The sequence below is a fragment of the Sphingomonas molluscorum genome, assembly GCF_039522995.1.
GTDB classification, from domain to species: domain Bacteria; phylum Pseudomonadota; class Alphaproteobacteria; order Sphingomonadales; family Sphingomonadaceae; genus Sphingomonas; species Sphingomonas molluscorum.
In genome coordinates, this window is sequence record NZ_BAAAEL010000012.1 from 55147 (window position 1) to 100377 (window position 45231).

Annotated in this window: 41 protein-coding genes (1 of these 41 only partly in view); 23 read left to right on the plus strand and 18 right to left on the minus strand. The window is 65.6% G+C overall.

Annotated features, from left to right (window positions below):
- From dnaA to mutM, 3 genes are all read right to left on the minus strand, one after another.
- Positions 1–728, minus strand: partial view of a chromosomal replication initiator protein DnaA gene (gene dnaA, locus ABDZ92_RS13035; RefSeq protein ID WP_241211859.1) — the 5' portion only. It extends 679 nt beyond the left edge of the window; 728 of the gene's 1407 nt are visible here — the first part of the coding sequence; the start codon lies at positions 726–728; the stop codon falls past the left edge of the window.
- A gap of 475 nt (positions 729–1203) precedes the next feature.
- The gene (gene rpsT, locus ABDZ92_RS13040; RefSeq protein WP_125961013.1) at positions 1204–1467 is read right to left on the minus strand and encodes a 30S ribosomal protein S20; all 264 of its coding nucleotides are present in this window, start codon (positions 1465–1467) and stop codon (positions 1204–1206) included.
- Positions 1468–1564: 97 nt separating this feature from the next.
- On the minus strand, positions 1565–2377 hold the full coding sequence (gene mutM, locus ABDZ92_RS13045; RefSeq protein WP_125961014.1) for a bifunctional DNA-formamidopyrimidine glycosylase/DNA-(apurinic or apyrimidinic site) lyase: 813 nt from the start codon (positions 2375–2377) through the stop codon (positions 1565–1567).
- 58 nt (positions 2378–2435) lie between these two features.
- Here mutM and ABDZ92_RS13050 point away from each other — a divergent pair, with 58 nt between their 5' ends.
- From ABDZ92_RS13050 to ABDZ92_RS13090, 9 genes are read left to right on the plus strand one after another with little or no spacing between them, the layout of a single operon-like run.
- Positions 2436–3167, plus strand: coding sequence for a class I SAM-dependent methyltransferase (locus ABDZ92_RS13050; protein WP_125961015.1), 732 nt, complete (start codon positions 2436–2438; stop codon positions 3165–3167).
- 31 nt (positions 3168–3198) lie between these two features.
- Positions 3199–4731, plus strand: coding sequence for a 2-polyprenylphenol 6-hydroxylase (gene ubiB / locus ABDZ92_RS13055; protein ID WP_125961016.1), 1533 nt, complete (start codon positions 3199–3201; stop codon positions 4729–4731).
- A complete protein-coding gene (locus ABDZ92_RS13060; protein ID WP_125961017.1) occupies positions 4731–5834 on the plus strand; it encodes a hypothetical protein in 1104 nt (367 codons plus the stop codon). Before ubiB ends, ABDZ92_RS13060 begins: the two co-directional genes overlap by 1 nt.
- A complete protein-coding gene (gene coaBC / locus ABDZ92_RS13065) occupies positions 5831–7006 on the plus strand; it encodes a bifunctional phosphopantothenoylcysteine decarboxylase/phosphopantothenate--cysteine ligase CoaBC (protein WP_125961018.1) in 1176 nt (391 codons plus the stop codon). Before ABDZ92_RS13060 ends, coaBC begins: the two co-directional genes overlap by 4 nt.
- Positions 6993–7781, plus strand: a complete 789-nt coding sequence (locus tag ABDZ92_RS13070) for an alpha/beta hydrolase (RefSeq protein WP_241211860.1) — start codon at positions 6993–6995, stop codon at positions 7779–7781. The genes coaBC and ABDZ92_RS13070 overlap by 14 nt, the downstream gene beginning before the upstream one ends.
- The gene (gene dut, locus ABDZ92_RS13075; RefSeq protein ID WP_125961019.1) at positions 7778–8227 is read left to right on the plus strand and encodes a dUTP diphosphatase; all 450 of its coding nucleotides are present in this window, start codon (positions 7778–7780) and stop codon (positions 8225–8227) included. Before ABDZ92_RS13070 ends, dut begins: the two co-directional genes overlap by 4 nt.
- Entirely contained in the window at positions 8224–8643 is a 420-nt protein-coding gene (locus tag ABDZ92_RS13080) for a hypothetical protein (RefSeq protein WP_125961020.1), read from the plus strand. The genes dut and ABDZ92_RS13080 overlap by 4 nt, the downstream gene beginning before the upstream one ends.
- Complete coding sequence (locus ABDZ92_RS13085; protein ID WP_125961021.1) at positions 8640–9392, plus strand: HesA/MoeB/ThiF family protein; 753 nt, start codon at positions 8640–8642, stop codon at positions 9390–9392. Before ABDZ92_RS13080 ends, ABDZ92_RS13085 begins: the two co-directional genes overlap by 4 nt.
- Complete coding sequence (locus ABDZ92_RS13090) at positions 9380–9739, plus strand: DsrE family protein (RefSeq protein WP_125961096.1); 360 nt, start codon at positions 9380–9382, stop codon at positions 9737–9739. The genes ABDZ92_RS13085 and ABDZ92_RS13090 overlap by 13 nt, the downstream gene beginning before the upstream one ends.
- Positions 9740–9766: 27 nt before the next feature.
- Here ABDZ92_RS13090 and galU read toward each other — a convergent pair whose 3' ends face one another.
- On the minus strand, positions 9767–10636 hold the full coding sequence (gene galU, locus ABDZ92_RS13095; protein WP_125961022.1) for a UTP--glucose-1-phosphate uridylyltransferase GalU: 870 nt from the start codon (positions 10634–10636) through the stop codon (positions 9767–9769).
- Between the two features lie 114 nt (positions 10637–10750).
- On the opposite strand from galU, the gene wecB reads away from it, so the two are divergent.
- Together wecB and wecC are read left to right on the plus strand one after the other, a co-directional pair.
- On the plus strand, positions 10751–11890 hold the full coding sequence (wecB, locus tag ABDZ92_RS13100) for a non-hydrolyzing UDP-N-acetylglucosamine 2-epimerase (protein ID WP_164521281.1): 1140 nt from the start codon (positions 10751–10753) through the stop codon (positions 11888–11890).
- A complete protein-coding gene (wecC, locus tag ABDZ92_RS13105; RefSeq protein WP_125961023.1) occupies positions 11874–13172 on the plus strand; it encodes a UDP-N-acetyl-D-mannosamine dehydrogenase in 1299 nt (432 codons plus the stop codon). The genes wecB and wecC overlap by 17 nt, the downstream gene beginning before the upstream one ends.
- 3 nt (positions 13173–13175) lie before the next feature.
- Here the strand turns inward: wecC and ABDZ92_RS13110 are convergent, their stop codons facing one another.
- A complete protein-coding gene (locus ABDZ92_RS13110; protein ID WP_164521282.1) occupies positions 13176–14096 on the minus strand; it encodes a M48 family metalloprotease in 921 nt (306 codons plus the stop codon).
- 198 nt (positions 14097–14294) lie between these two features.
- On the opposite strand from ABDZ92_RS13110, the gene ABDZ92_RS13115 reads away from it, so the two are divergent.
- The 3 genes from ABDZ92_RS13115 (at position 14295) to ABDZ92_RS13125 (ending at position 16582) form a co-directional block, all read left to right on the plus strand.
- Complete coding sequence (locus tag ABDZ92_RS13115) at positions 14295–15062, plus strand: metallophosphoesterase family protein (protein ID WP_125961098.1); 768 nt, start codon at positions 14295–14297, stop codon at positions 15060–15062.
- A gap of 49 nt (positions 15063–15111) precedes the next feature.
- Positions 15112–16206, plus strand: a complete 1095-nt coding sequence (locus ABDZ92_RS13120) for a glycosyltransferase family 4 protein (protein ID WP_125961025.1) — start codon at positions 15112–15114, stop codon at positions 16204–16206.
- 109 nt (positions 16207–16315) lie between these two features.
- Positions 16316–16582, plus strand: coding sequence for a hypothetical protein (locus ABDZ92_RS13125; RefSeq protein WP_239555495.1), 267 nt, complete (start codon positions 16316–16318; stop codon positions 16580–16582).
- A 212-nt stretch (positions 16583–16794) separates the two neighbouring features.
- On the opposite strand, the gene ABDZ92_RS13130 is transcribed toward ABDZ92_RS13125, so the two are convergent.
- The 3 genes from ABDZ92_RS13130 to ABDZ92_RS13140 all read right to left on the minus strand — a co-directional run bounded on the left by ABDZ92_RS13130 (position 16795) and on the right by ABDZ92_RS13140 (position 20971).
- The gene (locus ABDZ92_RS13130) at positions 16795–17823 is read right to left on the minus strand and encodes a tetratricopeptide repeat protein (protein WP_343763236.1); all 1029 of its coding nucleotides are present in this window, start codon (positions 17821–17823) and stop codon (positions 16795–16797) included.
- Positions 17824–18003: 180 nt separating this feature from the next.
- A complete protein-coding gene (locus ABDZ92_RS13135; RefSeq protein WP_164521283.1) occupies positions 18004–20190 on the minus strand; it encodes a GumC family protein in 2187 nt (728 codons plus the stop codon).
- 58 nt (positions 20191–20248) lie between these two features.
- Positions 20249–20971, minus strand: a complete 723-nt coding sequence (locus ABDZ92_RS13140) for a polysaccharide biosynthesis/export family protein (protein WP_164521284.1) — start codon at positions 20969–20971, stop codon at positions 20249–20251.
- Positions 20972–21193: 222 nt separating this feature from the next.
- On the opposite strand from ABDZ92_RS13140, the gene ABDZ92_RS13145 reads away from it, so the two are divergent.
- Both ABDZ92_RS13145 and ABDZ92_RS13150 read left to right on the plus strand, forming a co-directional pair.
- Positions 21194–22393, plus strand: coding sequence for a cytidylyltransferase domain-containing protein (locus ABDZ92_RS13145; RefSeq protein ID WP_206432207.1), 1200 nt, complete (start codon positions 21194–21196; stop codon positions 22391–22393).
- Positions 22377–23357 carry a hypothetical protein gene (locus tag ABDZ92_RS13150; protein ID WP_125961029.1) on the plus strand — a complete coding sequence of 327 codons (981 nt, stop codon included), beginning with the start codon at positions 22377–22379 and terminating at the stop codon, positions 23355–23357. Before ABDZ92_RS13145 ends, ABDZ92_RS13150 begins: the two co-directional genes overlap by 17 nt.
- Here the strand turns inward: ABDZ92_RS13150 and ABDZ92_RS13155 are convergent.
- Positions 23354–24610 carry a hypothetical protein gene (locus ABDZ92_RS13155; protein WP_125961030.1) on the minus strand — a complete coding sequence of 419 codons (1257 nt, stop codon included), beginning with the start codon at positions 24608–24610 and terminating at the stop codon, positions 23354–23356. The genes ABDZ92_RS13150 and ABDZ92_RS13155 overlap by 4 nt on opposite strands.
- Before the next feature lie 159 nt (positions 24611–24769).
- On the opposite strand from ABDZ92_RS13155, the gene ABDZ92_RS13160 reads away from it, so the two are divergent.
- From ABDZ92_RS13160 to ABDZ92_RS13185, 6 genes are all read left to right on the plus strand, one after another.
- Positions 24770–26212, plus strand: a complete 1443-nt coding sequence (locus tag ABDZ92_RS13160) for an O-antigen ligase family protein (protein WP_164521285.1) — start codon at positions 24770–24772, stop codon at positions 26210–26212.
- A 176-nt stretch (positions 26213–26388) separates the two neighbouring features.
- Positions 26389–27273, plus strand: a complete 885-nt coding sequence (locus ABDZ92_RS13165; protein ID WP_125961032.1) for an N-acetylneuraminate synthase family protein — start codon at positions 26389–26391, stop codon at positions 27271–27273.
- Between the two features lie 171 nt (positions 27274–27444).
- The gene (locus ABDZ92_RS13170; protein ID WP_125961033.1) at positions 27445–28653 is read left to right on the plus strand and encodes a polysaccharide pyruvyl transferase family protein; all 1209 of its coding nucleotides are present in this window, start codon (positions 27445–27447) and stop codon (positions 28651–28653) included.
- A 43-nt stretch (positions 28654–28696) separates the two neighbouring features.
- Entirely contained in the window at positions 28697–29959 is a 1263-nt protein-coding gene (locus ABDZ92_RS13175) for a hypothetical protein (RefSeq protein WP_125961034.1), read from the plus strand.
- Between the two features lies 1 nt (position 29960).
- Positions 29961–31493 carry a lipopolysaccharide biosynthesis protein gene (locus ABDZ92_RS13180; RefSeq protein ID WP_125961035.1) on the plus strand — a complete coding sequence of 511 codons (1533 nt, stop codon included), beginning with the start codon at positions 29961–29963 and terminating at the stop codon, positions 31491–31493.
- A gap of 48 nt (positions 31494–31541) precedes the next feature.
- Positions 31542–32792: a hypothetical protein gene (locus ABDZ92_RS13185; RefSeq protein WP_125961036.1), complete on the plus strand. Its 1251-nt coding sequence runs from the start codon at positions 31542–31544 to the stop codon at positions 32790–32792.
- A gap of 26 nt (positions 32793–32818) precedes the next feature.
- Here the strand turns inward: ABDZ92_RS13185 and ABDZ92_RS13190 are convergent, their stop codons facing one another.
- The 3 genes from ABDZ92_RS13190 to ABDZ92_RS13200 form a co-directional block, all read right to left on the minus strand.
- On the minus strand, positions 32819–34111 hold the full coding sequence (locus tag ABDZ92_RS13190; RefSeq protein ID WP_125961037.1) for a polysaccharide pyruvyl transferase family protein: 1293 nt from the start codon (positions 34109–34111) through the stop codon (positions 32819–32821).
- Between the two features lie 151 nt (positions 34112–34262).
- On the minus strand, positions 34263–35468 hold the full coding sequence (locus tag ABDZ92_RS13195) for a hypothetical protein (RefSeq protein ID WP_125961038.1): 1206 nt from the start codon (positions 35466–35468) through the stop codon (positions 34263–34265).
- Positions 35469–35604: 136 nt separating this feature from the next.
- A complete protein-coding gene (locus tag ABDZ92_RS13200; protein ID WP_125961039.1) occupies positions 35605–35958 on the minus strand; it encodes a hypothetical protein in 354 nt (117 codons plus the stop codon).
- Between the two features lie 290 nt (positions 35959–36248).
- On the opposite strand from ABDZ92_RS13200, the gene ABDZ92_RS13205 reads away from it, so the two are divergent.
- Positions 36249–37667: a sugar transferase gene (locus tag ABDZ92_RS13205; protein WP_125961040.1), complete on the plus strand. Its 1419-nt coding sequence runs from the start codon at positions 36249–36251 to the stop codon at positions 37665–37667.
- A gap of 45 nt (positions 37668–37712) precedes the next feature.
- On the opposite strand, the gene ABDZ92_RS13210 is transcribed toward ABDZ92_RS13205, so the two are convergent.
- The 6 genes from ABDZ92_RS13210 to ABDZ92_RS13235 form a co-directional block, all read right to left on the minus strand.
- Entirely contained in the window at positions 37713–39056 is a 1344-nt protein-coding gene (locus ABDZ92_RS13210; protein WP_164521287.1) for an exopolysaccharide biosynthesis polyprenyl glycosylphosphotransferase, read from the minus strand.
- Positions 39057–39440: 384 nt separating this feature from the next.
- On the minus strand, positions 39441–40007 hold the full coding sequence (locus tag ABDZ92_RS13215) for an FKBP-type peptidyl-prolyl cis-trans isomerase (RefSeq protein ID WP_125961042.1): 567 nt from the start codon (positions 40005–40007) through the stop codon (positions 39441–39443).
- A gap of 120 nt (positions 40008–40127) precedes the next feature.
- Positions 40128–40334, minus strand: a complete 207-nt coding sequence (gene rpsU / locus ABDZ92_RS13220) for a 30S ribosomal protein S21 (protein WP_125961043.1) — start codon at positions 40332–40334, stop codon at positions 40128–40130.
- Between the two features lie 366 nt (positions 40335–40700).
- A complete protein-coding gene (locus tag ABDZ92_RS13225) occupies positions 40701–41093 on the minus strand; it encodes a response regulator (protein ID WP_125961044.1) in 393 nt (130 codons plus the stop codon).
- A 66-nt stretch (positions 41094–41159) separates the two neighbouring features.
- Entirely contained in the window at positions 41160–43700 is a 2541-nt protein-coding gene (locus ABDZ92_RS13230; RefSeq protein WP_125961045.1) for a sensor histidine kinase, read from the minus strand.
- Positions 43648–45039: a GGDEF domain-containing phosphodiesterase gene (locus ABDZ92_RS13235; RefSeq protein WP_241211861.1), complete on the minus strand. Its 1392-nt coding sequence runs from the start codon at positions 45037–45039 to the stop codon at positions 43648–43650. Before ABDZ92_RS13235 ends, ABDZ92_RS13230 begins: the two co-directional genes overlap by 53 nt.
- Positions 45040–45231: the final 192 nt, after the last annotated feature.

Sequence of the window (45231 nt, forward strand, 5' to 3'; positions counted from 1 at the left end):
TCCTTGCCGGCCACGAACTGGAGGTCGTCGATCATTAGCAGGTCGACGGCACGCAGCCGCGCCTTGAAGCTGTGGGTGTCGCGGGCACGGACCGCGCTCACGAACTCGAACATGAAGCGCTCGGCCGGCATGTAGATCGCCGTCGCCTGCGGATTGGCCGCGAGGAACGCGTGGCCGATCGCGTGCATCAGGTGCGTCTTGCCCTGGCCGGTGCCGCTGTGGAGGTAGAGCGGGCTGAACCGCGGCACGCCGGGCTCCGCCAGCAGCTGGGCTGCGTTGCGGGCGACGCGATTCGAATCATGCGACACGAACCGATCGAAGGTGAAGCGCGGATCGAACTGCGAGCGCTCCGGCGCACCGATCGGCTGTGCGGGAACGGGCTCGGCAGCCGGGACGGGCGCGGCCGAATCGGCAAGCAGCGTCGCGCCGGCCACCGGCGTCGCCGGCGCAATCGACTCGCCGGTCAGGACGCGCGCAGGCTCCAGCGTGCTGACGGTCTCGACCGAGACGGTGCGGATCTCGGGCAGGCATGCGCGGAATTCGAACAACAGCCGATCCGCGTAGTGGCTCTTCACCCAGTTCGTCATGAACGCCGACGGCAGCCCCAGGCGCACCATGTCGGCGTCGCTGTCCGGGAGCAGCACCATCGGCTTCAGCCAGCGGTCAAACAGCCGCTGCCCTGCGGACAGGCGCAGGTTGTGGCGCACGCGCCCCCACGCGGCTTCCACGGCTGCTGCTGTTCCTTCCCCCGTTCCCGTCACGCGAACACACCTCTCCCCCGACCGAAAGCAGCGCTTTCAGCCTGTGATTCCAACTAGCGATAAGCTCCAACGGTAACCTGGCCGTGAAGACCGGAACCGCACGCGAAACTCCGCGATACCGTGCCCCGGAGCCGGGGCGTGGGGCTTGTTTAGGAAGGCGGCGGAAGGAAGATCAAGAGCCGGTCACGCCCAAAAAAATAATATAGAGCATTGACACCCCGAACCCCTCGGAATTCCGCGGGTTTCTCTTTTTTTCAAGCAATAACAGGCACTTAGTCGATCGGGTTTGTTACGGCCCCATTCGAATCGTGACAAATCCGTGACTTGTCCGTGACTTGGACCGCCGTACTTGATTCGTCCCGCGGCGGCGGATTCCGGGCACGAAAAAGGGGCTCCGCCGGCACCCGGCGAAGCCCCTTTTTCAACCTGGTCGTGCGTGTGCTCAGGCGAGCGACGACACCGCCTTGGTCAGGCGTGCGAACTTGCGCGACGCAGTGTTCTTGTGGAGCACGCCCTTGGCGACGCCCCGCGCCAGTTCCGGCTGCGCTGCGGTCAGAGCAGCCGAAGCCGCCTCACGATCGCCCGATGCCAGCGCCGATTCGACCTTCTTGATGAAGGTGCGGATGCGGCTGACCCGCGCGCCGTTGATTTCCGCGCGACGCTCGTTGCGCCGGATACGCTTCTTCGCCTGTGGCGTGTTCGCCATGTGCCGTCCTGATCCTGTGCTGCATGATCGGGCGCAGAAACTCCACGGCCCGGGAAAGCGGCGCCCCTACCGCGCACCGTCGAAAAGGTCAAGCTTTTCAGCGCTGGCACTTGGGGCACCAGAAGGTGGAACGCCCGCCTTCGGTGCGGCGCTGCACCGTCCCTCCACAGGGACAGGCTGCACCCTCACGCCCATAGACCCGCCATTGCTTGGAGAAATAGCCCAATTCGCCATCGGGCCGCGCATAATCGCGCAAGGTGGAGCCGCCCGCCTCGATCGCGGCGAGCAGGACGGCGCGGATCGCCTCCACCAGCCGGTCGAGCCGGGCGCGGGCGATCTGCCCGCCCGCCCGTGACGGAGCGATTCGCGCCAGGTTCAGCGCCTCGCACACATAGATGTTGCCGAGCCCGGCGACGATCCGCTGGTCGAGCAGCATCGCCTTGATCGGTGCGGCCCGGCCGGCCAAGGCCTGCGCCAGATAGCCGCCGGTGAACTCGGGGCCCAGCGGCTCCGGCCCCAGCGCGCGGAACGGCGCCCATTCCTCGACCGATTCGGTGCGCAGCAGATCGAGCGAGCCGAATCGCCGCGGATCGTTCAACGCGAGCGACCTTCCCGCCTCGGTCTCGATCAGCAGGTGGTCGTGCGGCAGCAGTTCCGAAGGATCGACGCGCCATCGCCCGGACATGCCGAGGTGGAAGACGAGCGTGTCCCCGCGGTCGGTGTCGATCAGGCCGTATTTGGCGCGGCGACCAAGTGCGACGACCTGCGCCCCGGTGAGCCGCTGGCCCAGGTCCTCGGGGATCGCGCGGCGCAGGTCGGCGCGGCGGGGCACGACACGCGCGATGCGCTGCCCCTCCAGCACCGGGCGCAGTCCACCCACGGTGGTTTCGACTTCGGGAAGCTCGGGCATGATGGGTGGGAGCTAGGCAGGGTTTGCCCGGGCCACAAGGCTTGGCTAAGGCGCTTGCATGACCAACACCGTCTCGTTCGGCTATGAAGAAGTCGCCCCCGAGGAAAAGACCCGCCGTGTCGGGGACGTCTTCGCCAGCGTAGCCTCCCGCTACGACCTCATGAACGATGCCATGTCCGGAGGCATGCATCGGCTCTGGAAGGATCGCTTCGTGCGGCGGGTGAAGCCGCAGCCGGGCGAGCAGATCCTCGACATGGCCGGCGGGACCGGCGACATCGCCTTCCGTATGGCCGCCCGCGGCGCGTCGATCACGGTCGCCGACATCAATCCGGCGATGCTGGAGGTCGGCATGGGCCGCGCGCAGCAGCGCGGGATCGACGGCCTGGTGTGGACCGAAGCGAACGCAGAAGTGCTCCAGTTCCCCGATCGCTTCTTCGACGCCTACACCATCGCCTTCGGCATCCGGAACGTGACCGACATTCCCAAGGCGTTGCGCGAGGCGCATCGCGTCCTGCGCCGCGGCGGGCGCTTCTTCTGCCTAGAGTTCTCGACCACCCAGTGGCCGGGGTTCGCCGAGGTGTACGACGCCTATTCGCACAAGCTCGTGCCCAAGCTCGGCAAGCTCCTCGCCGACGACGAGGACAGCTATCGCTACCTGATCGAGTCGATCCGCCGCTTCCCGGACATGCCGACGTTCGAGCGCATGATCGGCGACGCCGGTTTCGTGCGGACCAAGGTCGAGCCGCTGCTCGGCGGCCTGGTCGCGATCCACAGCGGGTGGAAGATCTGAGCCCCCGTCCCCGCCGCATCGAGGATCGGGCATGACCTCCAAGATCACCCACGGCTGGCGCCTTTGGAAATGGGGCCGCACGCTGGCGCGCCACGGCGCGCTGCGCGGGCTTGAGCGAGACCCGAGCACCCCGCCAGGGCTCCGCCGCGTTGCACGCCTCCTTCAGATGGGCATGTTCGTGCCCAAGGAACCGCGCTACGCGCAGGCGTTGCAGGCGCTTGGTCCGGCCGCGATCAAGCTTGGCCAGACGCTCGCCACCCGTCCCGACCTGGTCGGCGAGGGCCCGGCGCACGATCTGCTCGCGCTGCAGGACGCGCTGCCGCCGCTCCCCTGGTCGGTGATCCGCCCGGCGATCGAGGCGGGTCTCGGCCGGCCGATCGAAAGCGTATTTGCCGAGATCGAGGAAGTGCCGGTCGGCGCGGCCTCGATCGCGCAGGTGCACCGCGCCGTCACGACCGATGGTCGCACGGTCGCCGTCAAGGTGCTGCGCCCTGGCGTCGAGCACGAGTTCAACCAGGCGATCGACACCTATGAATGGGCCGCCGCCCAGCTCGAAGCCTATGGCGGCGAGCTGAAGCGGCTGCGTCCGCGGCTCGTCATCGAGACGATGAAGCGCTGGACCGCGCGCGAGCTCGACCTGCGGCGCGAAGCGGCCTCGGCCTCCGAACTTGCCGAAGCGATGCAGGCGGAGCCGGACTTCACCGTCCCGGCGGTCGACTGGCAGCGCACCACCAGCCGGGTGCTGACGATCGAGTGGATCGACGGCATCAAGCTGTCGAACCGCGCCGCCCTGATCGAGGCTGGCCACGACCTTCCGGCGATGGCGCGCAAGCTGGTGCAGGCGTTCCTACGCCAGGCGATCGCGGAGGGTTTCTTCCACGCCGACATGCACCAGGGGAACCTGTTCGCGCTGCCGGACGGGCGCATCTGCGCGATCGACTTCGGCATCATGGGCCGCATCGACCGCCGTGCGCGGGTGTGGCTTGCCGAAATCCTCTACGGCCTGATCACCGGCAACTATCGCCGCGTCGCCGAAATCCACTTCGAGGCCGGCTATGTTCCCGCCCACCACAATGTCGCGGAGTTCGCAACAGCACTGCGTGCCGTCGGCGAGCCGATGCGCGGGCTGGCGGTCAAGGACATGTCGGTCGGCATGATGCTGGAGAGCCTCTTCAACATCACCCGCGATTTCGACATGCAGACCCAGCCGCACCTGCTGCTGCTGCAAAAGACGATGGTGATGGTGGAGGGCGTGGCTACCGCGCTCGATCCCGACATCAACCTGTGGGAAACGGCGGCGCCGTTCGTGCGCGGCTGGATCCGCGATGAGCTGGGCCCCGAGGCGGCGGTCGCCGACCGCATCGTCACGGACCTGCGCACCTTTGCGCGGCTGCCGCAGCTGATCCGCAACCTCGAAGCGCGCTATCCGACACCTGGCGGTGCGCCCCCTGCCCCGCCGTTGCGTGAAATCGAGGTCATTCGCGTCGGCGGCGGGTGGCGATACATCGGCGTGGCCGTGGTGAGCGCCGCGCTGGCGGTAGCGGCGACGCTGCTGGCCAGCTGATGGCGCGGCCCGCCCGCCCGCTGTGGCTGGTCCGCCCAAGCCGGGCCAGCGGCCTTTCGGCCAACCAAGCAGTGGCACTGGTCCTGTTCCTGCTGCTGGTCGCGGCCGGTGCGCTGATGGGCGTGCGCGGCGGGAGCGTGCCAGCGCCGCGTGCAGCGATCGAGCAGAGCGACATCAGCGTGCACGATGGCATCGTCGGCGCGCTGCGCGGCGGCGATGCCTATTACCCGGCAACCGCACGGATGCTGCGCAGTGGCGGCTATCCGCTTAAGCCGTTCCTCTCCTTTCCCCTGCCTACGCTGCCGGTAGTGCTCGCCGTACTTCCGGGGCTGGTGTCGGCCCTGCTGCTCCTCCTGCTGGCGATCGGCACCGCCTTTGCCTGGCAGAAGCGGTTGCGCGAGGCCTTGGCCCGGCCGCTGCCGGTGTTCGGGGGCATGCTGCTCCTCGCAGGCGGGATGGTGGGCCTGCTGGCGCCGGACGTCGTGCTTTTTCCCGAGACCTGGGCAGGCATGCTGGTGGCTATGTCGCTGGCGATCCGACAGCAGGACCGCTGGGTGGAGGCGGTTGCCGTCGCCACCGCGGCGATGCTGATCCGCGAGACCGCCGCCTTCTACGCCATCGCCATGGGGCTGCTCGCCTTTGCCGAGGGACGGCGCCGCGAGGCGTTGGGCTGGGCGGCGGGAATCGGCCTGCTGGCCGTCGTCCTGGTGTTCCATGCCCAGGCCGTCGCGCAGGTCGTCGGTCCACTGGATCCGACCGCCTCGGACGCAGCAGGGATGCACGGCTTCGGCTTCTTCGTGCGCGCCTCGATCACCACGACCGTGCTCCACCTGCTGCCGGCCGCGATCGCCGCGCTGCTGGTCGCGCTCGCGCTGTTCGGCTGGGCGATGTGGGACGATCCGGTCGCCTTGCGCGTGACCGTGACGCTGGCGGTCTATGCTGCCGCGACAGCCATCCTCCCAGGCGCGGACGGGTTCTATTGGGCTTTCCTCGTCGCTCCCCTGCTGCTCGTCGGCCTGGCCTTTGCGCCGGACGGACTGCGCGACCTCGCCCGCGTGCTGCTCGACAGGCGGCGGGTTCGGGTGCAGAGGATCACGCGATGAAGCGCATCCTGCTGATCGTCGGGGGCGGCATCGCCGCCTACAAGGCGTGCGAACTGATCCGCCTGTGCCGCAAGGCCGGCATCGCGGTTCGCTGCGTGTTGACCGACGGAGGTGCGCACTTCGTCACCCCCATGACGCTCGCCGCGCTGTCGGAGGCACCGGTCCACACCAGCCTGTGGGACCTGAAGGAAGAGACCGAGATGGGCCACATCCAGCTCAGCCGCGAGGCGGACCTGGTCGTGGTCGCGCCCGCGACGGCAGACCTGCTCGCGAAGATGGCAGCCGGCATGGCCGACGATCTGGCTACCACGCTGCTGCTCGCGACCGACAAGCCGGTGCTCGCTGCGCCCGCGATGAACGTGCGCATGTGGCAGCACGCCGCCACCGTCCGCAACGTCGCGCAACTGCGGCGCGACGGCATCACGGTGCTCGAGCCCGACGAAGGCACGATGGCATGTGGGGAATATGGCCCGGGCCGCCTGCCGGAGCCCGCAGCGATCCTTGCTGCGATTGAACGCGCCCTGGCACCCGCGCCCCGGCCCCTCGCCGGCCGGCACGTGCTGGTGACGGCGGGGCCGACCCACGAAGCGATCGACCCGGTGCGCTACATCGCCAACCGCTCCTCCGGCCGCCAGGGCTATGCGATCGCCGGTGCGCTGGCGAAGCTCGGCGCGCGCGTGACGCTGGTGTCCGGACCGACGGCGCTTCAGACCCCGCCGGGCGTGTCGCGGGTGGACGTGGAAAGCGCGCGCGAGATGGCGGACGCAGTTGAGGCGGCGCTTCCGGCCGACGCCGCGGTGATGGTGGCAGCCGTCGCGGACTGGCGGGTCGAGGCCGCGCCCCTGAAGCGGGCCAAGGCGGACATGGGCGATCGGCTGGAACTCGTCCCCAACCCGGACATCCTCGCGACGCTTGGCCATAGCCCGCGGCGACCGCGGCTGCTGGTCGGGTTTGCGGCGGAAACGCACGACGTGATCGACCATGCCGCCGGGAAGCGCGCACGGAAGGGCGCAGATTGGATTGTCGCCAACGACGTATCGGGGGACGTGATGGGCGGGACCGCCAACGCGATCCACCTGGTGACGGAAAATGGCGTGGAAAGTTGGGAGCGAATGGACAAGGACCTGGTTGCGGAGCGTCTGGCGGAGCGGATCGCACATGCGCTGGCATAGGCTGCTCTCCCTCGCCCTAGGTCTCGCGCTCGCAAGCTGCGCCGGCGGCGGCGTTCGTCCGGCCGCCGACAGTGCCACGGCGACGGTGCGGGAGCAGGCGTTCGGCGCCAGTGGCCGTCGTTCGGTGAAGGCGCTGGTCTATGTGCTGCATCGGGACGGGGCGACGTCGGATGCGACCGATCCCCACCGCTTCGGGCGCGACCTGGCGGCGGCCGCCCCTGGGACGCGGGTGGTGGCGCTCACCCAGCCCGTGGCAGAGGGCGACGCGGACAAGGGCATAGCCCGCGGTTTCACGCGGGAGCGCATCACGGCTTTTGCCGACCGGATCGAGGCCGGGCGCAAACGGTACCCGGACGTTCCCACCGTCGTCGTCGGAGACGGCGGCGGCGCGGCATTGGTGGCGGACCTTGCCGGCCTCCGGCCGAAACTGATCGATGGTATGGTGCTCGCCGCCTGTCCGTGCATGTTGCCCGAATGGCGCAAGCATATGGAGAAGCGGATGCCCGGCACATCGTTCAAGCCTGCACCCGACAGCCTCGATCCGCTGATGACGGTGGGCGGTGTGCGCCCGCAGACCAAGGCCGCGCTGCTGGTCGGCTCCGAGGACCCGATCACCCCGCCGAAGTTCTCGCGCGGCTATGCCGAGGCACTCGCGCTGCGCGGCATTGCGACCGATTTCCGCGTGCTGCCGGGCAAGGGCAACGAGATCCTGAACGACCCGGAGGTGCTCTCGGCCACGACCCGGATGCTCGCATCCCTGCAGGCCGGCCAATGAGCCGCGAACCGATCCGTATCGCCGTCCTTCGGCTGGAACATGGCCGGGGGCTGCCGCTGCCGGCCTATGCGACGGCGGGCGCCGCCGGCATGGACATCGTGGCCGCCGAAGACTGCACGCTTGCGCCAGGCGCCAGGCACGCGGTCTCGACCGGCTTCGCCCTGGCCATCCCCGCCGGCTATGAAGTGCAAGTTCGGCCGCGCTCCGGCCTTGCGATCAAGCACGGCATCACCTGCCTCAACACGCCCGGCACGATCGACAGCGACTATCGCGGGGAAGTGAAGGTGATCCTGGTCAATCTGGGACAGGAGCCGTTTGCCATCGGTCGCGGCGAGCGCATCGCACAGCTCGTGCCGGCGCCGGTGCTGCGCGCGACGCTTGAGGAAGCGGCGAGCCTGGACGACACCGCCCGCGGTAGTGGCGGCTTCGGGTCGACCGGGCGGTGAACCCCTTCCTCGCCCTGATGGTCGCGCTGACGGCGCAGCTGACGCCACCACCGGCGGAACCGAATCGCCTTCGTACCTCGCCGATCGACTGGGAGGCGTTGGACGCGCTTCCCTATCGTACCCAACCGGAAGTGACGCCGCAGATGGTCCGCTTCGTCCAGGGCGAAATGGCGCAGGGCCGTTGCACGCCGCCTGCACCGATCGCCGGCAAGCGCCGCGTCCATGCCGACGTCGCCGTCCTGATCGGGAGCGGCGCGAGCGTGCGGGCGACCATCCCGCGCGCCATCAACTGCCCCACGGTCGAGCAATATGCCGCCGGGCTGGTGCTCGGCTTCGCGCGCGACAATCTGAACACGCGCTTCGCGGTGGAAGGCACCTGGTACCGTGTGAGCATGACCTTCGACCTGCCCGAATGATCCTGACCGACGCGGAGCTGGAGCGCTACGCCCGCCACATCGTGCTGAAGGAAGTCGGCGGCGCCGGGCAGGCCAGGCTCGCCGCCGCGCATGTGTGCGTGGTCGGTGCAGGCGGCATCGGCTCGCCGGTGATCCAGTATCTTGCCGCGGCAGGAATCGGGCGGCTCAGCATCATCGACGACGACCGCATCGAATTGTCGAACCTCCAGCGCCAGACCCTGTTCGGCACCGAGGATCTGGGACAGTCGAAGGCGGAGGTCGCGCGGCGCGCGGTCGCACGCCTCAATCCGCACGTGTCCGTCACCGTGCACCAGCTCCGGATCGATTCGGCAAACGCAGCCGGGCTGGTCGGCGGCATGGACGTCGTGGTCGACGGGACCGACAATTTCGCGACCCGGCTTGCGGTGGCCGATGCCGCACTTGCGGCCCGCGTGCCGCTGGTGGCAGCCGCAGTCGGCGAGTTTGAGGGGCAGCTTGGGGTGTTCCGCGGCTGGGAAGCGAACAAGCCCTGCTATCGCTGCTTCGTCGGCCAGGACCCGGAGCGCCCGGATCGCAGCTGCGCCGACACGGGCGTGCTCGGCGCCCTGACCGGCGTGGTCGGCAGCCTCGCCACACTGGAGGCGATCCGCGCCATTACCGCCTTCGGCGAGGATAGCGCGGGCAAGCTGCTGCTGATCGATACGCTGGCGCTGCGCTTCAGGACGCTGCTGCTCCCTAAGGATCCTGGGTGCCCCGCATGCGGGGGCTGACCGTCCTCGTCGCGACCGCCGATCCCCTCCGCTTCCGGGCGGCACTCTCCACCGCTGCGGCCACTGCCGCACTCGGCGGCCGGGCGCGGGTGTTCCTTCATGAAGACGCGGTCGTGCTGCTCCAGGCGTCCGCCGATCCCGATGCCGCCCGGCTCGCCGCGGCCGGGTTGCCGGGCCGGGCCGATCTCATCGCGATCGCCCGCGAGAGCGGCGTGGAACTGCTGGTCTGCCAGTCGGGTCTCGCCCTCACTGGCCTCTCGATGGCCGAGCTTCCCGCCGGCACGGCCGCCGGCGGGCTGGTCAGCCTGCTGGCGACCCTTGGCGAGGATCGCCTGCTGTCGTTCTAGCGCCCGGCTGCGTGCCGGGCGCAGTCGTCAGGCGAGCAGGTCCTTGGCAAAGGCGCGGACTGCGGGGCCGACGTCCTCGCGCGCCAGCGCGGTTGCAAGATTGGCCTGGAGGAAGCCCGCCTTGTCGCCGCAATCGTAGCGGACGCCCTGGAAGGTCACGCCGTGGAACGGCTGATTCCCGATCATCCGCGCCATTGCGTCGGTCAGTTGGATCTCGCCACCGGCACCGGCCTCCTGCGTCTCCAGGATGCGCATGACCTCGGGCTGGAGCACGTAGCGACCGATCACCGCCAGGTTCGACGGCGCCGTGCCCGCTTTGGGCTTCTCGACGAGGCCCTTCACTTCGGTCAGCGTGCCGTCGCGCGTGCCCGGCGTGATGACGCCGTACTTGTCAGTCTGGTCGTCCGCCACTTCCTGCGCACAGATCAGGTTGCCCCCGACCTTGTTGTACGCCTCGACCATCTGCTTGAGACAGCCGGGCTGCCCAACCATGAAGTCGTCCGCGAGCAGCACCGCGAACGGCTCGTCGCCGACGATGTCGCGTGCGCACCAGACGGCGTGGCCCAGACCCATCGGCTCCTGCTGGCGCACATAGGCAACACGACCCGGCTTCAGGCGGGTTGCGTCGAGCACCTGGAGCGACTTGCCGCGACCCGACATGGTCGACTCCAGCTCGTAGGCGATGTCGAAATGGTCTTCGATCGCATGCTTGCCGCGACCGGTGACGAAGATCATCTGCTCGATGCCCGCCTCGATCGCCTCGTCCACGGCATATTGGATCAGCGGACGGTCCACCACCGGCAGCATTTCCTTCGGCATGGCCTTGGTCGCCGGCAGAAAGCGGGTCCCCAGACCCCCGACCGGAAACACCGCCTTGCGAAGTGGTTTGATGGACATGCTTGCTCCCTGTGATGTGTCAGCGCGGCCGGACGGCCGATAGACGGTCAGGCCCCCCTGCCCGATACCTTCGCGCGATTAGCACTCCCTAAACTTCCGCGATAGAAGGCTGCCATGGCAACGCACCAAAACCGACGCATTCTGGTCGTATTCGGTACACGGCCCGAAGCGATCAAGCTGTTCCCCGTCCTGCACGCGCTGGCACAGCGCCCCGGACTTGTGGTGCGCAGTTGCGTCACGGCCCAGCACCGCGGCCTTCTCGATCAGGTGCTTGCGATCGCGGGGGTGACCCCGGACATCGACTTGGACCTGATGGAGCCCGGCCAATCGCTGGATCGCCTGACCGCCCGCCTGCTGCTGGCGCTGGGCGAGGCGATGGACCGTGAGCGTCCTGACCGGGTGATCGTCCAGGGCGACACGGCGACGGCGATGGTGGGTGCGCTGGCGGCCTATTACCGCAAGATCCCGGTCGGCCATGTCGAGGCGGGCCTTCGCTCCGGCGACATCTACCAGCCCTGGCCGGAGGAGGTGAACCGCCGCATCGTCGCCCCTATCGCCGACCTCCACTTCGCGCCGACAGAGACCGCCGCCGCCGCCTTGCGAGCGGAGAACGTCTCTCCTGAATCCATCCACGTCACCGGCAACACGGTGATCGACGCCCTGCACGCGACCCGCGACCGAATTGCGGCCGATCCGGGGCTCGCCGCCGAGATTTCGCCCATCGCAGAACGCTTTGCCGGCAAGCGCGTCATGCTGGTGACCACCCACCGGCGGGAGAACTTCGGGGACGGCATGGCCGCGATTGCGCGCGCCGTCGGCCGGATCGCCGACCGGCCCGATGTAGCGGTGCTCTTCCCGGTCCACCCCAACCCGAACGTGGTCGCAGCCATGGACGCAGTGCTTGGAGATCGCCCGAACGTCGCGCGCATCGCCCCGTTGGATTACCCCAACTTCATCCGCGCCCTCGAACTCGCGCACGTCGTCCTTACCGATTCGGGCGGGGTGCAGGAGGAAGCACCCGCACTCGGCAAGCCGGTGCTGGTGATGCGCGAGACCACCGAGCGGCCTGAGGGCGTCACCGCGGGCACCGCCCGCCTGGTCGGCCCGGACGAAGACCGTATCGTTTCGGGAATTTGCACGCTCCTAGACGACCAGGACGCCTATGCGGCCATGGCGCGCGCGCATAATCCGTTCGGCGATGGCCGGGCATCGGCAAGGATCGCGGAGATCGTGGCACGTGATTTCGGACTCTGAACTGAAGGTTTGCATGGTGGGGCTGGGCTATATCGGCCTGCCCACCGCTGCGGTGATCGCCCGCTCCGGTGCCTCCGTCCTCGGCATCGACGTCGACCCGCGGGTGGTCGAGACGGTGAATTCGGGCAAGGTCCACATCGAGGAAATCGACCTGGACGGCTTGGTTTCCGGCGTCGTTGCACGCGGTCTGCTGCGGGCCTCGACCCAGATCGCGCCGGCCGACGTGTTCGTCATCGCGGTGCCGACCCCCTTCGGCCCGAACCACGAGCCCGACGTCGGTTATGTGCTGGAAGCCGCCGCCACGATCGCGCCCGTGCTCAAGGCGGGCGATACCGTGATCCTGGAGTCCACCTCCCCGATCGGCACCACCGAAAAGGTGGCGGCACTGCTCGCCGACAGGCGTGCCGACCTCGCGATCCCCGGCCATTGCAGCGGCACCGCGGACGTCGCGATCGCCTATTGCCCGGAGCGCGTGCTGCCCGGCCGAATCCTGGTCGAACTAATCGACAACGACCGCGTGATCGGCGGCATCACCCCGCGCTGTGCTCGCAAGGCACTGCATTTCTACCGCCGCTTCGTGCGCGGCGCCTGCGTGACCACCACGGCGCGTGCGGCGGAAATGACCAAGCTCACCGAGAACGCATTCCGCGACGTCAACATCGCCTTTGCCAACGAGCTTTCGGTGGTGGCGGACACGATGGGCATCGACGTGTGGGAGGTGATCCGCCTGGCCAACCGCCACCCGCGCGTCAACATCCTGTCCCCGGGGCCTGGCGTCGGCGGCCATTGCATCGCCGTCGATCCCTGGTTCCTGGTGCATGCCGATCCGGAGAACAGCAGGCTGATCCGAACCGCGCGCGAAGTGAACGACGCGAAGGTCGCCCACACGATCGCGCGGGCAGAAGCACTCGCAGAAGCGGTGCCCGAAGCGTCGATCGCGTGCCTGGGCCTCGCGTTCAAGGCGAACATCGACGACTTCCGCGAGAGTCCCGCGCTCAAGGTCGCGCTGCACCTGGCGGAGCGCTTCGGCGATCGCGTCCGGATCGTGGAGCCCTATGCCGCACGCCTGCCGCAGGCGTTCGAAGGCACCGGTGCGCAGTTGATCGATCTCGACACCGCATTGGAGACCTGCCCCGCGTTCGTGGTGCTGGTCGACCACGACATCTTCCGCTCGGTGCCCCTGGACGAACGCGCCGACAAGCGCGTGCACGACGCGCGTGGCATCTGGCCGGACCAGCCCAAGATTGCGCCCGCGGCTCCCCGCCTGCGGGTCGCGGGCTAGGCTTTAGTTCGGCTGGCTGCCGAGATCGGGCAACGGCTCCTGCCCAGCCTGGGCGAGGCGCTGCATGCGGGCGATCTCGGCCTCGATGATCTCGATGCGGCGGCGCTCGCTCGGGTGCGTTGCCGCGCGAAAGATGCCGGCACCATGTTCGCGGCCGTACCGCTCCCAGAAGCGGACCGCCGCCTGCGGGTCGAAACCGGCGTGCGCCATCAGGTACACGCCGAACCGGTCCGCCTCGACCTCCGTGTTGCGGGTCAGCCGCGCGTTGCGCCCGAATTGTTGGAGCAACCCACGCTGGATACCCGCGGCGTTGAGGCGCGCGCGGTGCCTCAGGATGTTGTGCGCCATCTCGTGCCCCAGCACGGCCGCGAGCTCCGCATCGTCACCGGCATAGGCGACCATTGCGGTGGTCGCTTCGACATAGTCGCCGTTGGCGCGGGCATCGAGCGTCTCCGATGGTCGCGTCTGGAAGCGCGACGGGCACCCTTGTTCCGGGCTGAAGCGGATCTCGTGCCGCACGCCGTTCCGCTCGACCGTCAGCGTCACCTCACCGCCTGCCAGCGCCTTTTCGAGCTGGTCCGTTACTGCGAGCAGGCGCGTGAAGGTCCCGCTCGTGCCGCTCGGCAGATCGGGCACGGGGCGGCCGTCGATCGCGACGATCCCGTCGTCCTCGCGAAGCCCCGCGCGCGCGGCGGGGCTGTCCGGCGCCAGCGCCAGCACCGCTGGCGCGTTGCCGATCCCGAAGGTGGTGCGCACCTCCGCGCGATCCGATCCGCCGTACTGGCTGATGTCGTGCAGCAGAAAGCCCGGCAGGGGCGCCTTTTCCGGGCACAAACGCGCGGCTCGCGCCGCCAGGCGATACCCGACCGTCTCCATCCGCCGATCCAGCGTGCGCAGTGCCAGCAGGCCATCGTTCGCGGACACCGGGGGGGCGAAAGCCCCGACTGCAGCGGCAGGTGTCGCAAACGACAGCAGGAAGGCGCACAAGGCCCAGGAAAGACGCGGCATGCCCCCTGCTACCATCTCGACCTCGCCAGGCAAGCACACGCGATTCGCCTTGCGTTCAGCCTGCACTCTTATCAAGAGCGGCGACCACTGCGATTCCTGCGACAATTCAAGGTGATGATGTTCTTCAAGCGCCGAAAAGCGGAATTCCGGACCTATCAGCTTCCCGCCGGACAGCGGATCTATGCGATCGGAGATATCCACGGTCGCATCGACCTGTTGCGGCAGTTGCTGGATCGGGTCGAGGCCGACCTTCGGGCCCGACCGGTTGCCGGAACCGTCCTGCTGGTGTTCCTCGGCGATCTGGTCGATCGCGGCCCCGACTCGGCCGCAGTGGTTGCCCTGGTGCGAGAGCTGGTAACGGCGGGGCGCGCGGTTCTGATCAAGGGCAATCACGAGGAGATCTTCGTACAGGCCGCACGCGGGGAGGCACGCGCCGCGCGCGGCCTGCTGCAGATCGGCGGGGGCGCTACGCTCGCGAGCTACGGTATCACGCAGGAAGAGATCGACCGCGGCAGTTTTGCGGATCTGGCCGAACTGCTGGTCGACCGTATTCCTCGCGCCGACGTCGATTTCCTGGACCGCGCGCGCGACTGGTACCGCAGCGGCGACTATCTGTTCGTGCACGCGGGTATTCGCCCCCGCGTTCCGCTGGACGAGCAGGATCCGTCCGACTTCCGCTGGATCCGGCGCGAGTTCATCGACAGCGCCCACGACCACGCAATGATGGTGGTTCATGGCCATACCATCGCATCTGAGGTCCAGGAGAAGCCGAACCGGATCGGCATCGACACCGGTGCTTACCGCAGCGGCGTGCTCACCGCCCTGGGGATCGAGGCGGGTGAACGGTGGGTGCTGCAAACCGATGTCCCCGTCGACGCCTGACGAGGCCGCGCTTCCCTAAGAGCGGGTCGCGCGACTAGAAGGCGCGCCCATGAAGATCCTCCACGTCGCGCAAAAGGTGAAGGGTGGCGTCGCCACGCATCTTTGCGAACTGATCCCGGAACAACAGGCGCGGTACGGCGAGGATCAGGTTCTGGTCGCGATAGCCGCGGACGAGGCCGAGCACCTCGCCTCCCTGCCCCCTTCGACCCTGCGCCTGTTCGGCAGTTCGGCGCGTAGCCCTGGGGCACTCGCCGCAATGGGTCGCGACGTCGCACGACTGATCCGGCGCGAGCAGCCGGACATCGTGCACATCCACAGCACCTTCGCGGGCCTGGTCGTGCGGCTGCCATTTCTGCTGCGGCGCAGCACACGCGCGAAGATCATCTATTGCGCCCACGGCTGGGCGTTCAACATGCAGGTGTCGCAAGCCAAACGCCGCGCCTACGCCGCCGCAGAACGGCTGCTGGCCCGGGTAACCGATGCGATCCTCTGCATCTCCCGATTCGAGCAGCGACGCGCTGTCGAAGTGGGCCTGCCTTCGTCCAAGCTCCACATGGTCTACAACGGCATTGCACCCGACACGCCTGTCGTAGCACCTTCGGAGTTGCCGGAGTTTGCCACCGATCGCCTCAACCTGCTGTTCGTGGGCCGGCAGGATCCGCAGAAGGGCTATGACGACCTCCGCGACGCCATGGCCCGCGCCCTCGACCTGCCAGTTCACCTGCACGTCGTCGGCGACCGGAGCGTCTCCAACGAAGATTCGCCAGGCGAGCCCGATCCGCCGAACGTGACGCGCTATGGGTGGATTCCCCTCGGCCGTATCCCGGCGTTCCTGGAAGCGTGCGACGTGGTGATGATGCCTTCCCGCTGGGAGGGGTTCGGCCTCGTCGCGATCGAGGCCATGCGACAGGGCAAGCCGGTGTGTGCGAGCGACGCAGATGCCCTCCCCGAGCTCGTGGTCCCGGGTATTTCAGGATATATTTTCCCGGCTGGGAACGTAGACGCGCTGACGGAGTTGATCCGCTCGATGAGCCGCCCCCAGCTTCAGCGCCTGGGTGTATCCGCTCGTCAGCACTTCCGCGCCAAGTTCACTGTTGAACAAATGAGTAACGCTATTTCAAAGCTTTACGAGGAAGTGGCCTAAATGCATCACCGAGGTTGGAATATGGAAGCCGGGCCGGAAGCGCGTTGACTTCGGCAGTGCAGCATGCGACCTGCTCTCTAATTCCGCATCGTAACAGTGGAGATGGTCTATGAAGAAACTGGTAGCTGTAGCAAGTTCGTGCGCAGCCCTGATGATGGCGGCGGCTCCCGCAGTGGCGGCACCGGCGGTTTCGGCTCAGGCCCCGACCCTCGGCGTTCGCGCTGCGGCCGTGAACCGCACGGTTGTTCCGACCAACGCTGAGGCGAGCAACCTCGCCGGCGGCGGCATCATCGTCGGCGTGCTCGCACTGGTTGCCGTCGGCCTCGGCATCTACGTCGCGGTTGACGAGGACGACGACGCTCCCGCGAGCGTCTAAGTCAGAGATTTCGGGACCTCGGCAACGGGGTCTCATCTCACAAGGAAGCCCGGTCGGCCGCTAGGTCGCCCGGGCTTTTTTTCTTATGGGATCAAGCTGACGCGTGAGCCTCGGAATGGTCGCGTCACAGAAGCGACTGCTGCCTGTGCGCCGCAGACGCGGTCATCCCCTCCGCCCAGGCGGTGGATGCCAAATACCGCGGGTGGGCTGCCCTAAGGGCGACGAAGGTTGAAGCTATCGATCCAGAGGGGCGTGTCGCTACGACGGCCCGACACGGTGGCGATCCGGACCTGTTGGACCGGGCATCCGGAGACGGGAACCACAAAGCTCAGCGTCTTCGTCTCCCAGTTCTGGGCAAAGTCGCTCCGCGCCGTCGAGAGCAGCTGGTTCGAGCCCAGGCATCGCACGGACACCTCAAGCGACCCCATTCCGCTCTCCGCGAAACCCTCGTAGCGCAGCGTGTAGCTCGCAGGAGCCAGCAACAGCGACTGGTTCATCACTGCTCGGGGCTTTCCGACGGCATAGGGGTCGATCCGGAGTGCGGCTCCCTTCCCGTCCGGACGCGATGTGATCGCCACGGCGCGTCCGATCGCGCGCTCCCCCTGCCAGCCGAGGCTGCCAACCGACGCCGCATCCTCGAACCCGCCGTTGACGAGAAGCGGCAGCGGACGGCCCATGGCCTGTCGCCAGAGCGCCCGCGCACCGGCAGCATCGCCAAGCCTTACCTGACGCTCCACCAATGCACCGAGTTCAGACGGCGTGGGCCGCCCGCCTGCGCCCTTGAGCGCCTCCAGAAGCGCCGCATGGTCCGCGTCGGGACTGCCGATGAACGCCTGGAAAAAGGCTCCGCGCCACGGCGGCTGCTTGGCCAGCCGGGCGGCCAAGTCCGGCAGTGCCGGCGGGAAAGTGGACACCTTTACCAGCGTCGGGAGAATTTGCGCGGCGAGGCCGGGCTCCCGCCGAAGCATCACGTCCGCACGACGGAAGGCGTCCGCGTACCGGCCCTGGGTCATGTCCAGATCGAACATCCACGCGTCGGCCGTGGATTCGCGACGGCTGAGTTCAGACGCGCGCGCCATGAGCTTGTCGGCGGCCGCGATATCCCCGGAGTCCACCGCGGCGAGCGCAAGAACGAGCGTTGCACGCGACGAAAGCGGATCCTGGATCAGCGCGCGTCGCGCGGCGTCGCGCGCGACCGGAACGTTCCGCAGGATCTGGCTTTGCGCAAAGCGAGCGAGCACGGCCCCGTTCGAAGGATCCACCCGTGCGGCCACGGAGGGCGCCAATCGTGGTTCGGCCGCAAAGCCCTTCACCCCGATCTCCCAAGCGCCCCCCACGAAGAGCAGTGCGGCGACCGCAATACGCGGATCCAGGCGCCTGCGTGCCTTTGCCCCGCTCTTCCTTCGCCGCCGCTCCATCGCTTAGCCCGCCGTCTTCTCGCCGTAGCTGTAGTAGTACTCGGAATAGTCGAGCGAGTCCGAGTAGGCGGCAGCCTTGCGGTCGAACTTGGTGAGCACGACGCCCGCGATCTGGCCGCGGCTCCCGCGCAGGCGACGGAGTGCCGACAGCACGACGCCGCGGCGGCTCTTCTTCGCCTGGACGACCAGCACCGTCGCCTCGATCGCGGCGGAGAGCATCGGCACGTCGGCCAGGCCCACCACCGGCGGTCCGTCCACCAGGACGAGGTCGTAGTTCGCCATCGCCTCCGCCAGGAGCGGACGCAGGCCGGTGCTGAGCAGTCGTGCGGGGTTCGGCGGGATCGGTCCTGCCGGCACCACGTCGAAGCCCGCCTCGATCGTCTGCACGGCGTCGCGCATCGAGGCCTCGCCGCTCAACACGGTCGAAAGGCCGCGCACGTTGGTCGTCGACAGCAGCTTGTGCAGGTTCGGACGACGCATGTCGGCGTCGATCAACAGCACGCGCTTGCCGCCACCGGCGAAGCTGTACGCGAGCGCGACGGCAGTGGTCGACTTGCCCTCGGCCGGGTTCGAACTGGTGACCAGCAGGCTGCGCGGCAGACCGTTCGGTCCCGAGATCTGCAACGCCGTCCGCACCGCGAAATAGGCTTCCGAGAAGCCGGAGCGCGGGTCGGACAGCTCGTCGACCGCGACCTGATCCTCCTCGAGCTTGGGGATCATGCCCAGCAGCGGAAGGTGCAGCTTGTTCTCCACATCCTCCGGCAGCTTGAACGTGTCGTCGACGAATTCGAGGATCAGCGAAATCGCGACGCCCAGGCCAAGACCCGCCAGGAACGCAAGCGCAAGGTTGAGCCACAGGATCGGGCGCGACGGCGAACCAGGTACGCGCGCGCGATCGATCACGGAAACGCTGTTCGAACCCGCGCCGCCGGAAACCCCGATCTCCTTGTACCGCTGCAGCAGCGCGTCATAGAGCGCGCGGTTCGTGTCCACCTCACGCTGGAGGATGGTGTACTGGATGCTGCGGCCCTGCAGGTCGATGACCTTGCCGGTCGACTGCTCCATCTGCTTCTGGAGCGCCTGCTCCTGGTTGAGCGCCAGTTCGTAGCTGCCGCGCAAGCTCTGAAGGACGCGGTTGCGCGCGGCGGCGAGTTCCCCTTCCGTCTCGGTGATCTTGGCGCGTGCCTGGACCATCGCCGGGAACTCCGGCTTGAAGGTCTGGAGGCGCTGTTCATAGTCGGACCGAAGCGTCGCAAGCTGGCCGGTAAGCGTCGAGACCTGCGGATCTGCCAGCACCTGAGGCAGGGTGCGCCCGCTCGCCTGTTGCGCCAGCCGCCAGTTCTGCTCCGCCTGGACGCGAGCAGCGGTCGCCTGCGCGAGGGATGCGTTGAGCGCGCTCAGGCTTGCAGAATCGAGCGACTGGCTCTGTCCCGCGTTTCGCGCATCGGTGACGTTCACGATGCCCTGTTGGGCGGCGTAGTTGACGAGCTCGCGCTCCGAAGCGCCCAGGCGCTGCTTCAACTCCTGCAGGCGGCGACCGAGGAAGTTGCGGGCGTAGTTGGACGCAGCGTACTGGCGATCGATCGTGCTCTCGATGAACTCGTCGACCGCCGCGTTCGCAACGGCAGCCGCCATGCGCGGATCGTTGCTTTCGTACGTCACCTCGATGAGGGAAGAACCCGCGTAGGGTGCCGCGAGAATTCCCGCCTGCACCTTGTTCGTTGCCGCCTCAAACGCCCGCTGGCGTTCCTGCGGCGTGGCGGCAGAGCCGGTCTTGGCGTCGAACAGGCTGCCGCTGACATCCACGAATTCCGGATTGCTGTCGAGCTTCAGGCGACGGACGATACCTTGCGCAGACGCACGGCTCCGAATGAGCGCGAACTGCGTCTGGAAAAACAGAGCGTCCCCGTTGTTGTCGGCTTCGACGCTATTGACGTCCAGAACGCGGGGCGCTTCCCGCTGCACCTCAAAGGTTGCGCGCGCCGTATACACCGGCTCGGCCAGCAAGGTCGCAACCAAGCCCATCAGCAAGGCGATGGCCGTCGTGCTGACGATCAGCCATTTCCGCTTCCGCAGGATCATGACGTAGTGCGTGAGGCCGCTCCGATGGCCATCCTCTACCGCGACATCGCGGCTGAAGCCGCGTGCGCTGCCCTCCCCCTCCCATACGTCACCGGGAGCCGGGATCATGCGGTCACCGGATACGCTTCGTTCATTCATTGGTGCCAGCCCAGCTTAGACGTTGAGATTAATTGGCGATGTTATTCACCGTGCGGAACGCGTTCAGGACCGGCAGCGTACCGATCACGTCACGCAGCAGGACCTTCCCACGCGAGCGTTCCACCACGACAAGATCGTTCCCGTACAGCGTCGGATCTTCGACCTCCCCGCGCCGGATCATCTGGACGTCGAACACCGCGGCCTGCCGCTCTGCGCCCACGTTCCGGAAGACGGCGACCAGACGCTCGTTCGCAATGTTGTTCGTTCCGCCGGCGAGCGCCAGCGCCTGCAGCAAGGTGACCTTGCCGGGGATCGGGTACATGCCGGGCCGCGTCACGGCACCTTCCAGCGTGATGCGCTGGCTGATCGCCTCGGTAATCCCGACGGTCACTTCCGGCCGCTGCATGTACTTTGCGCGCAGGCGCGAGGCGATGAGGTTCGAGATCTCGGCAGTGGTCATGCCGCTCGCCTTGATCTCGCCGACGAACGGAAGAGCGATCTTGCCGGCCGCGTCGACGCGGACCTGCCGGGTTAGCTCCGGCAACTGGTACACGGCGATGTCGAGCTGGTCCTGGGGACCGATGTAATAAGCGTCGGAAACTTCGCCGATCGCCTGGCGCGGGTCCGGGACCTGCAACTGCGAAACCGGCGTCACCGCCGAAGCGGTTCCCTCCTTGATCGGGCTCTTGGTGGCGCAGCCTGAAGACAGGATCAGCGCACTGCACGAGCCCAACATTACTGCCGCACGCATGGGCGACCGCCCGAAGCTCCCTGTACGCATCAACACTTCCCGTTCTGGTCGGGCTCGCAGGACGCGGCACCCGTGTCGGTTTTGTTTCTATCGGCCGGGCTGCCTAGCATCATGGTTCCCTAGACGCCACCGCTAACGCCATCGTGTCACCGTACGCCGCTACCCCGTCGACAGGCGCCGGCTGAGGCGCCTATGGCAGCGGCGGAACAGAAAGGGAGCCATATGGTAGAGGCAGCTGAAGATGTGCTGGCGATCATTCCCGCCCGGGGCGGCTCCAAGGGCATCCCGCGCAAGAATGTCCTGCCACTCGGTGGGAAGCCGCTGATCGCGCACACGATCGATGCTGCCCGCGCTGCCCGCAACGTGACGCGGGTGGTCGTCTCTACCGACGACGACGAGATCGCCGAGGTCGCCGAGCGTTATGGCGCCGAAGTGGTGCGCCGCCCGGAAGCGCTCGCCTCCGACATGGCGAAGTCCGAGGACGCGCTGCTCTACACCCTTGCAGCGCTGGAACAGGCGGAAGGCTATCGTCCGGACCTGCTTGTCTTCCTGCAATGCACCTCGCCCCTGACGGCGCCCGAAGACATCGACGGGACCGTGGACGCGCTTCGGACGAATGGCGCGGACAGCGCCGTCGCCGTTACCGCCTTTCACTATTTTCTGTGGAAGGAGGATGGGGAAGGCTCCGCCGTCGGCATCAACCACGACAAATCCGTGCGCCTGATGCGCCAGCAGCGCGAACCGGAGTATCTGGAGACCGGCGCCGTCTACGTCATGAAGACCGACGGATTCGTCGCCTCCAAGCACCGCTTCTTTGGCAAGACCGCGCTGTTCGACACGCCCGTCGAGCGTCGGCTTGAAATCGACGAGCCGGAAGACTTCCGCATGGCCGAGGAACGGATTGCGCGGCTGTCCCGGACCATCCTCGCCGCCGAAGGCCTGCCAGCGAAGGTCTCCGCCTTGATCATGGATTTCGACGGGGTGCTCACCGACGATCGCGTGTTCGTCAGCGAGACCGGCGAGGAAACCGTGGCCTGTTCGCGCCGGGACGGGATGGGGATCGAACAATTGCGCAAGCGCGGGCTGCCGATGCTCGTCATCTCCAAGGAGCGCAATCCGGTCGTCGCGGCGCGTTGCCGGAAGCTTGAGCTTCCGCACCACCATGGGATCGAGGGGAAGCTGGCGCTCCTCACCGAATGGCTTGCTGAAAACGGTATTCCTGCGACGGAGACCGTATACGTCGGCAACGACATCAACGACTTGGAGTGCATGGCCGCCGTTGGCTGCGCGGTCACCCCGCGCGATGCCCATCCGCAAGCCCTCGCAGCGGCGCAGCTGGTCCTCGATGCTGAAGGCGGCCGTGGCGCGATCCGCGAGCTTGCCGACCGCCTGATCAAGGGCGGGCATGTCGTCGACGCGTAAACCCGAAGCGGGGAAGGTCGCCGCCCTTCCCCGCTCTCGCCTGCACCTGCAGTTCCTGCTCGACAATGGAGCCGAGCCGGACGTGGTGCTCTACCGGGACGCGTTCATGCGCGAGCCCGTCGAGGCGAGCTACCCGGGGCGGGCCGTCGATTTGGGCCGGGAATCACTTCCCGGGCGCTCCCTTACAAGCGTGCTCGCCACCCGGCGGGCAAATGCAGCTTATTATCGCTCGGTCGCGGCACTCCTGCAGCCGCTCGGTATCGAGCGGCTGATCCTGTTCCTCGAAGGTGAGCCGCTGGAGCGGTTCCTGATGGCCTTGCCCGAAATCCGCACGGTAGAACTGTGGGAGGACGGGCTCTCGCACTACACGGACCTGACCAGCCCTTTGTGGTACGCAGCGCGGGGCGCGGTACAGGCCGCGGTCGGCTTTTATCCTCGCGATATCCTCCACCGTCGGATCGACCGATCGACCGTGGTCGTGCGCGACCGGTTCGAGCGACGCAACCTGGTGCTGAATTCCCCGACTATGCCCGGCAAGCAACGAGACGCGCTGTTGTTCGTCGGCTCGCCCCTGGTCGAGGACGGCATCATCCGGCACACCCGATTTCTGACAGCAATGCGCCAGGTAGCGGCGGCAAGCCCGATCGCGGTGCGCTACTTGCCACATCCCCGCGAAAATCTGACACGGCTGCGGGCGGACCTCACCGGCATCAGCAACGTGGAGATCGAACCCAACGCTGGCGGATTGATGGAGCACGCGGGCAGGTTCGGCTACCGTGCCTATGCCGCGGCCATTTCCACCGGCCTGCTGGATCTCGGACGCTCCGACCAGAGCGTCTACGTCCCGCAGATGTTCGGCTGCACGCGAATGGCCCGAGCGCTGCGCCAGTGGCCGGCCAATCCAGTGCGGCTGGCTGAGGACGAGGACGCGCTCCGACGCTTCCTCGTCGCCATACAGAGCTAGGCTGCCTGGTTCCTGTTTGCGCGGCGGTCAATCAGTTCCAGGATCGCGTCAGCGCAGCGGTCGGAAGATTGCCCGTCGATCACTCCAACTTCTGCGCCAACCTTGTCCCACTGAACCCTCGTCGGCTCGCCCCGTCGGATAGCCGACAAACAGTCAGCGATCTCCGAGGCGCTGCGGGCTACCGGAGCACCGATAGCCGTCAGCCACGCCTGCTTGTCTCCCTCGGCCGTCTCCGCAAAGGCCGTCTCCGGCACCGGGACACACAGGATGCGCTTTCCCGCGACCAAGCTTTCCAAGAGCCCGCTGGAGTAATGGCCGAGAACCACGTCATACTCCCCTAGCGTGGTCTCCAGTGGGCGCTCGCCCTTGTCGATCCGCACTAGACCGCTGACAGATTGCTGCAGCGCGAAAACATGCTCCGCTTCTGCGCGCGGATGAACGCGAATGGTGAGTTCAACAGGCATTCGCCCGGCCACCATTCGGAGCCCCTCGGCTACCATGGTCTCCAATTCGGCGGCGACCTGCGCATCTACCTTACCATGCGCGGCGAATGGTTGGGTCAGGTAGAGTACCCGGAGCACACCATCGCTTGACAGTGCATTCGTCGGTGGGAGCAACGCCAGCGGATCGTAGCGCGGCACCCCGCCCACGCGAACGCGTTCTTGCTGAACCCCAGCGTCGATCCACCGCGCGCGATATTCTGGGGATGCCGCGAGGATCAGGTCGTGACCAGCACAACCATAGCCCGGGATCTTCGGCAGAAGGCCACTTGTGGTCGCAAGCGGGGCCAGCGCCCCTTTCAGCCGCAGCACCGGCGCCCTGGCACCGCCATGGGCAATGCTGCAGAAGGGACCTTCCTGGATGAGCACGGTAGCTGCACCGCTTTGCCGAGCCGCGCGGATCATCGCCGTCTCGATATAGATCCGGTCGTGACACATCACGAGTACATCTGCGTCGCTACCGATCAGGCGAGCTCCGTAGCGCTGCATCCGCCGGTACATCAGCGGGCCGCCGTTCAGCAGCATGTTCATCGACCAGCTTCCGGTCGCACGACGCATGCCACACGCATCCGGATCTGCCACTCGGACTTCACCATTGCCCGGGTATGAAGTGCGGCCACCAGTCCGAAGATTGAAGGGTTGCGTGTCGATGAAGCGGACGGACTGGGCCGGCCGCCGGCGCTGGAGAGCGGCCTCCACCGCAGCAAGGGTTCTACCGGAAGATCCGCCGGTGCCCATCAGCACGATTGCCATTTGCTTTCAGGCTCCGCAGTGTCAGGAATTATGCGGTTAGATGGGATCGCCGCCATCCGCTAGTAGCGTTGCGGCGCAGGCTCCGCTTGAAGCGGCATACGGATCATGACATCTCGGCCGCGACACCGCGGGCGAGCCAAGATCTATATGAATATACCCTTGACTGTCAGGATGCGCCGCTCAGGCGCTCTCGAGCTAGACGCGATTCTTGCCGCAGTCCTGCTCATCGCCGCCATCCTGCTGGGCGGATCCTCCCGCCCCTCCTTCGGGAACATGGCACTGCAATTCATGGGCCTGGGTTCGTTGCTGTTCGCCTTTGTCCGGCGGGACCTCGTTCCCAGCGGCCGGATCGGACTCGCCGCTGTCGTCCTGCTGATCCTCGCGGCGGCCCTGCCCCTGCTGTACACGATACCGCTTCCTCCAAGCATCTGGACCGCGCTTCCCGGCCGGGATGAGGCGGTGAGGACCTATCAAGCGGCCTCTATTGCGCTTCCGTGGCACGCGGTAGGGCTGCGGGCGGGCACAGGCATCGCCGCCGCGCTTTATCTGCTCGCTCCTGCCGCAGTGCTCCTCGGCACCGCGCGGGCCACAGAAACGCAGCGCTGGAACCTGGTCTACATCCTGCTTGCGCTTGCCGCTTTTTCGATCTTCCTCGGACTTGCACAAGCCGGCCTCGGCAACCGCAATACCATCAAGGTGTACGGCACGAGCAGCGTCAACGGCGCGCTCGGCTTCTTCGCCAATCGCAACCATCTCGCCACCCTTCTACTCTGCGCCATCCCGATGGCCGCAGCATGCAGCATACGGTGGTTGAGAGGTCGCGAGCCGATCGAACGCATGACCGCGATCGCGAGCGCCGTTCTGGTCGCACTTGCGATCCTCGGCATCGCCGCCACCACCGCTCGCGCAGGCCTGGTGCTCGTTCTGCCGATGATCTTTGGCGCGATGGCCCTTTTCGTGCGGTTTCGGAAGCTGACGCTGCCCGACTCCGCCCCTCGGGGTAAGGGTCGCGCAGCAGGTCGATGGATGCTGCCGCTCGGACTTGGCCTCGCGCTGATCCTCGGCCTGGCACTGGCGCTTCATTCCTTCGGTGCGGCTTTGAGCGGGCGCGTACAATCCCAAGGCCTGGTCGATGCAGGGAGACTCGGCTTCTACCAGGTCACCAGCGAGGCGATCCGGCAGTATTTCCCGCTCGGCTCCGGCCCGACCACCTTCACGCAGGTCTACGCCATGCGAGAGCCGGTAGAGCAGGTCGCCAGCACCTTCGTGAACCATGCGCACAATGATTATCTCGAGATCATGCTCGAGTATGGCATCATCGGCGTGGTGCTCGTTGTGCTTTTCCTCGCATGGTTCCTATGGGCCGCGGCCACGGCATGGTTCGGCCGCGCCGAGCCTTCCTCCCTGCTGGGGGCTGCGGCCAGTGTGGCGATCCTGGCGGTTCTGCTGCATTCGCTAGGAGATTATCCGCTCCGCACCACCACGATGGCATCCGTCTTCGCATTGCTCTGCGGTTTACTCGTTCCCGCTCCTTATCGCGTTCGGCGCACGTCTGATGCCGCATCGCAGCAAAGAATGCGTCGCCGAGTTGCTGCACCGTAGCAGTTGGTATAAGAAACTTTAAGCGCAGCTCCTTCATCACGAGAGTGGGAAGGGTCGGTGGATAACGAGGTTCATTGGTCACCGCATACCGGTGCCATGAATGGTGGGGATAAAGCGATCACAGGCGCGGCGCGACGTGGCGGGGGCTCGTCGCGGCGTCATTCGAGGAGTTTATTATGAGCGTCAAAGTTATCGCTGAGGTTGGCTGCAACCACATGGGCAGCATGGACATCGCCAAGGAGCTGATCCAGGTCGCGGCGATTTACGCCAAGGCGGACGTGGTCAAGTTCCAGAAGCGCAACAACCGGGAGCTTCTGACCGAAGCGCAGTATAACGCGCCCCACCCGAACCCCGCCAATTCCTACGGCGACACCTATGGCGCGCACCGCGAATTCCTCGAGTTCAACGTCGACCAGCACCACGAGCTGAAGGCCGAGTGCGAGAAGTTCGGCATCGAATATTCGACGTCGGTGTGGGACACGACTTCGGCACGCGAGATGGCGACGCTGAAGCCGTCGCTGCTCAAGGTCCCCTCGGCCTGCAACCTGCACTTCGAGATGCTCGACGTCCTCGCCAAGGACTTCGACGGCGACATCCACCTGTCGCTCGGCATGACCACCCATGACGAAGAGCAGCAGATCGTCGACTTCTTCGTCGAGCGCGGCCGTGCCAAGGACCTGGTCCTCTACGCCTGCACCTCGGGCTATCCGGTTGCCTTCGACGACCTCTGCCTGCTCGAAGTGACCCGTCTGAAGGACAAGTTCGGCGACAAGGTGAAGTCGATCGCCTTCTCCGGCCACCACCTGGGCATCGCTGCCGACATGGCTGCCGTGGCCCTGGGCGCCGAGTGGGTCGAGCGCCACTTCACGATGGACCGCACCTGGAAGGGCACCGACCACTCCGCCTCGCTCGAGCCTGACGGTCTGCGCCGCCTGTGCCGCGACGTTCGCGCGGTCGCCAAGTCGCTCAAGTACAAGTCGACCGAGATCCTGCCGGTCGAGCAGGTTCAGCGCGACAAGCTGAAGTGGCGTCCGAAGCCCAAGGCTGCCGAAGCGGCCTGATGCTGCGGGGCTCGGAAGAACGAGCCCCGTCGTAGAGTGTGCACCGACCGCTTGGCCCCTGCAGCGCCGGGCGGTCGGTGATGCCCGTTTTGGCCGTGCACGTCGCGTCATGCGCGGGTGCCGATGGTCATATCCCGGTGATGCGCCCGGCATCCTCAACGCGGATTTTACATGTCGATCGCAAACAAGGTTCGTCGTCTAGGACTTATCGCTTCTCGGCAGCCCGGGAAGTTTCCCGCCTTTGTCGCGCAGCGGCTCACGTCCAAGTTCCGCTCGGACCGCGCGAAGCGTGGATCCGGCTATGTCAGCCACTATGGCGCATGGCACGGCAACGCCGGCGACGTGATGATCGTCTATGCGCAGCATGCGCTGATCGACTCTTATTACGGCAACCAGGTGTGGGTCGACGAGAACCACAAGAAAAAGGTCGAGGCCGCGGACGTCGCCCGCATCAACAAGGATGCCAAGGTGATCATGGTCGGTGGCGGCGGCCTGCTGCTGCCAGACCGGCATCGTGCGATCCCCAATACCGACAGCGACTGGCTGTGGAACGTCTCGCTCGATAACCTGGCCGCCTATGAGAAGCCGATGATGGGGTTCGCCATCGGCTACAACCGCATGAAGGGTCAGGATGAATTCCGATCCTATTTCAAGGACCACATCGCCGCGACCGTCGAAAAGTCGGTGTTCTTCGGGATGCGCAACACCAGCAGTCTTGAAAAGCTCTCGAGCTACCTGCCCTCGCGCGTGGCCGACCAACTGACCCTGCAGCCCTGCCCCACAAACCTGATGTCGATCGTCCGGCCGAAGACCTGGGCGGCCAAGCGTGACCCCAACCGCAAGGCGGTGGTCTTTGTGCTGTTCATGGGATTCAAGAAGCTCGGCATCGTGGAGGATCACGCGAAGATCCTGCGGATCGCCAAGCAGGCGAAGCGGATGCAGAAGGACGGGTGGGAGATCCACATCGCCACCCACACGATTGAGGAACTGGCAGCATTGCCGGCGTTCCGCGAAGCGGGCGTGCGGTTCAAGCATCGCATGCTGGACATGATGTCGCGCGAGGACATCGTTCAATATTATCGCGACAAGACGCTGGTCATCGGCATGCGGGGTCACGGCGTCATGTTACCCTATGGCATCGGCGTGCCGGTGATGGGCATCATCAACCACGTAAAGGTGCGCTATTTCCTTGAGGAAGTGCAGCTAGGCGACCAGACCGTCGACCTGGACGATCCGCATTTGGAGGATCGCGTCCAGGAGATGGTCACCAGCTTCGATGCCAATCGTCCAGCGATGTACAAGCGCATCGACGACCAGAAGCAGCGCTTGTGGGCAACGACTCAGGCCAATCTGGACAAGTTGGCGCCGTATTTCGGCTGAGCCGCGCCACGGCGCGCCCTCCAGTAGCGCGGCAGGAGAAACGATGCGCGATACCGCTCGCCCGACGATTTGCTTCTTGGCAGTAGCCGGCTCGGCCACTGTCACACTGGGACTTCTCGCGCAGGGTCTGTTGGAGCGTTACCCGCAGGCCCGACTGATCGTCCTCGATACTGAAGCATTCAACACCCGGACGACATCCAAGCTGAACTGGACCGGACCTGGCGAACTAATGGAGCTTGCGCCCGAACAGTTCGGCTTGATTAACTTCACCAAAGGGACCTCGCAGGGCGCCAGCATGAACCTCGTGTTCAACGGCGGCCAGTTCGCGTTCGATCGCATCGTACGGCGCGCGCGCAAGCTGTTCCGGGGGCTTCGTCCTCACTTGATCGTGTCATGCAACGACACCTTCTTCGCGCAACGCGCCTTCCTGAAAGCGGCGCGCGCCGAAGGTGCTGCATCGATGCTGGTCCAGGAAGGTCCCTTCAGCATCGTACGGCCTAAGCAGGAGAGGCCGGGCAGAACCCTGAAGAAGCGCTTCGCGCGGATCGCTCGTGCGGCGCACCTGCTGCCCCCGACGATGCCCTACGGCACCTACGGTCACGACCTCGTGCTAGCGTGCTCCGAAAGCTATCGTCGACGATTCGAAGCTGCCGGAGTTGCGAAAGACACCATCCGTGTCACCGGGGTGCCAAGGTTCGACACGCTTGAACCAGCCTACACGCAGCGGCATGGCAAGCGCCGCATCGTGTATGTTTTCCAACCTTTTGTGAAACAGGGCCGCGTCAGGCCAGAGGTGGCCTACCCGCTGTTCGAAACCTTGGTTGCTGGCCTGAACACCGCCTATCGCGCCGCACCGTTCGAACTCATCCTGCGAGCGCATCCACGAAGTGATGCCCAAACAATGCAACGTATCGAGCAGATGATGGAAGTTCCCTTCACGCTTTCTAGCGAGGGGGCTCTGCCTGACCTGCTTCAAACAGCCAACTGTGTAGTGGGGCACTATTCGATCGGCTTGCTTGAAAGCATCATCCTTGACGTACCTGTCGTGTGCGTTCCTGTGCCCCTCGCAGGTTTTACCGCCAAGTTGGAAGCGGACAAGCAGGATTGGTTCGTCCGCTCCGACATCCATTGCGCACAGACTGCGGACGAGGTGAGGCAAAGCGTACTAGCGGCGCTCATGAGTGCCGCTGCACCCGATATCGATATCAGTTCGGAGGTAGGGCCGCTCGACGGACGAGCCGTGGCGCGGAGTGTGCAGGCCGCAGCCTCGCTGATCGAGCCTAGGCTGGTGGGCAGGAACGCCTGACGTGGCAAGAACCTCCTTTCGCAACCGCATGCTCATCTATCTGGGGCTCGGCTCGCTTCAGAGCGCATTCTCGCTGCTGCTTACGCCAGCGTACGCACATATCCTGCCGGTTCGCGAGTTCGGCCTGTTCGGACTGCTGCTCTCGTTCGAGCAACTGTTCGTACTGCTGATGGATCTTGGCCTCTCGGGCGGCGCAGTGCGTACGTACTATGACGAACGCCGACATGGCGACATGGTGTTCAGTGGTCCCACGATCGTCAGCTACTTCCAGAGACTGGCGCTGATCGGATCTAGCGCGATGATGGCTCTCATCGCCCTGGCCTTGATCGGGTATGACGCGCTGAAGCCACAGCCGGTCGAAATCGTGATCGGATTCGGTCTCACGATTGCTTCGGCCTGGTTCCAACGGATCAACAATCTCGCTGGCACCACCTATCGTGCGCAGGAAGACGCGCGATCGTTCGCAATCCTGGCACTCTCGCGCATGATCGGGCTCACCGCGACTACGCTGTTGATCCTGTTCGTGTTCGACTGGGGACTGATGGGTGTGATCGGCACGCGCGTTGCTGTTTTCGGCCTGACGGCGGCGTACGAACTATACCATACCATCCAGCCACGTTTGCCACCCGAGGAGGACGCGAGCGTACGCGCTCTTATTCGTCGCTCGGTTCGCCGGTTCTCATTTCCCCAGCTGCCACATGAGTTGATGAAGTGGGGCCGTACTCGCGGTAATCGCGTAGTGATCGCTGGTTCGCTGAACCTTGCCAGCCTGGGCATCTACAATGCGGCCTTGGCCCCAGCCTCCGTTCTGCAGCTCACCAGCACCGCATTCAACCGGGCGTTCGAGCCGTTCTTCTATCGTGAGATGCGCAAGGGCGAGGAGGCGGTTGCCCACGTCCTGAATTCGACAGGCGCATTGTTCCTTACGATACAGGCAGGGATGGCGTTGCTGGTCATCGCAGTGCTTCCGGAAGCGTTCCGCTTACTTTTTCCAGCACCCTATCACGCAGCAGGTGCCTATGCGCCCCTGTTCGTCACCGCCAACTTCGTCTCCTCTATGCAAGGCCTCTTGATCAAGGCTTTGCTTGATCGCGGGGAAGTCAAGTTCATGCCGCTGATAACGGGCATGTCGACCTTGATCGGTTTGACGGCCACCTACGCACTCGCGCACAGCTTTGGCCTCTCAGGCGCTGTCTTCGGCTCGCTGTTCACCGCACTGCTGGCGGTGCTGTTCACGTGGCTCGCGCTGAACCGGAAGCTGCGTGATCGTACCTTCCCCGCGGTCGAGGCGCTCGTGCTGGGCGGTACCCTGATCGCGACAGCGCTGCTTCCCTCCTTCTTGCAGGTGGAATGGCTCTCGCCGGAGAGTCTCTGGTGGCGACTTCCCGTGCTCGGCGGAGCAGCGCTACTCTCCGGCCTCTGGTTTTCGTTGCGCCACCCCGAAATGCTGCGTCTGGTGTTGACCAAGCTGTGGCCCGGACGCTTCCGCAGAAAAGCGTTGGGGGCATCCTCAAACGCCAGCAAATATCCGTAAGGCCGGCGCTACTTGCAGCGCTGCGCCGAGCACCGGTAACGGCAGGTCATGACCTCAACAATCGCTCTGGCCGGTTCCGGCGGTTCGCATCCCCTGACGATCGGCAGCATATTGGCCGCGTTGACCAGGATTGACCCTGGCGGTGACCGCCTCGTGATCGACCTCTCTCAGTTCGACACGCGCGCCGCCGCCAGCTACTCGGGCGTCGGTGCGGAGGTGCTGACCATCACCCCGGCCAGTGTAGGCATGCGCTCTGTGTTCCGTACTGCCGCCGCAAATCTGTTGGTATCAGGTGGCACCGCACGCTTTCGACGGATCGTGGAACATCTCTCCGAGTTGCTGCGCGTCCATCGCGTTGGCGTAGTGCTGCTCTGCCACAATCACGGCATACCTGAGCAGGCGCTCATTCAGGCCTGCGGCCGTACAGGGACGCGCCTCGCACAAATCGATGAGGGGCCTTTCAGCGGGATGGTGACCGGGCGCCCCGCTCAGGCCTCGGCGACGTGGCGGGATCGTATGCTCTACAGGCTCGGATTGATGCCGCTACGCGATCAAAGCGGCCGGACACACGATCTGTTTCTTCCGACCTCGCCGGCGCGCGCGAGGCGGATTGAAGCACGTGGACTTGATCCAAATCGTATCGTCACGGTAGCCGCGCCCCGCTTCGATACCCTTCCCGCTGTCGCCGGCCGCTGGCGAGATCGAGCGCCGGACGAACAGGGGCGGCTACGCGTCGTCGTCCTGCACCAGCCCTTCGGCCGCGACGGTAAGGTGTCTCAGAAAGCTGTCCGGGCAGCCGAGCAAACGCTCGTGTCCGGACTGGCGAGCGCCAGCGCCAGACGGAAGCTTGCCGTGACCCTACGCGCCCATCCCCGCTCTGATACGGGGGAACTGGAGCGCCTCGAGCGGATGATCGCACCGATCGGGTCCTTCGCACGGATCTCGACGACGGAACCGCTGTACGATCAGCTCGCGCGCCATGACATGGCGATCGGTTTCTACTCTTCCGCACTGCTGGAGGCGGCAGCCTGTGGGATGCCGTGCGCAAGCGTCAGCCTACCGGTCGCAGCCTTCGCCCGCCCCGCAGAAGGTGCCAAAGCCGCTGCCATCCCCGGACTCGGCATCGACACGACAGCCGACTCCGACGAACTGGGTTCGCTCGTTCTGACGGCGACGACGCAACCCGTTGTTCCAGCACCCGCCCTGTTCGACCAAGCGTTGGGCGACATCGACGGACGGGCATCCGAAAGGATCGCGCACGCGCTGCTTTCCTTAGCGGGGGAGCGCAGCCGAACGTAGGAGAGACGGCTCCTCCCGGGCCGCTCCTACAGCAGGGCCTTCAATGAAGCGGCGTCTGCCGCCAAATGCGCTGAGGCAGCGGCGATCCGCTGGCGAACGCTGGCGCCACCTTGGAGAAGGTCCTCGGCCTCGGCCACGATCGCGTCGATCTCGCCCGCGTTCGGCACCACCGGATACTCGTGCGGATCCGGATAGGAAAGCTGCTCCTGAATGCTCAAGGTCTTGTGCGAGTTGGATCCCAGGAACACGCTTGGCGTGCCGTTCAGCGATGCCATGATGGACGGATGCCACCGACCGCTGACGAACACGCGTGCGTTGGCGAGCAGCGCGACCGCAGCACTGATAGGAACGTCCACCGGGATGATCGGTGTGTCCGTCGCTTTGGCAACACCATGCAGGAAGCTGTCACCGTGGCAGGATTCGACGATGACAACGCCTAGCCCCAGCTTCTTGAGCGCCGTCACGAGGGCCCGATAGGCGGCCGGGGCCGTGCCGTTCGCCCACTGCGCCGACGAACTGCCGCCGACTACGGCGTAGGGCTTGTCGAGAACGGCAGGCATTGGCACAGGAGAACGGTCGAAGAACGGCCATAGCGCGCTGGGGTCGTAGCGCTCGCCGCCAGAGTCATCGGCGAACCGGTCCCGCCACGTAAACACCGCATCAGGGCGCATGAAGGCGTTCGCGGCAGGCATGTGCGCCTCCTGAAAGCGCTTCGAGGCCTGTTCACGCAACACCAGCAGGTCCGCCGCCTCGAACACTCCCCGAGCAACTTCCAAGGTTTCCGAGTTGATCCCGTTGCGCGGATCCGGCGAAAGCATACCGTTCAGGATGTAGACGCCCTTCCCCTGCCGCTTTGCGAGATGGGCAAGCGTGAGAAAGAACAGGAGATGCCGGCGCGGCTGTTCCGGAAAAATCCCGTCTCCTTCCAGGTTCATCATCAGTGCATCGCTACGCTCGAGATCCTTCAGGACGCGCGCGACTTCCGGAACATGCTCTCCAGCCCGCGCGATCAGACGGGCATTCTCATCAAGATCATGACCCATGCCCCGGGGCACACCCAAACCAGCCATAACGGCTCTCGCGGCCGCGCCGATACCCGGCGCAGCCTTCACCTTCTCACGATCCAGGATGGCGCATACTCGATCGTAGAGTGCCGGAGACGTATGATGCGCATCCCGATACCACCGCCCCATCGGCCCGCTTCGCACGGCGCCGATGATCGCGTGCTGTGACGCGATGATCTCTCGCAGCGCCATGCTGGTGGCGCGAGCACCCCAGTTCGGCTTGTCGACGTTTTCGCGGACGTAAAGAACGTTCAAGCGGACACCTCGTTGAATGGATGACGCAAGCAGCCGCACACCGCACGCTAGGGTGCCGCTAGGATCGACTCGCTTTGAAGTAAAGCCAGCGAGACATGCTGCCCCGGCACAGAGCTGCTACGGTCGGTGACAGAAACGAACAGCCGCGACATCAGCCCCGCGCGGCAGTGGCGGGGTTCGGCCTCCCCGGGATCGCGCCGCGATAGCCGCGCCGATACACCATCGCGTTCAAGAACAGGAACGTCGCCATCGTCGGTGGGAAAATGAACGCTGCATCGGACGCCGCGATGCCAAGATAGCACAACAAGCCCGCCAGCGCAGCCTTGCGCAGCATCGAAAGTCGCTGGAAGTTGCTGAAGCCGTACAAGGCTCCCATTCCTAATGCGAGCAGCGCCAACAAGCCTCCAGCGACACCGAAACTCTGCAGCAGGCCTGCATACAGGATCTCTGAAATCTGGATCCTCTGAGCGCCCCACCATGTCCATTGAAGGTCGGAGATCTGGTGAAGTCGCCCGCCCAAGTTCGCATCGAAGAGGTTGTCACTTGTCCAGCCAAGCAAGGGCATGATCGTCATTAGGAGTGCAGCGACGACCAAGATGGCGATCCACAAAGGTCCGCGGTTTATCTTCAACTGACCAACCACAACCATCATCGCCCCCATCAGCAGCAAACCAGCCCATGCAGATCGACTCAGCGTAAGCATGACCGCCACAATGAATGCCGCCACCCAGGACTTTTTATTCTCCGCATGAATATAGATCGGCCCCAGCATGATCATGCAAACGCCGAAGATATTTCCGTTGTTGTATGTTGAAACAAGCTTCATCAACGGTCCTCGGCGGTTATTCTTGGAAAACACCTCCGCCGCGTCTGCCGCATTCATCGTAAGGTACGGGATCGCGATGAACTGCTTGGTGAGGAAGTAGAGCGTGAAATTCAGCAGACCCCATGCGACGGCGAACCGAACGCACCACTTTAGTACAGAGAGAATCTGTGCCTCGGTGAGCTCTTCCAAGTACGGCGAGAGTATCCCGAGGATGATCGCCGGCAGCAGCAAAAACACGGTGCCCATCACGAGTAAGGCAACCGGGCTCGCTGTGTAGGTCTGGATCTTATACAGCGCCAGTAGGCCGATCGGCAGATAGCCGATCAATAGGTGCACGAACGCCGATGGTGAAAGCACCGACCTACGAACCAAGCCGATCAGCGCAAACGGAGCCACGGCACCCAGAAGGATGTAGCCAAAAGTGACTGGGGTGCCGCCCGCCGTGAACCCCGCCTTTGCAAGGGCGATGTTGAACACCAACAGAACCGCCATCGTGATGAAAATCACGCCGTTGCGGGGTTTCGCGGTCACCCGATGGACGCCGGCGCGAGCCGGAAGTGGCATTCTGACCGCGGACTGAAGGTGCATACGGCGTTTGTCTCGGTGGTTGCGGAAGGCTTCGGTTCGGCTCCACGCCTGGAAAGGTCAACCCTATATCGCGCTCCCGTCAGTCTGGTGGCGCCACATCCATGCCGATGTCTGCCGCAGCATGCTCCCGTCCCTGCACTTTCGCGACTAGGTATAAAACCACTGGCCACAGCATCGTGTTCACCACATCGCCTACCGTATCACGGATCCGCCAAGACTGGATGTGTGGCCAACCTTCCGCGATGTCTGCCGCCTCGTTAACGAGTTCCAGCGCAAACAGCAGAAGCAACAACCAACCGGAGCCGTATCCCCGACGCGACAGCACTGCGCCGCCGACGAAAAGAGCCAAGCCGATATGAATATGGGCTATTGATCGGCCTATTTGGCCGAACGGCGCGAGCACGTCCTTGAAGCTTTCGTAGGCCTCCACCACTGAACAAGCCTCTCTACTGATGGGCGATTTGCCCGTCTCACTGACGCGGTAAACGGGCGCGTGCGGCCGCACAACCGTACGCACGCCACGGGCTGCCGCGAAGGATCCAGTCGCAGGATTCGACCAGTGCCGGCTCCTGCTGAGACAAGGCCGAGAAAGTTTCGGTTCATCCCGTGGCACTTAGGCCGCCATCCGCTGACGCGGGAACAAACCGACGAGCTAGGTTGCGGCGCAGCATCTCCCGGACGCTCGGCTCGACAAGGCCATGCAGAAGGTGCAGGAACAGGGTCATGGTTGCATCAACTATCCTGAGCGCGGCCGACGAAGCGCGGGCCACGACGGCTGCCGATACCGAGAAGCAGGTGCATCCGCGCGCCTCCGCCAAGCATGCCATCCGGGTTCGGCTGGCGCTCGGCCTCATCCTGCTCGACATGCTCGCGATCACCGCCGCGACGGGGTTCGTCGGGTGGCTGCGGCTGGGCGAGGTCACGAGCAACCGCCTCACCACCCTCCTCATCCTAATCCTGCCCCTGTATTTCGTCCTCGCGGTGCAGCGGGAGGCGTATCGGCCGACGGCGATGATCAGCGCGACTCGCAGCACGCGGCGCGCCTGTTTCGCCATGCTCGCGGCCTCGATCATCGCGATCGGCCTGGGCTTCGTCTTCAAGGCTTCCGAAGACCTATCGCGCGTCGTGGTCGTCGCCGGCACCCTCGCAAGCTGCGTCGCCCTGGTGCTCTCGCGCGCGCTGTATGCGCGCTTCGCCCTGGCGCGCCTCGGCGGCAGTCCGGACAGCGAGATCGTGCTCGTCGACGGCATCCAGCCACCCGACGCATGCAGCGCGTTGCGGATCGACGTGGAGCAGATCGGCCTCGCGCCCGACATCAACGATCCGATGATGCTCAGCCGGATCGGCGGCATGATCTGCCATGCCGATCGCGTGATCGTCGCCTGCCCTCTTGAGCGGCGCGCCGTCTGGTCGCTGGCGCTCAAGGGTGCTGGCGTGAACGTGGAGGTGCTGGCCCCCGAACTCGATGCGATCGGCGCGATCGGCGCGACTCATTATCACGGGACGTCGACCGCCCTCGTCGCAGTCGGTCCGCTCAACACGGTCGACCGTTGCCTCAAGCGGATGTTCGACCTGTCGATCGTGTTGCTGGCGCTGCCGATGCTGGCACCGGTGATGATCCTGGTGGCCATCGCTATCAAGCTCGACTCGCCCGGCCCGGTGCTGTTTGCACAGAACCGTGTCGGTCAGGGCAATCGCCTGTTTCGCATGCTCAAGTTCCGCAGCATGCATGTCGGCAAGCTTGATCATAACGCGAATAAGCTCACCACCCGGGATGACCCGCGCGTCACCCGCGTCGGCCGCTTCATTCGGAAGACCAGCCTGGACGAACTGCCGCAGATCCTGAACGTCCTGCTTGGCGACATGAGCATCGTCGGCCCGCGCCCGCACGCGACCGGCGCCCTGGCCGGCGACTCCCTCTATTGGGAGGTGTCTTCGCACTATTGGAACCGCCACGCGGTAAAGCCCGGGCTCACCGGCCTGGCACAGGTGCGAGGGTTCCGCGGGAACACGGAGACGGACCGCGATCTGATCAACCGGCTGCAGGCGGATCTCGCCTATCTCGACTCCTGGACGATCTGGCGCGACCTAGTGCTGGTCCTGCAGACCTTCCGCGTGCTGGTACATCGCAACGCATTCTGATGGGATTTGGGGCCGCGAGGGGCTCGAAGCGTGCGCCTGATGCCTTCAAAAGGCGTTGCGGTGTACGAGCACTCGGACGGTTTGCGCGACGATCAGCATGTCCCGCCAGATCGTCCAACCATGCAGATACTCGAGATCGGCCTGCAGCCGGTTGACCAGATCACTCCGGTGGTTGGTGGCGCCGCGATAGCCACGCACCTGCGCCAGGCCGGTCAGCCCCGGTTTCGCCGCGTGCCGATGCCAGTAGCGGTCGTCTATTTCCCAGAACAGCTGATCCTCCGCCCGCGACCCGAGCGCGTGCGGACGAGGGCCGACGATCGACATGTTGCCCGCAAGAACGTTCACCAGCTGCGGCAGCTCGTCGAGGCTGGTGCGGCGGAGCAATCGTCCGACGCGCGTGATCCGGTCATCATCCCGCGTGGTGGAGGCGCTTCCGTCTTCGTCGCACCGCTCCGGGCGCATGCTGCGAAACTTCAGCATGTGGAACATCCGGTTTCCGCGGCCGATCCGGCGTTGAACGAACAAGACAGGGCCCGGCGACTCCATCCGGATCGCCAGCGCGATCGCCGCGAATATCGGCGCCAGCAGCAGCAGCGCGCCGCCGGCGACCGCGATGTCGAACAGGCGCTTGACGAGCCTCTCCTCCACCCGGAGCGGCCCCTTCGCAACGATGAGGGTCGGATCTTCACCGAAGTGCGCCACACCCAGCGGAGCCAAAGCTGCCAGTTCCGGCGTCAGCACCTCCCCCTGGACATTTGCCCCTTGCAGCGCATGCACCCACGCGTGCCTCCGCTCGGCGGAACAGGCGACTACGACCCGATCCGCCTTCTGCAGCGCCACGGCGAGACGATCGTACATCATCGGATCGTGCCGCCCTGGCTCGAAGCTAGAAGCCGCCAGGATGGTAGAGTATTCGCCCGCGCCGGTCCTGCGAAACGCCCCACCGTCCGAAAGAAGCACCACATTGTACGGGTTGCCGCCGATGATGCGCCGCGCGTTGCGGAGGAACAAACTCCGCGCGACCGCCAGGGCAGCAAGGCTGACGAGTGTCCCGCCTGCAACGATGACTCGCGACAAATCCGCACTTGCCCGCAGGTAGAAGGCGGTGAACAGGACCGCCCCTGCTGCGAATAGCATGGAACGGAGCGCGCACGCTACTCCACTGCTCCTGCGGTCGATCACGGAGACGGCAAAGGCCCCGCTGCTGAAGGCGGAAAGGAAATAGATCGAGAGCATGGCGAGCCCGATCACCAGCCCCTGCTGCGCGCCCCCGGAACTGTAGAGCGCGCCGACGAACAGGAAGCTGCCGAGAATCACCACGAGATCGAGCAAGCTCAGGAACAAGAGCAGGCGAGTTCGCAGGACACCGCGCGAGGGCTGCCAACGCATGACCCGCCGCCCCGCGGTGGGGACCGGGCCGGATGGCAGCACCCATGGATCGGCCTCTCCGCTCATCCCCTACCCCCCGGCCTGGATACGGCTACCGGCAGGTTATAGGAAGCGTTTCATGGTTAACTCAAGAAGCGGGCCGGCCGTACTACTCCAGTTCGGAAGCATCATACGTCCCCAATCGAGTCCCCAGCGGGCGGGTACTTCGCCCATAGTTTCCAGTGCCGGAACTTCACTGTCGCGCCGCACCCGGAATGGTGAAGCTCCGCAAGAACGAGGAAGCCCAACGCACCAACAGCAAAAGGCCCGACATGCCGTGTGGCGTGCCGGGCCTTCGAAGCTTGAGAGAATGCGGGCAGACTGCGGCGTGCGCTCCGCAGAGGCTTAGCGGCCGGGACCTTCCGGTGCGCCGCCGCCAGGCATCGCACCACCGGCGCCGCCGCCCTGCATCATCTGCTGCATCATCTGCTGACGCAGCACCGCCTCCGGGATGAAGTCGAGCAGCTCGACGTCGAACTGGAGCGTGATCTTTGCCAGTTCTGCCGGTTCACCCGTGAGCGGCGGGGCACCCGCCGGCCGCGGCGCGCCATAGCCAAGGTGCGGCGGGATCCAGAAGCGGTACTTCGACCCCTTCGGCATCATCTTCAGCGCTTCGGCAAAACCTGGAACCACGCCGCGCACCGGCATGGGAGTCTGCTGGTTCTGGTCGAACACGCTGCCGTCCGGACGCTTGCCGACATAGTTGATCAGCGCGACATCATCGTCCGTGGGCGCGGGGCCCGTACCCGGTTCGATGATTTCGTAGCGGAGACCCGACTCGGTCACCTTGCTGTGCGGAGTTCCGGCCCAGGCGAGCGCCGCCGCGGCCGCAACGATCAGCGCGATGCCAATCCAGAGCCAGACGAGGTAGCGACGCTTCACGGGCTGGAGCGGGACGGCAGTGACGGACATGAACAGCGATCCCGCTTATGTCAGGGGCGCGTACCGGCGCCGCGACGGCGATGAAGAAGGATGGAAACCCGACCAGGAAGCGACATCCGGCACCCGAGTGCGGGCGCCGGACGCGAAATCTTACCGGGCGTTGTCACGCTCCGCGCGCTTGCGCTCGAGCTTGCGGGCGCGGCGGACGGCAGCCGCACGCTCGCGAGCGCGCTTCTCGCTCGGCTTCTCGTAGTGACGACGAAGCTTCATCTCGCGATACACGCCTTCGCGCTGCAGCTTCTTCTTGAGCGCGCGCAGAGCCTGGTCGACGTTGTTGTCGCGGACGATGATTTGCATGAGGCCGTCTAACTCCGATTCGTTTCGTGCAATAGCAAAAGGTCGCCGGAGCGCAGGCCGCGGCGGTATGCGCTGCCCCTACCAGCGCGGGGCGACGCGTTCAACCTTTTTCCCTTGTTTCCACCGTCGCTGTGCAGCGAAGTGCCGGGAGGTCCGCTGCCGCGCGGGATCATGACCCCAGCACTGGAAAACACGCCGACGCCACGCGTCGGCATGCTGCTGGGGGCCCCTGCGGACATACGAGTTCGGGGCTAAGGAATCGGCTGCTCGCCGGCTCTCGTGCCCGCGGAGGCCCGCGCACTGAGGTCGACGGGTCGTATGGCACCTTGCCTTCCGCAGCCGAAAACCTGCCACCGCCGCCCAAGGTCAGAAGAGAATGGCGTCCTCGTCGGACTTGCTCGCGAGGATACGGCCAATCGCGTCGAACAGCGCCTCCATGGCGACGGGCTTGAACAGCACCTCGTCGGCACCCGCGGCGATGCAGCGCTCGCGCAGGTCGAGCGCGGTGTCGGCAGTCACGACGATCAGGGGCAGGTCACGCTTGGCATCGTCGCGGGCCCGGATGCGGCCGATCGCCTCGAGCCCGTCCATGCCGGGCATGCGCAGGTCGACCAGCACCACGTCGAAATCTTCCTCATCGATCCGGCGCAGGCCTTCTTCGGCCCGATCTGCTTCCGCCATGGTGGCCCCGGCGACGTCCAGCATGTCGCGCACGACCCGGCGATTCATGGCATCGTCTTCGACAAACAGAATGTTCATCGCCCCCGGATCCTGAAGGGCATGGCGAGGGTAAGCAGCGGGGGCATGGTGTCCAAGGCTATTGCGCTATGCCGCGCATGAAACAAGGGCCGAATCGCCCGGATTCCTGCGTTTCGTCGCGAAGAGCAGCTGCACGAGCCGCGCGCCCGAGATCGGCTTGCCGATTACCTGGTCCATCCCCGCTGCCTCCAACGCCGCGCGCGTGCGCTCGTCCAGGTTGGGCCAGAGGATCGTGGTCGTCGCGCCGACCGCGTGGGCGGCGCTTGCAATCGGCTCAACTCGAGTCTTCGGGTCGTCCGTCTCGGCTTCCAACGCGGCCTCGTCGATCAGCACTCGGGCGATCCCGCCCTTGGCAAGTTCGTCGAGCGCCTCCTCGACGCTAGCCGCGAAGCGCAGTTCGAGGACATGCGGCGCGAACAGCGTGCGCATCATGCCGCGCACGATCGGGTTGCGATCGACTACCAGCATGCCGGCCGCCGCCCCGGCAGTGCCATCGGCCATCGCCGGCGCCGGCGCCTCCACCAGAGGCAGGACGACGGTGAAGGTCGAACCCACGCCCTCCACGCTTTCCACCCGGATTGTCCCGCCGAGCGCAACCGCAAGGTTGCGGCAGATGGTGAGCCCCAGGCCGGTGCCGCCGTACTGGCGGGTCGTGCCGGCATCCACCTGCCGGAAGGATTCGAAGATCTGCGCGTGCTTGTCCGCGGGGATACCGATCCCGGTATCGCGGACGGCGATCTGCAAGTGTCGGGCACCATCGCCTTCCACCACCGTCGCCCGGACCCCGATGCTGCCGGCATGGGTGAACTTCAGCGCGTTGGAAAGCAGGTTGAAGACGATCTGGCGGAGCCGCGTCGGATCGCTTTCGATCCATTGCGGCACATCGGCGCACTCCAGGGAGAAAGCGATCCCCCGCCCCTGCGCCTGCTCCTCCCAAAGCTGGGTGGCCTCCTTCAGGGTGGCGGGCAGATCGACGGTGGTCGTGTCGATCGTGAAGTTGCCGTTCTCCATCTTGGCGACGTCGAGGATGTCGTCGACCATGCCGCGCATTCGCATGCCGGCGGCGTGAACGATGTCCACCCGCTCGCGCGTGGCAGGTTCCAGCGCCGAATCGGCGAGCATGACCTGCGTCATGCCGAGGATGCCGTTGAGCGGCGTGCGAATCTCGTGACTGGTGGTTGCCAGGAACTCCGTCTTTGCGGCGAGCGCCTTTTCCAGCGAGGCGTTGGCGATGCCCAAGCCGACGTTGGCGGCGCGCACCTCGTTGCGGCTGCGGCGGATTGTGACGAGGCCGAAGGTCAGCAGCCCAATCAGGAGCGCAACAGCGGCAGCGATGCCGCCGAACAGGATCTGCTGGAAACGCGTGCGCGAGCGTTCGAATTCGACGTTCCGACGCAGTTCCTCGGCCTTGAGGCGCGCGATGCGCAATTCCTGGTTCTGGAAGTCGAACCGCGCGCCCATCAGCGCTGCCTTGGCGGAGGTGGCGATCTCCAGCGCCTGCTCGTCCAGCCGGCGCAGCGCAAGCAGATGCTCGACGGCTTTCTCGGGCTCCCCGCTGCGCTGGTAGATGCGGGCAGCCACCAGGTGGTTGTCGCGCATCGCAAGGGTGGTCTCCGTCGGCGGGACACCGTCGAAGCTTCGCTCGATGAGGGTCCGGGCGCGGATCAGATTGCCGCGCTCCAGTTCCACCCGCGCGGCTACGCTGTAGATTTGCGGCAGCACTTCCGCCGCGTCCGAACGCGCTACGAGCCGCATTCCCTCAGCCGCCGTTCGAGTTGCTGCCGTCAAGTTTCCGCCGTTGAGCTGCGCCCGCGCCATGTTGGCCAGGATCCGAGCTCGGACGGCAGCGCTTTCCCGCGGCGCGTACTGAAGCGCCCGCTCAAATGCAGCGGAAGCCTGCGAGTACCGACTCATCTCGGTGAGCACATTGCCGAGACCGTTGTAGATCGCGAAAGCGACGCTCGCCGGTGGCCTTGTTTCTAAAGCTTGCTGATAATAGCGGTGCGCGCCGCCGAAATCGCCGCCCTCGCGATACAGGGATGCCAGGTGGGTAAGCGCGATAGCCTGGCCACGCCGATCCTTCGCCTCTACGAAATACCGATAGGATTTCTGAAAATCCGCAAGTGCCGCTGAAACTGCGCCTTGCGTCGTGTTTACGGCGCCGCGGGTCAGTAGCAAGTCGCCCCTGAGCTTCGGATTGGACGCGTCCCCCAGGATCGCAAGCGCCTGCTCGACAAGCAAGCGGCTCCGGGCCGTCTGCCCTAGCCGCTCTGCGGCATCGGCTTGCACGGCATACACCCGCGCGTGCAAACTGGGCGAAGGGTCGGCCGTCGTGCGCAGTTCCCGCTCTGCTCGCTCGGCAAGGTTTAGCGCCCCGGCGGGGTCGAAGACCACGTTCGCGGCCGCTGCGGCGGCAAGCCCGTCGACATCCTGCCCGTTAGTCGCGGCTGAGGTTGCCGTCGACGAGAGCAGCAAGAGAATAGGCGCTCCGCGACAACCCAATGCGGACTTGAAGCCACGCTCCCCCAGCCCGACCGCGAAGTGCCACCTCACTTCAGGCGCTCTTCCACAGCCTGTCGGAACGTAGGAAGGAGAAGCGCTGCCCATCAAGCGCCTTGAGATGCTCGTCTTCTTCAAGAAACTGGCGGAACGCGTCGATCTCCACGGGGCGGCTGATGAGATACCCCTGGACCAAGTCGCAGCCCATGACGCTGAGCAGGGCCATCGCGGCCGGCGTCTCCACGCCTTCCGCGGTGACCTCCATATCCAGCGCATGGGCGAGATCGATCGTGGAGCGCACGATCAATGGATCCCGGTTGCTGCTGGTCAGCTGCGTGACGAAGAGCTTGTCGATCTTGAGCTCGCTGGCGGGCAACTGCTTCAGATAAGCGAGCGACGAAAGGCCGGCACCATAGTCGTCGATCGCGATCACCACCCCGATGTCGGCAAAGCGCTGCAAGTGGCGGATGGCACTTTCAGGGTCCCGGATCACTGCGGTTTCCGTGATCTCGAAGCCGATCTTGGCGCCATGGTCTCCGAGCCTGGCACAAGCCTGATCGACGAACCCCGCATCTGCGAGCAGCACGCCCGAGATGTTGATAAAGATCGGAATGTCGTAGCCGGCCTGCGCGAGCATGCGCTGGTCGCGGAGTACCTGCTCGAGGGTCCAGAGCGTCAGCGCGCCGATCCCGCGGCTCTGTTCGGCCGCCTGGATGAACTCACCCGGCAGAACCAATCCGCGGGTCGGATGCCGCCACCGAACCAGTGCCTCCGCGCTCGCAACCTCTTGCTGTCGCACCCGCACCTTTGGCTGGTACTGGAGAAAAATCTCCCCTTCGCGGAGCGCGCGCGGCAATTCGTGGATGAGCTCGAGCGGATCGACACCTAAGTGCGTCGAGGCAACATCGCGAATGATGTCCCGTCCTTCAGCCCGGGCTTCGGCAAGGGCTTTCTCCGCCCACTCGGCGAGTTGGACCTCCTCACAGTCGCAGTTGCGTCCAGCGGCACCGCCGATTCGCAGCCGAATCGCATGCGTTTCCCGGTCCAAGTTGAAGGGCTCTGCAAAACCCTGCTGTAGCCGAGCAGCCGCAGCCTCCGCATCCTCAAGGGACGCCGCCTCAAACTCGATGGCGACGAGCCTGTCGGACGAAGAGCGGCTCCGCGCGCCTGGGAGGATTTGGGCGCAGCGATCGACCAGCTCGGCAACGATCGTGTCGCTTCGCGTGACACCAAGATGCCGCCGGAGCAGCGTGAAGTTGGCAATCTCAGCCAGCAGCAAAATTCGCAAGGTTTCGGACGCCCTTACGCATGAAGCTTCGGCAGCACCTGAATTCGCAACAACCGCCGTGGAACCTTGCTCGATCTCCGCCCCGGACAGCTCGCGCCTTTCACCAGGCAAGCCGAAGCCACCGAGGGGCGACACGGAGGTGAGCGAGAGCGGCATCATGGCGCACCCTCGTCTCACATAGGACTGAAGGACGAGTTAATGGCGCTCTGGAGAAGGTTAAGATTGCATTAGGGTTAAATTAGGGTTAAGGGAATTGCGAACCAGCCGAGGAGACCATCAATGCTGTTCGAGATCTTCGCCTTCTTCCGGAAGAGCTACGGCGACGACATCCGTCCGTACTGATCACGGCCG

What these genes read in the sequence shown, in the direction of transcription:
- rpsT (WP_125961013.1), bottom strand. Translation starts at nt 1,467, where the DNA reads ATGGCGAACACGCCACAGGCGAAGAAGCGTATCCGGCGCAACGAGCGT.
- mutM (WP_125961014.1), bottom strand. Translation starts at nt 2,377, where the DNA reads ATGCCCGAGCTTCCCGAAGTCGAAACCACCGTGGGTGGACTGCGCCCG.
- ABDZ92_RS13050 (WP_125961015.1), top strand. Translation starts at nt 2,436, where the DNA reads ATGACCAACACCGTCTCGTTCGGCTATGAAGAAGTCGCCCCCGAGGAA.
- ubiB (WP_125961016.1), top strand. Translation starts at nt 3,199, where the DNA reads ATGACCTCCAAGATCACCCACGGCTGGCGCCTTTGGAAATGGGGCCGC.
- ABDZ92_RS13060 (WP_125961017.1), top strand. Translation starts at nt 4,731, where the DNA reads ATGGCGCGGCCCGCCCGCCCGCTGTGGCTGGTCCGCCCAAGCCGGGCC.
- coaBC (WP_125961018.1), top strand. Translation starts at nt 5,831, where the DNA reads ATGAAGCGCATCCTGCTGATCGTCGGGGGCGGCATCGCCGCCTACAAG.
- ABDZ92_RS13070 (WP_241211860.1), top strand. Translation starts at nt 6,993, where the DNA reads ATGCGCTGGCATAGGCTGCTCTCCCTCGCCCTAGGTCTCGCGCTCGCA.
- dut (WP_125961019.1), top strand. Translation starts at nt 7,778, where the DNA reads ATGAGCCGCGAACCGATCCGTATCGCCGTCCTTCGGCTGGAACATGGC.
- ABDZ92_RS13085 (WP_125961021.1), top strand. Translation starts at nt 8,640, where the DNA reads ATGATCCTGACCGACGCGGAGCTGGAGCGCTACGCCCGCCACATCGTG.
- ABDZ92_RS13090 (WP_125961096.1), top strand. Translation starts at nt 9,380, where the DNA reads ATGCGGGGGCTGACCGTCCTCGTCGCGACCGCCGATCCCCTCCGCTTC.
- galU (WP_125961022.1), bottom strand. Translation starts at nt 10,636, where the DNA reads ATGTCCATCAAACCACTTCGCAAGGCGGTGTTTCCGGTCGGGGGTCTG.
- wecB (WP_164521281.1), top strand. Translation starts at nt 10,751, where the DNA reads ATGGCAACGCACCAAAACCGACGCATTCTGGTCGTATTCGGTACACGG.
- ABDZ92_RS13115 (WP_125961098.1), top strand. Translation starts at nt 14,295, where the DNA reads ATGATGTTCTTCAAGCGCCGAAAAGCGGAATTCCGGACCTATCAGCTT.
- ABDZ92_RS13120 (WP_125961025.1), top strand. Translation starts at nt 15,112, where the DNA reads ATGAAGATCCTCCACGTCGCGCAAAAGGTGAAGGGTGGCGTCGCCACG.
- ABDZ92_RS13125 (WP_239555495.1), top strand. Translation starts at nt 16,316, where the DNA reads ATGAAGAAACTGGTAGCTGTAGCAAGTTCGTGCGCAGCCCTGATGATG.
- ABDZ92_RS13135 (WP_164521283.1), bottom strand. Translation starts at nt 20,190, where the DNA reads ATGATCCCGGCTCCCGGTGACGTATGGGAGGGGGAGGGCAGCGCACGC.
- ABDZ92_RS13140 (WP_164521284.1), bottom strand. Translation starts at nt 20,971, where the DNA reads ATGCGTGCGGCAGTAATGTTGGGCTCGTGCAGTGCGCTGATCCTGTCT.
- ABDZ92_RS13145 (WP_206432207.1), top strand. Translation starts at nt 21,194, where the DNA reads ATGGTAGAGGCAGCTGAAGATGTGCTGGCGATCATTCCCGCCCGGGGC.
- ABDZ92_RS13150 (WP_125961029.1), top strand. Translation starts at nt 22,377, where the DNA reads ATGTCGTCGACGCGTAAACCCGAAGCGGGGAAGGTCGCCGCCCTTCCC.
- ABDZ92_RS13155 (WP_125961030.1), bottom strand. Translation starts at nt 24,610, where the DNA reads ATGGCAATCGTGCTGATGGGCACCGGCGGATCTTCCGGTAGAACCCTT.
- ABDZ92_RS13165 (WP_125961032.1), top strand. Translation starts at nt 26,389, where the DNA reads ATGAGCGTCAAAGTTATCGCTGAGGTTGGCTGCAACCACATGGGCAGC.
- ABDZ92_RS13170 (WP_125961033.1), top strand. Translation starts at nt 27,445, where the DNA reads ATGTCGATCGCAAACAAGGTTCGTCGTCTAGGACTTATCGCTTCTCGG.
- ABDZ92_RS13175 (WP_125961034.1), top strand. Translation starts at nt 28,697, where the DNA reads ATGCGCGATACCGCTCGCCCGACGATTTGCTTCTTGGCAGTAGCCGGC.
- ABDZ92_RS13185 (WP_125961036.1), top strand. Translation starts at nt 31,542, where the DNA reads ATGACCTCAACAATCGCTCTGGCCGGTTCCGGCGGTTCGCATCCCCTG.
- ABDZ92_RS13205 (WP_125961040.1), top strand. Translation starts at nt 36,249, where the DNA reads ATGGTTGCATCAACTATCCTGAGCGCGGCCGACGAAGCGCGGGCCACG.
- ABDZ92_RS13210 (WP_164521287.1), bottom strand. Translation starts at nt 39,056, where the DNA reads ATGCGTTGGCAGCCCTCGCGCGGTGTCCTGCGAACTCGCCTGCTCTTG.
- ABDZ92_RS13215 (WP_125961042.1), bottom strand. Translation starts at nt 40,007, where the DNA reads ATGTCCGTCACTGCCGTCCCGCTCCAGCCCGTGAAGCGTCGCTACCTC.
- rpsU (WP_125961043.1), bottom strand. Translation starts at nt 40,334, where the DNA reads ATGCAAATCATCGTCCGCGACAACAACGTCGACCAGGCTCTGCGCGCG.
- ABDZ92_RS13225 (WP_125961044.1), bottom strand. Translation starts at nt 41,093, where the DNA reads ATGAACATTCTGTTTGTCGAAGACGATGCCATGAATCGCCGGGTCGTG.
- ABDZ92_RS13230 (WP_125961045.1), bottom strand. Translation starts at nt 43,700, where the DNA reads ATGGGCAGCGCTTCTCCTTCCTACGTTCCGACAGGCTGTGGAAGAGCG.
- ABDZ92_RS13235 (WP_241211861.1), bottom strand. Translation starts at nt 45,039, where the DNA reads ATGATGCCGCTCTCGCTCACCTCCGTGTCGCCCCTCGGTGGCTTCGGC.